Genomic DNA, 56,244 nt, shown 5'->3' on the forward strand with positions numbered 1-56,244 from the left:
ACATCCTCCCTGCCGGTGGGCATCACCAGCTGGGAGAGGGGATCGGTGAAGACGAAGCCGACGTTCCGCCTGACTTTCCGCACGGCACGCACTGTATCGTCGCCGTCGACCGTCACCGTGCCGGTGGTGGGCTGGATGAGCCCGTTGACCAGGCGCAGCAGCGTTGACTTGCCCGAGCCGTTGGCGCCGATGACGCCCACGCGTGCCTCCTCCAGCCGGAGGGTTACCGCGTCAAGGAGGACTTTGGGCTGTGCGGAGTTCTCCGTTTCGACGGCGACGGACGCCTGGTCAAAGGTCACTGCGGGCATGGCGGGAGGTCCTAGGCGCTTTCGGACGCGGCGGTACGCCGGCGCACGCGGCGGACCAGGACGTCGGGGAAGGCGCGGTGAAGGGCGACGGCGATCGCGGCGGCGAGGACATTCTTGATGATGTCGCCCGGGTAGAAGACCAGGTCGCCCAGGAAGGCCTGCTCCAGGGTGGCCTTGGAGTTCAGCGCGATGCCCAGGATGCCCAGCGAGTGCACAACCACGATGCTCGTGGCCGTGGCAGCCACGAAGAACCAGAGGGCGCGGGCCTTGGTGGTGCGTTTGATCACCACGGTGGCCAGCCATCCCACGACGCCTGCGGCGATGGGGAAGGCGATGATGTAGCCGGCCGAGGGTCCGGCGAGGATGCCCAGGCCGCTGCGGCCCTGGCTGAAGATGGGCAGGCCGGCCAGGCCAAGGAGCGTGTAAAGCCCGACGGCGGCGAACCCGCGGGCGGGGCCCAGCACCAGTCCGGTGAGCATGACGGCCAGGGTCTGGAAGGTGATGGGGACGCCGAAGCCGTTCAGGGCCAGTCCGGGCACCAGGGCTGCGCCGGCCACGAGGGCGGCAAAAACGGCGATCAGCCCAAGGTCAGTGCCGTTCCAGCGGCGGCGCTCCGTCCGCGGGCTGTTCTTGGGGGTGGTCTCGGTATTGCTCATGGTGGTCCTGTCGGGGTTGTACAAGCGGAATCTAATGTACAGCCGACGCTACCGGGGTGGAACACCGCCCATTTTGTAGGGGATCCACTAAACCGGGCCGCGCCTGCCTCGGGCTGGGCACAAAGAGCCCTCGGTCACGGGTCTTGTCGTTTCTGCCGGCGTGTGAGGCCCCCACTGTTGATCGTACCGACGAGGCTCCTATCCACTGGTGGCTGCACCTCTTCCACCGAACGGTTGTCAGACTTTGTTGCGGGAGTCTCCCGTCCTCTGGGTCTTTGGGGAGAAACCCAGGAGCAGGTGACGACACCGGCGGCGCCAGGGCGTGGCCCCCGTCCTACCGGCCTCACGTCGAATCGTGTAGGCGCCGCAGGCGCAGCTGGCCGGCGCGCATCCCACTGCCATGCCGGCGTACCTTGGTCCTCATGCCCCCATCTGCTCCGATGTCTCGAAACCCTCCGTCCAGAAAACCACCGGTTTGGAGACGATTTGATGTGTAGCGGTTAGGGCACCCCGGATTCTGTTGATCGAAGCAACGCCCCAAACCAGGGAGTTCCTTCGATGTATCAACAGTTCGATTCGCCCACCGGTGTCAGGTTTCTTGCTCTCATCAAGGAAGGCAGGAGTTTCAGACAATCAGTACGGGTGACCGGGATAGGTAAGGAGACCGGTTACCGGTGGCTGCGTGATGAGTACCTCCGATTCCGCAGCAAAGGCCTCAACCACGCAGCAGCCCAGGTCGAACTGGGATTCACCTCACGCAATGCCGAGAAATGGAACGAACGCTTCCTGAGAAGCTCCGGGCGCCATCACTTCCAAGTCGACCCAGCTGTTGAGGAAGCGTTCTGGTCCTCATACTCCACCGGCATGAGCGTATTGGCTGCTGCAACATCGGCAGGCGTGAAGCATACGACTGGTTACCGGTGGGTCTACCGTCGTTTCATCGCTCTGCGAAGTGGACTTCCGCTGGCAGAGGTTGTCGATGCGTTACGACTGTCCCCGGGGACAACCGTTAGATGGGAAGCCCAACGGAGAAAAGAACTGGAAGCCGAAAAAGCACGCCTGCTGAAAGCCGAGCGGGACGCAATCCGGACCGCGAGAATCGTCGCCGAGAGGGTTGCAGCTCCTTTGTCTCCAGCACAAAAGCGACGCGCGTTACGGGAGACACGATATTGGGAGTTGGTGAGCTCCGGTGCTTCCAATGCTGCCGCCTGCAGGATGTTGGGCGTGAGCAGGGTTATCGGGACAAGGCTTCGGAACCAGAGAGCGCAACAGCCACGGGCCAGCCTCAAACCACCATCGGGCAGGTACTTGTGCCTGCGCGAAAGGGTTCATATGGCGGACCTGCTCCGCATGGGATGTTCTCTACGGCAAATTGGGAGGGAGCTGGGGAGGCATGCCTCGACCATCAAACGGGAGCTTGACCGGCACCGTGATCCCCGTGGGCGCTACTTGCCCCATATCGCCGATCACGATGCGCGCAGCCAGCGACGTCGGCCGAGGGAGCGGAAGTTGCAGGCTAATCCACGCCTGCACGCAATGGTGCAAACAAAGCTAACCAGCCACTGGTCCCCGGAGCAGATCTGCGGGTGGTTGGCGCTGGAATTTCCCGCTGAACCTGGCCTGAGGCTCTGCCCGGAGACGATCTACCAGGCACTATTGTTCGGCGACCATGGCGGATTGAGAACGGACGGCAAGCCACGGCTGCGCACGGGGCGAAAGATCCGTAAGCACCGGTGGCGGACAGGATCCGGCCACGGATCGGTCGTGAAGAACATGACCATGATTAGTGAAAGACCGCCCGAGGTCGAGACCAAAGAAGAGGCCGGCCACTGGGAAGGTGATCTCATCGTGGGGGTTGGTTCCGCATCGGCCATGGTGACCCTACGCGAACGCAAGACCCACTACGGAATCATCATCAACCTCCCGCACGGACACACCGCAGCGCAGACTAACCAAGTGATCATCGCTGCCTTCTCAGCCTTGCCGGCTCACCTGAAGCAGACACTGACCTGGGATCAAGGCGTGGAAATGGCCCGTCATCAGGAATTAGCGGCCGCTACCGGACTGCGGATCTACTTCGCGGAGCGGTCCAGCCCCTGGCAACGCGGCGCGAATGAGAACTTTAATGGCCTCGCGCGGCAATATTTCCCAAAGGGTACGGATCTCTCCGTCCATTCAGAGGACCACGTCAAACAGGTCTGCGTCGAGCTGAACAGCAGGCCACGCAAAAGCCTCGGCTACCTCGCTCCGGCAGCAATCTTTCAATTCTCGAAGGACGGATAGGCTCCCACGCCAAGAGCCTCCAGCTGCCGACTGGTGACGCCTCTCCCGCGTCCCGTCAGTCTGCCCCTATCCTCCGGTTCACAACGTGGGCTGCAGTGGCAGCATTCTTCAGTAGATCTTCAAGGCGGTTCCTAAAAGACTGTTCTGCGCCGAAGAACGTTCGGTCCGTCAAACGCCACCCGAAAGTGTCAAAAGCGCGTGCCTGAAGCTTGCACCCGTCATCGATTGCTGTCGCCGTAATCTCCAGGGCAACTGGAAGGACTTTCTCACTCGAAAGGAGGTTACCGAGGATCCTATAAACCCAACTAGAACCAGCATGGATACGTACTGCACCGCTATCGATTTCAACCTTCGCGCGTGACTTAGCGCATGATCTCGCAATGGCTTCGATGGCGGCCTTGGCGCCCAAGGGGGATCGCCAGTGCTCAGTTATCTCCACGATTGGTTTTCCCTTGAAACCATCAGCGCCCACGACAACGCCCCCTTCATTGCGGAAGGACGTGTTCTTTGGACGTCCCGGTACCAAATTTACAGGCGATCTTTCTAATAAGGGATAACCTCTTTGCGCAGCCTATCCAGGAGGCCGTTCTACAGCTCCCTTCGTACTCTCGTAGACTTCAACCACAGGGCGATAGAGCCCGAAATTAGCCCGTTGTTGCGTCGACCACTTGAATCCGCCGCACCTTCACCGTGCATATCATCGTGCGGGGTAAACGTGCATAGGGAGGCCAGCAACGGTGCCGAGGGAAGAATCTGGCCTGGCCGCGCGCTCGGCCACCGGCTTACGGGCGGTACATCGTCACTTCCCCAGGCTGAGCCAATGCGCACTGAGATATCCCTGCTCGTCGTCGTGACAGGATCGACGGATGAACCTAACACCACTTCCAGACGTTCGTGCGGAGCAGGGAAGCGCGTCCGCACGGGACGCGGCCGGAATCTGGGCTCGCGCTACCGCTCTGCGGGATCAACTCCCCGTAATTCCAGCGGTCGACGACAAACTGCCGGGTATTGAATCAGCGCTTGCCCTTGACGGGGCGCTGCTACTAATGGCCCGTACTGGTGATCGCGCGATGGCGTTCTCGATCGTCGTTCCGCGACTGGATGTTTTGGAAGTGCTCTATCTAGCAGTTGACCCGGAAGCCTGGGGCAACGGTCTTGCGCGCCAACTCCTTGATCATGTCCGACGCCACTCGCTGGACGTGCAGATTTCTATGGAGCTTTGGGTTATCGCTGACAACACGAGAGCCATCGCCTCCTACCAAAGTGCCGGCTGGATTCCAACGTCCGACGTTAAGGTTCGCAACTCGCCGGGCCGGCCGGAACGCCGCTACATCCTGTCCCCGTAAGGGATCGTCAACCGGACGGCTGTGAGAAGCTGAGCGAATGATTCTGGAGCACGCGATCCTCCCCGTCCGTACCGGCAGCGAGTCGGATTTCGAAGAGGCATTCCGGGTGGCGCGACCTCTGATCAGCAGGCAGCCGGGGTTCCGCAGTCTTTCGATTTCGCGGTCGATCGAGTCCCCAAACCTGTACCTTCTCCTCGTTGAGTGGGATTCGATGGAAGCTCACACCGACGGCTTCCGTGGGTCCGCCGACTACGAGCAATGGAAGGGCCTGCTGCACCATTTCTACGACCCGTTCCCGGTCGTTGAGCACTTCACAACGGTGCGGTAGCCGATCCCCTTGCGGACAGCCAAACTCGTCTCCTGGTCCGTCTGGATCTGTCTCATGACTCGGGTAAGTAAGAGTCCCGGTGTTTCGAGGTGCAGAGGCCTTCGAGGCACCGAATGGGCCCAATTGAATGGGCCGCTGCCCCTCAGTCGGATCCATACCCGGACGGTCGCCTTTGGTGAAGAACACGATCCTGCACGCACGTCCATCGCCTCATAACAGAGTGCAGCGAGATGCTTGGTTGGCCCGGGGCCATGCTGACCCGACGTCGGGTATTCAGCGCCTGGTCTCGTACCTGGTCAGCAGCACGCCGTCGGGAAACGGCCGGGTCTCCACCAGGCTCAGGTTTACCCAGTTGTCCAGGGCGGTGAAGAACGGCGTGCCGCCGCCCACCAGGACCGGATGGGTGACGAGCACGTAGTCGTCGATCAGCCCGGCCCGCATGGCCGCCCCGGCGAGTGTGGCACCGCTGATGTCCATGGCGCCGCCGTCGCCGGCCTTGAGCCGGGTGATTTCGGTGACCGCGTCGCCGGTGACCAGGCGGGTGTTCCAGCCGACCGTGCTGATAGTCGAGGAGAACACTGCCTTCGGCATCTCCCGCCAGCGGTGGGCGAACTCGATCTGCGCCGGTGTGGCGCCAGGCTGCTGGTCGGCAGTCGGCCAGTGGGAGCTCATGGTCTCCCACAGTTTGCGCCCGTACAGCGCCAGCCCGGTCACCGCAACCCGGTCCGACCACCATTGGAACAGCTCGTCGCTCGGTACGCCCCAGCCGAGGTTGTCCCCGGGCGCGGCAATGTAGCCATCCACGCTCATGTTCATGGCGAAGGTGAGGTTGCGCATGGCGATAGTCTCCCGTCGTTTGGTATTCGCTGTACAGACCGGCGGTTGACGGAGGTGGACCCGTGTGCGCTCCGCAGGCGATAGGAAGTGCCGGAACGGATCACGAGCGGTAGTCCATACACCGCTGCAAACATCCAGCAGAACTGTCAATTCAGACGTAAATGGTTTCGTGCTGAAAATGCTTTTTAGCAGGCCTCCACAAAATCGAAGTCTATGCAATAACAATGTGGAACTGCTGTGGAAACCCGAAGAATACGTTCCTTTTGCCGTGTAGGGGCAGGGATTAGGGGGAGCCCGGGATTGTTTCGAATGCCCCCAGCAATGACACTGAACGAACTGATAATTGGCGGTGGCATTGGACTCCGGGGAGCTAAATTGATTTATAGTCCGTTTTTCCACAGGGGCGAGCGTGGCAGTAGTTCCAGAAGGGCCGCGCTTTTCCAATTGCTAGGACTTGATCGCTTGGCTTGCGGCCTCCTGACAGCGGTGTTGGTTGTGCTGGCTGCTCTGGCAGTGCCGGTCCCGGCGTCGGCTGCCACCGGTGATGTTGGCGTTGAAGGTCCATCGCATACAGGAACGGACAGTCCCACGGGCACCAAGCGGGCCACCAGTTCGCTGTGGTTCACCGACGGCTCCTGGTGGGGCAACCTGTGGAGTTCGGCCACGTCGGATTTCCACATCTTCAGGTTCAATGCCGCGACGGGTTCCTGGGTGGATACGGGTGTGGCAACTGATCCCCGCCCAAGCACCCACCACGACGTGTTGTGGGACGGGAAGACGCTGTATGTGGCCAGCTACCGGTTCGTTAACGACGAGCTGCCGGCTGAGCCCAACTACCCCACAACATTGCGCCGCTACAGCTATGACTCGAGCACCAAAAAGTACAGCCTGCTGAGTTCCACCCAGATCAACAACTCCAAAGTTGAGGTCCTGACCATCGATAAGGACACCACTGGCAGGGTCTGGGCCACGTGGCAGCAGGGAAACAGGATCTACCTCAACGTGACCGCCACGGACGGCAAAACGTGGGGAACCCCCTTCCAGCATCCGGCATCGATGAGCAACGTCTCCGTGGATGACACGTCGGCCGTTATCGCGTTCGACGGGAAGATGGGCGTCATGTGGAGCCGGCAGGTCGGCGACTCCACCGATGGCATGTACTGGAGCTACCACGTCGACGGCGCCTCGACCACGTCCTGGAGCACCCCCGTTGCGGCAGTTTCGGGCCAGAGCAGCAGCGATGACCATATGAATCTGAAGTGGCTGGACTCCTCGGGTGGCAGGGTTTTCGCCGCTATCAAGACGTCCTACACGTCAGCATCGCAGCCCCTGATACAGCTCCTGGCACTCAGTGGAACCACGTGGTCGGCGCACACGATCGCAACCGTGGCGGAGTGTCCCAACCGCGTGATCGTGATGATTGACGAGAGCACCCAGCGGCTGCGTACTTTCGCCACCTATCCGAAACCTAGCGGCACGACGGATGCCGGTGTCTGCACCAGTACGGGAGGCGCGATCTACGAGAAGTCCACGCCGCTGGACAAGATCAGCTTCACCACCACCAAGACAGCCCGCATCGTGGACGCCGACCAATATGTGCACAACGTGACCTCGACCAAACAAAACCTCAACAGTGCCGACCGTGGCACGGCGAACAGCGGCCTGCTGGTGCTTGCGGATGCGAATGCGACCAGCCGGTACTGGCACTACTACGATCCGACCGGCGGCGGCAGCACTGATACGGCAGCCCCCACCGTGACGGCGACGTCTCCCGCTGCCGGTGCCACGGGTGTGGCAGTGGCGGCGAACGTGACCGGGACGTTCTCGGAGGCCATGACTGCCTCGACGATTACAGCGAACACGTTCACCTTGAAGACGGGGACGACGACGGTGCCGGCCGCCGTGTCGTACAACAGCACAGACAAAGTGGCCACATTGAACCCCAGTGCCGACCTGGCGGCCGGTTCGACGTACACGGCAACCATCACGGGCGGCGTGGCCGGGGTAAAGGATGCAGCAGGCAATCCTCTGGCATCGGACAGGACATGGACCTTCACCACGGCTGCGCCCGCACCCGCGCAGACTCCCATTGCGGTGAAGGCGGCGTCACTCAACGGTGGGCTGGGAGCAGCCACCACCCCGGAGATCTACGGCCTGAAGGACAACGGCGGATACCAGTGTTTTGAACGCGGATGCATCCTCTACTCGCCGGCAACAGGGGCCCACATCTCGGTGGGGGCGATCCGCAGTCTTTGGGCGGCCACGGGGTTTGAAAACGGTGGGCTGGGATACCCGGTCACCGACGAAGTGGGCGGGCTCAGGGACGGCGGGGTGTACCAGAACTACCAGGGCGGCGCCATCATCTGGTCGCCGGCAACAGGGGCCCACATCTCCGTTGGCGGCATCCGTTCAATCTGGGCCTCCACAGGGTTTGAATCCGGCCGCCTCGGATACCCCACCAGTAACGAATACGCGACGGGCAATGACGGAAGCGTGGCCCAGAACTACCAGGGCGGCGTTATTCACTGGAGCCCGACCCGGTCCTACATCTCATGGTTCTGAGGACCGGACCGGCGCGTTGTCCGTTTGGTGTCCTGAAACCCCCTGCGACTTGGTAATGTCTGGCCATGCCCATCAAGCTGGAAAACGTCGGCATAGCCGTCCGCGACCTTGACGCGGCCATCGCGTTCTTTACCGATCTCGGACTCACCGTCCTGGGCCGGCAGACGGTCAGTGGAGAGTGGGCGGACACCGCCGTGGGCCTTGACGGGAACCACGCCAAAATCGCCATGCTCCAAACCCCGGACGGACACGGCCGCCTTGAGCTCTTCGAGTACATCCACCCCGCGGCGATCGAGACTCCACCCACGTTGCCCAACGAGATCGGCATGCACCGCGTCGCATTCTCAGTGGAGGACATCGACGCAGCACTTGAAATCGCGGCGACGCACGGCTGCCACCCCCTGCGCGGTGTGGCCACCTACGAAGACGTCTACAAACTGACCTACGTCCGGGGGCCCAGCGGCATCATCGTAATGCTCGCCGAGGAACTGAAGAAGGGCTGAGCGCCCGCTGCAATATACTCCCAACATGCCCTTCTCGCACCCAGCCCTCAATACCCATCGGTCCGTTACCGTGCTGCGCGGAGGCCAGCTGTGAGCGGCGGCCTGGTTGCCCTGCTCGATGACGTTGCGGCCCTGGCCCGGATTGCGGCCGCCTCGGTGGACGACGTCGCGGCCGGCGCCGCCAAGGCTGGGGCCAAGGCCGCGGGCGTCGTGATCGACGACGCCGCCGTCACCCCGCAGTATGTGTCGGGCTCGGACCCGTCCCGTGAACTGCCGATGATCAAGAAGATCTTTTGGGGCTCCATCCGGAACAAACTCCTGATCATCCTCCCGGCCCTGCTGCTCATCAGCGCGTTCGTCCCGGGAATCATCCCGTTCATCCTCATGCTGGGCGGCACCTACCTCTGCTACGAGGGCGCAGAAAAGGTCTGGCACAAACTCCGCGGCGGCCACGAAGAGGACGGGGATACTCCGGCGGTGGACCGCGGGCACGATGCAGAGGCCAAGGTGGTCAAGGGCGCCATCACCACGGACTTCATCCTGTCCTGCGAAATCATGGTCATCTCCATGAACGAGGTTGCCGCCGAGTCCATCTGGGTCCGCGCATTCATCCTGGTCATGGTCGCGTTCGCCATCACGGTGCTTGTCTATGGCGCGGTTGCACTCATCGTCAAGATGGACGACATCGGGGTCCATCTGGCTGCCAAGGACTCTCCCCGCGCCAAGCGCCTTGGGCATCTGCTGGTGAGGGGCATGCCCGCCGTGCTGACCACCATTACCTTGGTGGGAACAATCGCCATGCTGTGGGTGGGCGGGCACATCATGGTGCAGGGGGCACACGACCTCGGCTGGCATGCACCCTATGACCTGATCCATGCACTCGAGCACCCGGTGGCCGGGGTTGCGGTTGTGGGCGGCTTCCTGGCTTGGCTGGTCGACACCCTGTGCTCGGCAGTTATCGGTCTCGCCTGGGGCCTGGTAATCCTGGCAGTCGTAGGACCGCTGCTGAAAGTACTGCCGTTCGGCAAGGCCAAGGGCGGCCACGACGAGCACGCGGAAACGACCCGGGCCGAGGCCCCTGGCCCGAAGAAGCATGACGCCTGACGGACAGCGCGTACCTCGGGAGCGAACCCTAGAACGCGTAGCGGATGCGGCAGTAGGGAGTTAACTTCCCCATCAGTGTGGTGAGCTGCCGGACGTACCCCGCCTTCGCCCGCGCCCGGTACCGGACGTTGCTGAAACCGTTCGACGAGACCTTGGCTTCCTGGAGATCGGGACGCCACAGGACGTCTTCAGCCTGCGGATGCCAGCCCAGGTTGACCTGGTGCAGCTGGTCATTGTGCGTCAGGAAAATGACTTCCGCGGCCAGCTGCTCCTTGGCCGCCGGCGTCAGGGTCGAATCGAGTTGGCGCAGCAGCTGCTCCCAGTCCGAGAGCCAGGTGTCGGTGATGATGACGGGGGAGAAGTTCACATGCACCTGGTAGCCGGCCTCAACAAAGTCGTTGATGGCGGCCATCCGCTCCGCCACCGGCGACGTCCGGACGTCAATGGACTTCGCCAGGTCCGCGGGCATCAGCGAAAAGCGGATCCGGGTGTGCCCGCCGTGCTCCCAGTCCAGCATTGCCGGGTTGACGAATTGGTGGCAAAGGACAGCTTCGCATTGGGCAGTTCGCGGAAAAGCGTGACAAGCTCCTCCACGTTGTCGCTGATCAGTGCATCGACCGAGCAGTCACTGTTTTCGCCGATGTCGTAGACCCAGAGTTCCGGGTCGCACTGGTTGGGCTCCAGCTTGATCCCCTGGCGGACGGCGTGCCGCTCAATGGCTCCGGCGATCTGGCCAATGTTGGCGAAGACCGTGACCGGATTGCTGTAGCCCTTGTGGCGCGGCACGTAGCAGTAGGCGCAGGCCATGGCGCAGCCGTTGGCTGTGGAGGGTGCGATGAAGTCTGCTGACCGCCGATTGGGCTTGACGGCCAGCGACTTCTTGACGCCAAGGACCAGCGCTTCTGTCTTGATCCGGGACCAGCGCGGGACGTTGGTTTCGTCACCATGCACGTCCGGAATGTTCCAATGGTTTTCGACCAGTACGACGTCGGCATCCGGCCAGCGTGCCACGATCTCCTGTCCCCGGGGCAGCTCCAACGCGGCAGGCTGGGCGTAGATGCGCCGGATCTGGAGCAGCCGATCGAATTCCATGACCTCATTCTCTCCGACACTCCGGGGCCGCAGGCCGCGGTGACGCCCACGGCATCAGCAGCAATTCCCCGCAGCAGGTTCCCGCGGAAAGTGCACTGCTCCGGCGGACGGTAGACTGGACTGTGCCGTTCTCCGGCCACTCTGCCCCAGCGTCCCTTACGTAGTACGTGCGCGGACCAGGGCGTTCCCTGTTGTGAAAGGCCTTACCTGCTGTGATTACTGTCCAGGATCTTGAACTGCGTGCCGGTGCCCGGCTCCTGATGGACCAGGTGAGCTTCCGCATCGATAAAGGGGACAAGATCGGCCTGGTGGGCCGGAACGGCGCCGGCAAGACCACGCTGACGCGTGTCCTTGCGGGCGAAGGCCTTCCCGCGGCCGGCAAGGTGACCCGAAGCGGTGAAATTGGCTACCTGCCCCAGGACCCGCGCACCCCTGACATGGAGCAGCTGGCACGGGACCGGATCCTCTCCGCCCGCGGCCTGGACATCGTGGTCGGGAAACTCCGCAAGGCGCACGACGAGATGGCAAGCGAGGACGCCGACGTCCAGCGCAAGGCCATGAACCGGTACGACCGGCTGGAGTCCGAATTCCTCGCGGCCGGCGGTTATGCCGCCGAGGCCGAAGCTGCCTCCATCTGTTCCAACCTGGCACTCCCTGACCGCCTGCTGAACCAGCCGCTCAAAACACTTTCCGGTGGCCAGCGGCGCCGCGTGGAGCTCGCACGCATCCTCTATTCCGATGCCGAAACCATGCTCCTGGACGAACCCACGAACCACCTGGACGCCGATTCCATCGCCTGGCTGCGTGACTTCCTGAAAAACCACCAGGGCGGCCTGATCGTCATCAGCCACGACACCGACCTGCTGGAAGCAACCGTCAACAAAGTGTTCCTGCTGGACGCCAACCGTGCCCATATCGATTTCTACAACATGGACTGGAAGCGGTACCTGCTGCAGCGGGAGACGGACGAGCGTGCCCGGAAGCGTGAACGGGCCAACGCAGAGAAGAAGGCACAGGTCCTCATGGACCAGGCCAACAAGATGCGTGCGAAGGCCACCAAGGCCGTGGCCGCACAGAACATGGCCAAGCGAGCCGAGCGGCTGCTCAGCGGACTGGAAGCCATCCGCGAGCAGGACCGCGTGGCAGCCCTCCGGTTCCCGGACCCGTCACCCTGCGGCAAGACCCCGCTTACCGCCGACGGTCTCAGCAAGTCCTACGGCTCGTTGGAAATCTTCACCGACGTGGACCTGGCCATCGACCGAGGTTCCAAGGTGGTCATCCTGGGCCTCAACGGCGCCGGCAAGACCACGCTGCTGCGCATGCTCGCGGGGGTGGACACCCCGGATACCGGCGAAGTCATCCCGGGCCACGGGCTGAAGGTGGGCTACTACGCGCAGGAACACGAAACCCTGGACCATGACCGCACGGTGCTTGAGAACATGCGTTCCGCTGCGCCGGACATGAAGGACGCCGAGGTGCGCGGCATCCTCGGTTCCTTCCTCTTCTCCGGCGACGACGTCGACAAGCCGGCAGGCGTGCTCTCCGGCGGCGAGAAGACGCGCCTGGCCCTGGCCACCATCGTGGCCTCCAGCGCCAACGTCCTCCTCCTCGACGAACCCACCAACAACCTGGACCCAGCCAGCCGCGCCGAAATCCTCGGCGCCCTGCGCAACTACACCGGCGCCGTCGTCCTGGTCAGCCACGACGAGGGCGCTGTTGAAGCCCTGAACCCCGAACGCGTGGTCATGCTTCCCGATGGCGTCGAAGACCTCTGGAACGAGGACTACCTGGACCTGATCACCCTGGCCTAGCGCACCTTCAGCTCCAGGGCGCCGGTGATCCTCCGGAGCTGGGCGTAGGTGATGCTGAACATTGACTTGTGGTCCCCTGCTCCGGCCCAGAGCGTTTCGTGCTCCTGGAGGCTCAAGTCCAGCAGGGTCCTGATTCGCTTCGGGTGGCCGACCGGGGCTACCCCGCCTACCTCCTGGCCGGTATGTTCCAGGACGAAGGCAGGGGAGGCGCGCCGGATCCGGCCCTGGGCCAACTGCCCGGCCACGAGCTTTGTATCGACGCGCGCGGCACCGCTTGCGAGGATCAGCAGCGGCTCACCGTTGAGGTCGAAAACCAGGCTGTTGGTGATGGCCGCCAGATCGCACTCCAGAGCTTTTGCAGCCGCCGCCGCCGTCGGCACCCCGGCTTCAAAGGTCCGCACCGTGTCGCCGACTCCGGCACCCACCAAGGCCGCCCGCACCAAGGCGACAGGGCCGCCGTCGTCCGTGGTCATGCCTCAGTACCCCTGCGCGTCCAGGAGGGCGTCTTCTTCCTCCTCCGCCGTGGCCCTCTTGCGCTTGCGCGGCGGGGCCGCCCGGCGGCGGGAGGCGGGGACGGCTGAATGCACGGCGCCGTCCGGCAGCGCCTCTTCCTCCTCCTCGGCGTCGATCGCTGCATTGCGGGCCTGCTGCCGGGCCGCGTAGCCGAAGCCGACGAACATGAGCACGCCGAAGGCGAACCACTGCAGTGAATAGGACAAGTGCGTGCCCTCGTCCGTGGACGGCTTGGGGAACGCGACGGGCATGTCGGCGGACGGCGGCGTCTCCGACGCAAGCTGGCCGTAGGCCCCCGTGAGCAGGGGATAGCCCAGCTGCGCGGCGTACGTGGGCAGGTCAATCGATGCGAGCTGGCCTTCGGGCGCCCCGCGCTGAAGTTCCGGCTCGCCGTGCTTCAGGCGGACGACGGCGGTGACCTCACCGGACGGGGGTGCCGGCACCGAATCCGGGCTGCCCGGGTTCTTGTTTCCGATGGGCAGCCAGCCGCGGTCGATAACGACGGTTTCGCCGGTGGCCAGGCGGAAGGGGACCACCACCTCGTACCCCGGCTGCCCGTTGAGCGGGCGGTTGCGGACAATCCGCTGGCCGGCGGCATCGTAGGAGCCCTTCAGCTCAACCTGGGTCCACTCCTTGGCCGGGTCCAGCTGGTTGAACTGGTCCCGTGCCTGCGTGAAGGGGATGGGTGTGGCCGAGTAGTTGCTGACCACGCGGTTGATCTCGGCCAGCGTCTCGGCGCGGCGGTCCATCTGCCAGCGGCCCAGGAAGACGCATGCGGTGGCAAAGATCGCGGCCAGCAGGAGATAGCCCAGCCATTTGCTGGAAAAGAGGAAGCGGTACATTCAGATGTCCTGCTCGGGTGAACCGTCGTCGCCTGGGCGCAGGGGAAGCGTTTCCTTCCAGAGCCCCCGCGTCTGCAGGTACTCCTCCAGCCAGTCCCGGTGGTCGGCGCAGGCCAGCCAAATCTTGCGGCGTTCAGGCGCATGAATCTTGGGATTGTTCCAGAGGAGCTGCCAGGACGCCTGGGCCCTGCAAGCCTTCCGTGAGCAGATGGCGGCCGTTTCGGATGCCAGGTCCGATCCTGCTGCAAAATCGAAAATGCTCATGATGCCTGCCGCTCCTCCCCGGGCCCGGGCTCCTCATCCTTCACCAGTTCGCCCTGGAGCACAGCGCTTCCCGGCTGGTCTTCCGTATCCGGGAGAACCGGGCTTTCAATCTCGGCCAGGGGAGCGGAATCCAGCAGCAAATCGCTGTGGGCCTCAGCCTTGTCGCTCCCGTTGGCGATGACCACCGCAATCCAGGGCAGGAACACCGCGCCCGCCACGGCAATGATCTTGAACCAGCCGTCCACCACGAAGATCAGGATCAGGCACACCATGCGGATCCCCATCGCCAGGGCGTACTTGATCATCCGCTGGCGCATGTCCTCAGAGTGCGCGCCGGCAGCGTCGGTAATGCTATGGACCTCGGTGTCGCCGGAGAACCGGCCCGGTTCTTCGGGCGCGGAATGTCCCGCATGGTTTTCAAGGGTCACGGTGAATGATCACGCTCCAAAGGCTTCCCTCAATTCTCGCACCATCGGCAGTGCTGCCCAAACCCGCAGCGGGCCTGCCGCTAAGATCGGAGGCAGCCCAAACCACACCCGCTACCGCGGCGCAGCCTGCCGCAGAATCCGGAGCCCCTCTATGACTGAAACAGCTTCCGCGCCCCGCAGCGTCCTGATCACAGGCGGCAACCGCGGCATCGGCTTGGCCATCGCCCAGGCGTTCCTGGCCAACGGTGACAAGGTGGCGGTGACCTACCGCAGCGAAACCCAGCTGCCTGACGGCATTCTCGGGGTCAAGGCGGACGTCACCGATGAGGCTTCCGTTGACGCAGCGTTCAAAGAAGTGGAGGCTGCCCACGGCCCGGTGGAAGTGCTGGTGGCCAACGCCGGGATCACCAAGGACACCCTGCTCCTGCGCATGAGCGAGGACGACTTCACCTCCGTCATCGACACCAACCTGACCGGCGCCTTCCGTGTCATCAAGCGTGCCTCCAAGGGCATGATCCGGCTTCGCAAGGGCCGCGTGGTCCTGATCTCGTCCGTCTCCGGTCTCTACGGCGCCCCGGGCCAGATCAACTACTCCGCCTCCAAAGCCGGCCTGGTGGGCATCGCCCGGTCCCTCACCCGCGAACTCGGCTCCCGCGGCATCACGGCCAACGTGGTCGCTCCCGGCTTCATCAACACCGACATGACCGCGGAGCTCCCCGAAGCCACCCAGAAGGACTACCTGGCCAGCATCCCCGCCGGGCGCTTTGCCGAAGCGTCCGAGGTGGCCAACGTGGTCCGGTGGATCGCCAGCGACGAGGCCGCCTACATCTCCGGCGCGGTCATCCCCGTGGACGGCGGCCTGGGCATGGGCCACTGACTCGTCCGGACCTTGCCCCTGCAGGAAACTAGCCGGGCGGCGCTTATTTGTCGGAGCCGCACAAGGGATATCGGCAACAGCCGCTGGCATGATGGACTGCAGACCACAACGATTTAGATGTTTTGAACAAAGGAAGCTCGAATGGGACTGCTGGACAACAAGACGGCCATCGTCACGGGATCATCGCGGGGCATCGGCGCCGACGTAGCAAAGATCCTCGCCTCGGAGGGGGCCGCCGTCGTGGTCAACTACCGCCAGAAGGCGCCCCGCGCCAACAAGGTGGTGCAGGGAATTGAAGCCGCCGGCGGACGCGCTGTCGCCGTCGGCGCCGACCTCACCACGCAGGAGGGCGTGCAGGCCCTCGCCAGTGCCGCCATGGAGAACTTCGGATCGCTGGACATCCTGGTGCTGAACGCCTCCGGCGGCATGGAAACCGGCATGGGGGAGGACTACGCCCTGAAGCTCAACCGCGACGCCCAGGTGAACATGCTCAACGCCGCAGTGCCCCTGATGAAGGAAGGTTCCCGCGTGGTGTTCGTCACCAGCCACCAGGCCCACTTCATCAACACCGTCCCCACCATGCCGGCCTATGAGCCCGTGGCCCGCAGCAAGCGCGCCGGCGAGGATGCCCTGCGCGGCCTGATCCCCAACCTGGCGGAGAAGGGCATCTCCCTGGTGGTGGTGTCCGGCGACATGATCGAAGGCACCGTCACCGCCACGCTCCTGGACCGCTCCACCCCGGGCGCCATTGAGGCCCGCCGCGCGGAAGCCGGGAAACTGTATTCCGTGGAGGAGTTCGCCCAGGTGGTGGCCGGCATGGCAACGGCCGACGTCGAATCCGGCCACACCGAGTACGCCGGCGGAGCCGACTACTTCGGCAAGGGCGCCCAGCAGCCTTCCAGCTAGGTACCAGGAACGTGGCTCCCGCTGCCGGGCAATCCGGCGGCGGGAGCCACTGCCATTTAAGGCGCCAGCAGGGTCAGACGCCGGCCACGTGGCGGACGGCGTCCAGGTACGGCATGTTCAGGGCTGCGTCGGCGACGGCGCGCACGGCAGGCTTGGCGTTGAACGCCACCCCGATCCCCGCAGCGCCGAGCATGTCCAGGTCGTTGGCGCCGTCGCCTACAGCCACGGTGTGCTCCAGGGCGATGTCCTCCGCCGCGGCCCACTCCCGCAGGTACTTCTCCTTGGCGGCCCTGTCCACCACCGCGCCCAGCACCCTGCCGGTCAGCACGCCGTCAACGATTTCAAGTTCATTGGCCTGCCAGTAGTCCAGGCCCAGGTCGGCGGCAATCGGCTCAAGGATCTGGTTGAACCCGCCGGAGACCACGGCCACAACGTGGCCGGCCGCCTTGAACGCCGCCACCAACTCCCCGGCGCCTTCGCTGAGCTTCACTTCGTGGCGCACGGAATGGACGACGTCGGCCGGCAGCCCCGCGAGCACCGCCACCCGGGCGTGCAGGCTCTGGGCGAAGTCCAGTTCGCCGCGCATGGCAGCTTCCGTGACAGCCGCGACTTCCTCGCGTTTGCCGGCGTAGGCGGCCAGGAGTTCGATGACCTCCTGCTGGATCAGGGTGGAATCCACATCCATGATCAGCAGCTTCCGGGCAGCGGCCCGAAGACCGGCTGGAACAAGCGCCGTGTCGAAATCTCCGGTCGCGGCGTCCGCCACGGAGCGGCGCAGGGCGGCGAGCGCCGCCGCGGTCACGTCCGGAAGGGCCAGTTCGAGGATGCGGACCTGGTACCGGTCGTCCGCCGGAGACGATTCGGACAGCACCTGGGCGCCGTGCGATGCAAGGACGGAACGCAGCTGCTCCAGCCCGGTGGGGGTCACATCGAGGCCATAGCTGACCGCAGTCACGTTCGAAGTCATGCCTGCAATCTTAGCCAGCGCCGACCGGACGACCGGAATTCGTTGCGGACAGGCGGATAGCGCCGGCACTGCTGCCGGGCCTACCATAATCGTGGCTGGGTTCCGACGGACGCGTCCTGACACCAGGAGACACAGATGGACCAGCCAACCACGATTCCCGGCGACAGGACCGCAGCAGTGTGCGCCTACGCCGCGGCAGCCGCCGGGGCCGTGGGCGCGGTGACCCTGGGGGCTATGTACGCCGTCGAGGTCCCCCGGGGCGGCCCTTACGTATTCGGCACCATCAACGACGCCACCGGCGCTGCGTTCAACGTGCTGGCCATTCCGGTCATCCTTCAAGTCCACCGAAGGGCGCCCCGTGCGGTGTGGACGGAGCCAATGACCTGGCTCACGGTTTCAGCCTGCGCTGCAGGTGCTGCCAGTTCCGCACTGCTTGTCCTGAGATTGCTTGATTTCAACACTTCCACCGCTGTTTCCGTCGCGTCCATCACCCTGCAGGGCGCGTGGTTCCTGGCCATCCACGCCCGGCTGCGCAGGGTGGAGGACTATCCGCGCAGCCTGTCCGGATTGGGGCGCGCCATCGGCGGTGGAATGCTGTTTGGATTTGCCTTGGCTGCAGCAGGCTTCTCCGTGGAGCGGCCGGCGTGGCTGCGGACGGCACTGATGGCGGCCGGGGCAGCGGCGGCGGGCGCAGCGTGGCTGGCCTGGCCCTACTGGTATTACAGGGCAGGGCAGTACTTGGGCGGCAGGCTGCGTTCCGGAACTGTGCCGGCGGCCGGAGCCCAGGACGGCGGTTGAGGGCAAAGCCGGCGCCAGCCGGAGACTGCCACTTAGGGGGCCTTCACACCGGTTATCAGTCATCTTGTTTTTTGTCCTAGTGTCTACTCCTATGAGTGATGTTCTGGAACTGGACTCCGTCAGCGTTGTCCGAGGTAAGAAAACCCTGCTGGACAAGGTTGACTGGCAGGTCAATGAAGGCGAACGGTGGGTCATCCTGGGCCCCAACGGCGCCGGCAAAACCACCCTCCTCCAGATCGCGGCGGCCCGGCTCCACCCGAGCAGCGGCACCGCGGGCATCCTCGACGAAGTCCTGGGCCGCGTCGACGTCTTCGAACTCCGCCCGCGCATCGGCCTCTCGTCCGCAGCCCTCGCCACCCAGATCCCCGAACAGGAGAACGTCCTGAACGTAGTGGTCACCGCGGCCTACGGCGTCACCGGCCGCTGGCGCGAAGGCTACGAGCGCGACGACGAACGCCGCGCGTTCCGTCTGCTGAACGACTGGGGCATGGGGCCGCTCCTCAACAGGACCTTCGCCACCCTGTCCGAAGGCGAGCGCAAGCGCGTCCAGATCGCCCGGGCCCTCATGACGGACCCCGAACTGCTCCTCCTGGACGAGCCGGGCGCCGGCCTGGACCTGGGCGGCCGCGAAGAGCTGGTCCACAAGCTGGGCGAACTCGCCAGCGACGAGGCCGCGCCGGCCATGGTCCTGGTCACGCACCACCTCGAGGAAGTCCCTCCGGGTTTCACGCACGCCATGCTGCTGCGTGACGGCGGCGTGGTGGCCGCCGGTCCCATCACCGAGGTGCTGACCGAAGAGCACCTGAGCACCACTTTCGGCCTGCCGCTGTCGGTGACCGAAAACGCCGGGCGCTACACCGCCACAGCCCGCCGCTAGAGCAGGCCTGCGCCAACTACCTTGGAACTCTTCAGCAGCATCATTGTGTTCATCGCCGGCCTGTGGGCGGGCACCATCAACGCGGTGGTCGGGTCCGGCACCCTGGTCACCTTCCCGGTGCTCATCGCCCTGGGCGTGGCCCCGGTGGTGGCCTCCATGAGCAATGCCATGGGCCTGGTGGCGGGGACCGCTGCCGGCGCCTTCGGGTACCGGCGCGAGCTGGCCGGCCGGGGACGGCAGGTGCTGCGCCTGCTGCCGGCATCGGTCCTGGGCGGCGTCTCCGGCGCCTGGCTGCTGCTGCACCTGCCGGAGAAGGTGTTCCACTACGTTGCGCCGGTCCTCCTGGTCCTGGCGCTGCTGATGGTGGTGTTCCAGCCGCGGCTCCAGGACTGGGTGCGCAACCGCGAGGCCAACCCGGAGCACGCCGTCCGGGACAAGCGCCACGGGATCCTCCTCATAGTGCTGGTGTACCTTGCCGGCGTGTACGGCGGCTACTTCGTGGCTGCCCAGGGAATCCTGCTGGTCGGAATCCTTGGTGTCTTCCTCACCGGCACCATCCAGAACGCCAACGCCATGAAGAACATCCTGGTGCTCGGCGTCAACATGGTGGCGGCCATCTCCTACCTGCTGTTCGCCTTCGACCGGATCAACTGGCTGGTGGTGCTGCTCATTGCGGTCAGCTCCACCATCGGCGGCCTGCTGGGCTCGAAGGTAGGCCGGAAGCTTTCGCCGCGCGTCCTCCGCGCGGTGATCTTCAGCCTGGGCATCGTGGCGCTGGCCGTCATGACCGCCAACCTGCTGAAATAATCACCCGGTGACCTTCCACTACCTCGACTCTGCCGATGACCCGCGGGTCAGCGACTACACCACCCTGACGGACGTACACCTCCGCAAGCTCCGCGAACCCGCCGAGGGAATGTACATCGCCGAGTCGTCGAGGGTCCTTCGCAGGGCGCTGGCTGCGGGCCACCAGCCGCGCTCGTTCTTCCTGGCGGAGAAGTGGATGGCGGACCTCGGCGACGTCTTCCAGGCATATCCCGACGTCCCGGCCTTCATTGGCTCGGCAGCCCTGCTGGAGGAAATCACGGGTTTCCACCTGCACCGCGGCGCCATGGCGGCCATGCAGCGCCCTGCGCCGGTGCCGCTGCCGGATCTCCTGGCCGGAGCGCGGCGCGTGGCCGTGCTGGAGGACATCGTGGACCACACCAATGTGGGCGCCATCTTCCGGTCTGCCGCGGCGCTGGACATCGACGCCGTCCTGGTCTCACCCCGGTGCGGGGACCCGCTGTACCGGCGCAGCGTCAGGGTCAGCATGGGCACGGTGTTCCAGGTTCCCTGGGCGCGCCTGCAGGACTGGCCGGGCGACCTCCAGGTGCTCAAGGACCACGGCTTCACGGTTGCCGCACTGGAGCTGACGCCGGACGCGGAGGACGTCGACGCCGTCGCCTCGCGCAACGTGGACAGGCTCGCCCTGGTGCTTGGCACCGAAGGCGCCGGCATGAGCCCCCAGACCCTCGCCGCCGTCGACCTCGCCGTCAAAATCCCCATGCGCAACGGTGTGGATTCCCTCAATGTTGCTGCCGCCTCGGCCGTGGCGTTCTGGGAGCTCCGGGCGCGGAAGGGGTAGGCGAAGCCGCAGGTGAACCGGTTCGTCAGTCCCTCCCGCATCCGCTATGATGGATAGCTGGTTGTCCTGCTTTTTCAGCTTCGGCTGATGCAACAGATCCCAGCCATCCCATTCATACCTGGCAGCTGGCAAAATCCAGCTGCGCGAACAAAGGTCCCATTATGAAGTCTGATACACACCCGAAGTATGAAGCTGTTGTCTTCAACGACCTGGCCTCCGGCACCAAGTTCCTGACCCGCTCCACCGTGTCTTCCAACAAGACCATCGAGTGGGAAGACGGCAACACCTACCCGGTCATCGACGTCGAAATCTCTTCCGAGTCCCACCCGTTCTACACGGGCAAGCAGCGCATCATGGACTCTGCAGGCCGCGTCGAGCGCTTCAACGCTCGCTTCAAGGGCTTCGGCGGCAAGAAGTAAATTTCTTCCCCAAGGTCTGATGGAATGCCCGCACCGGAAACGGCGCGGGCATTCCGCTTTTAACCGTGCACCCGTTTTCTGGGGCAGGATGGAAAGCATGACCGAGCCGCATATTCCTGCCCATGATGCCGCCAGCAACCAGCGCCTGCACGGCGAGTACAAGGTTCCGGGCGGCAAGCTCGTGGTGGTTGACCTGGCCGTGGTGGACGGTGCCTTGTCCGGCGTCTCCGTCAGCGGGGACTTTTTCCTGGAGCCGGACGAGGCACTGGAGGACATTAACCGCGCACTGACCGGCCTGCCGGACACCACGCCCGCCAAGGACCTCGCAGCCGCCGTCACGGCCGCACTGCCTGCCGGAGCCGTGCTGTTCGGTTTCTCCGCGGACGCCGTTGCCGTCACGGTCCGCCGTGCCCTGGCCAAGGCAACCTCCTGGGGAGACCACGAGTGGAACGTCATTGCGCCTACCGTGCTTCCCACCGAAATCAACGTTGCCCTGGACGAGGTGCTCACCGAGGCCGTCGGCGCGGGGGCTCGCACGCCCACGCTGCGGTTCTGGGACTGGCAGGAGCCGTCCGTGGTCATCGGCAGCTTCCAGTCCGTGCAGAACGAGGTGGACCCCGACGGCGTTGCCAGGCATGGCATCAACGTGGTCCGCCGGATCAGCGGCGGGGGAGCGATGTTCATGGAGGCCGGCAACTGCATCACGTATTCGCTCTACCTGCCGCAGACCCTGGTGGACGGGCTCAGCTTCGCCGACTCCTACCCCTTCCTGGACGCGTGGGTCATGGCCGCACTGGAACGGCTTGGCATCAACGCCTTCTACATCCCGCTTAATGACATTGCCACGGACCAGGGAAAAATCGGCGGCGCCGCACAGAAGCGCCTGGCCAATGGCGGCATGCTCCACCACGTCACCATGAGCTATGACATCGACGCCGACAAAATGGTGGAGGTCCTGCGGATCGGCAAGGAGAAGCTGTCCGACAAGGGCACCCGCAGCGCCAAGAAGCGGGTGGACCCGCTGCGGCGCCAGACGGGCCTGGCACGCACGGCGATCATCGAGGCGATGATGGCGGTCTTCAGCGAGCGTTACGGGGCAACGCCGTCAGAGCTGGCGGGACACGAACTGGCGGCCGCCGAGGAACGGGTGGCCGCCAAGTTCGGTACCAGGGAATGGCTCCACCGGGTCCCGTAACCGGGCAGCGCCCTGGCCTTAGGGTTCGATGCGCAGGGACCGCCCGTGCGCACCGGCCCCGGCCTTTACTGCGCAAGACGGGTCCATTGGCACCGCGGTTAGCGCTCAGATTACCCGGCGGCCTGCGCGGTGAGTCCCCGCAGCAGGTGGCTGCGCTGCTCGATGATGATCCGGCGCAGGGCGTGCGGTGCGTCGGGGTTGGCGGCCAGCCAGTCGTCCGTCCGGCGGACCACCGGGTGGTCTTCGGGGCGTGTGCCCGCCGCCAGGTCCTGCGCTGCGGGATAGAGTCCGCGGACAATCCGGCTGGCGATTTCGATGCTGCGCTCATCCCAGACAGTGCGCAGGCAGTCGAAGTACGGCTCCACGTACGGCTCCAACAAGGCTGGCGGCGCGGTGGTGAAGCCGGTGATGGTGGCGGTGAGGAGCTGGTTGGAGAGCTCATTCCCCTGGACCGCGGCCTGCCAGGCTGCTGCCTTGACCTCCGGGTCGGGGCGGGATGCCATGGCAGTTGCGTGTCCGGCCCGGCCTGAGGCCGTGGTGTCCCGCGCCAGCTCGGCGTCGAGCCCGGCCGCGCTGGCCTGCCCGTTGGCGGCCAGCGCATGCCAGAGCTGCCAGCGCAGCTCGGCGTCCACCGCCAGGCCCTCCACGGGGAACGTGCCGTCCAGCAGGCCGCGGAGCCGGGGGAGCGCTGCTGCATCGTGCCGGCTGAGGGTGGCAAGGGTGCGCGCCCAGGCAAGCTGCGCGTCGGAGCCCGGGACCGCCCGGTCCAGCTCCGCTATGGCTGCCGCCAGGAAGGAAGCACGAACACTGTCACGGGTGTCCGCCGGGGTGTAGCGTTCGACGGCGGTAGTTGCATTGTCCAGGATGTTCAGCAGCACCCCGATGCCCGTCTCAGCCGGACCGAAGGCGGCCACGGCGTCAACATATTGGCTCGCCGGGCTTTCGCCGTCGCGGGCGGAATTCCACAGTGCAGTCCAGCAGAGGGCGCGGGTCATGGGGTCCTTGATCCGGTCCAGGGATGCACGGACCGTGGCTTCCGACACCGGATCAAGCCGCACCTTGGCGTACGTCAGGTCCTCGTCATTGACCAGCAGGAGTGCCGGCCGCGGCTGCCCGGCGAGCTGGGGGAGCACGGTCCGCGCGCCGGCCACGTCCGTTTCGATGCTTCCGGTCCGCACCAGTGCGCCGTCGGGGTCAAAATCGTAGGAGCCCACCCGGAGGCGGTGGGGGCGCAGCTCCTCACGTCCCGTCACCGGGTCCACTGCTTCCTGGACGATGGCCACCCGGCCCGGCACGCCGTCGTCGTCCTTCCCGCCGGCGGATCCGAGGTCCAGGGACAAGCGGGAAATTCCGGAGGTCTGCAGCCACTGCCGGGCCCATTCGGACAGGTCCCGCCCCGAGGCGGCAGCCAGGGCCGCGAGGAGGTCGGCCAGGGATGTGTTGCCGTAGGCGTGCTTCCGGAAGTACTCCCGCGACCCGGCGATGAAGTCGTCGAAGCCGACGTAGGCCACCAGCTGCTTGAGGACCGAGGCGCCCTTGGCGTAGGTGATCCCGTCGAAGTTCTGTTTGGCAGCCTCAAGGTCCGGGATGTCCGCCACGATGGGATGGGTGGTGGGGAGCTGGTCCTGCACGTAGGCCCATGCCTTGCGTTTGTTGGCGAAGTTGACCCAGGCCGTGTCCCAGTCCGTGGCCCGGTCAACACCGAGCGTTCCCATGTAGTCCGCAAAGGATTCCTTCAGCCACAGGTCATCCCACCACTGCATGGTCACCAGGTCGCCGAACCACATGTGCGCCATCTCGTGCATGAGCGTGTTAGCCCGCGCCTGGTACTGGGCGTCCGTGGCCCGCGACGTGAACACGTAGCTCTCCGTGAAGGTGACGAGCCCCGGGTTCTCCATGGCGCCGAGGTTGTATTCGGGGACGAACGCCTGGTCGTACTTGCCCCAGGGGTAGGGAAAGTCGAAGAGGCGGTTGAAGAAGTCGAGGCCCTTCTTGGTCAGGCTGAAGAGCTGCGCGGTGTCGAAGGAGTCCGCCATGGACGCGCGGCAGTAGAGGGCGAGCGGGACGTCCAGGCTGGTGCCGTCGTCGAGCGTGGCCTGCCAGCGGTCCTCGGCCTTGAAATACGGACCGGCCAGGACCGTGGTGATGTACGTGGACATGGGCAGGGTGGTGGCGAAGTCCCAGCACGCGGTGGCCGGATCGCTGGTCAGCAGGGTGCGGTTGGCCTCGGCGCCGTTGGAGGCAACCTGCCACCCGGCAGGGGCCATTACATGGAAGGTGAAGGTTGCCTTCAGGTCGGGCTGTTCGAAGTTCGCGAAGACCCGGCGGGCATCGGCGGGCTCGTACTGCGTGTACAGGTAGCACTGGCCGTCCGCGGGGTCCACGAACCGGTGCATGCCTTCGCCGGAGCGGCTGTACAGCGCTGTTCCGGTGACCGTGACCTGGTTCTCGGCCCGCAGGTTGTCCAGCCGGATCCGTGCGCCGTCCACCACGTCGTCCACCCGCAACCCCTTGCCGTTGAGGAACACGCTGTGCACGTCGCTGCCGATGAAATCCAGGAACGTGGTGGCACCGGGGTTTGCGGTGAAGGTGATGACGCTGCGGCTGGTGTACCCGGGGACCGCCGGATCCGCTGCCTGCCGCACATCCAGGGAGATGTCGTAACTGGTGGTGCTGACAAGTGCTGAACGTTCAGCGGCTTCACGGCGCTGCAGATTCTCATGTGACACCCGGCTATCTAATCACGGTGCTGATTCATTGGCTCAGCCGGCGATCAGGAAGGCGGCACCCAGGCCCAGCACGGCGATCAGGAGCCAGGACGCGAGGGCCGCCAGGAGTGCCTGCCCGCCGGTGTGGAGCAGGGTGCGGATCCGCACCGCAGAGCCAAGGCCAAACAGGGCCGCACCCAACAGGATGTCCTGCAGCGTGGCCCCGAGGTCCAGCCAGCCGCCGGACAGCCAGCCCGTGGAGCGCAGGCCCACCATGGCAACAAAGCCCACCACGAACAGCGGCACCAGCGGAGGCATTTCTGCTGTCACGCCCTCGGCGCCCAGGGCCCGCACGCCGTTGCGGTGATGCGCACCCGCCAGGGCGGCGACGGGCGCCAGCAGCAGCACGCGGGTGAGCTTAACGACGACGGCGACCGCCAGGGCAGCGGTACCTGCGGTTTGCGCCGTGGCCACCACCTGGCCCACGTCGTGGACCGACGCGCCGGTCCACGCCCCGAAGACTGTGGCCGTGAGTCCCAGGGGCTGGGCGAGGAGGGGCAGGACGCCGATGGCCAGCGTCCCGCAAAGGGTGACCAGGGCCACGGGCAGGACGGTTTCCACATGCCGGATGCGCCGGACCGCGGCTATGGCGCCAATGGCGGAGGCACCGCAGATGGAGAATCCGGTGGCCACCAGCAGTGACGTCACGGGCGGGAGGCGGAACAGGCGCGAGATCGCGTACGTCCCGCCGAAACTGGCGGCCACGACGCCCACGATCAGGACCAGTGCCAGCCACCCCAGGCCCAGGACGTCCATGACACTGACCTTCAGGCCAAGGAGTACGATTCCACCGCGCATCAGGTGCTTGCCGGCGAAGTCCAGTCCCGGGCGGGCCCGGCCCGCCGTCCAGCCGCCGGCACCGGGCAGGTTGGCGGCGAGCACGCCGAGGACCACGGCCAGGGTCATGGCAGGAAGGGCCGGCAGCAGCCCATGTACCAGGAACGCCGCCGCGACGGCGGCAGCGGCGGTCAGCAGACCCGGAACCAGCCGGGCAATCCCGGGTCCGGAACCGCCGTGGCCCGGCGCTGGAAGGCTTCTGCTGACTGGCACTCACCTACTGTGCCCGACAGTGCCCGTAAAGTACGAACCGGGCCATTGGCGCCAACACGCCAGAATGGATGGCAGTAATGAATTCGAAACAAAAAGATGGTTGGCTATTGGACATGTCAGACCTATTCCAGGATTACTCCGAGGCCGCAGGCCGCACCGGAGCCTACGACGAGATGTTCGCCCCGGGGCAGCAGGCCAGGGACTCGTACGGGCAGGTGGCGGACGCGCTCCGGAAGCTCTCCCTGGCGGACGTCAGCGCACGCGCCGACTCCATGGCCCGCACCTTCCTGGACCGCGGGGTGACGTTCGACTACGCGGGCGAGGAGCGGCCCTTTCCGCTGGACATCGTTCCCCGGGTCATCCCGGCGGCCGAATGGGACGTACTGGAAAAGGGCGTTGCCCAGCGCGTCCGCGCCCTGGAAGCTTTCCTGAACGACGTCTACGACAAGATGTCAGTGGTGTCCGATGGCGTGATCCCGCGCCAGCTGGTGACCACCAGCGCCCACTTCCACCGGCAGGTTCACGGCTTCGAGCCGGCAGGCGGGGTCCGGGTCCACATCTCCGGCATCGATGTGGTCCGCGATGCCGCGGGCACTTTCCGGGTCCTGGAGGACAATGTCCGCGTCCCTTCCGGCGTCAGCTACGTGCTGGAGAACCGGCGTGCCATGGCCAAGGGCCTGCCCGAGGCCTTCGGCCAGCAGCTCATCCGGCCCGTCGAGGAATACCCGCGCCGCCTGCTCTCGGCCCTGCGCAAGACCGCACCCGCGGGCGTGGACGATCCCACCGTCGTCGTCCTGACGCCCGGGGTGTTCAACAGCGCCTACTTCGAACACACCCTCCTGGCCGGCCTGATGGGCGTTGAGCTGGTGGAGGGCCGCGACCTGATCTGCCGCGGAAACCGCGTCTACATGCGCACCACGGCCGGTGAACAGCGCGTGGATGTCATCTACAAGCGGATCGACGACGACTTCCTTGACCCGCTGCAGTTCCGCTCCGATTCCATGCTCGGCTGCCCCGGACTGGTGAATGCCGCCCGCGCCGGCGGCGTCACCATCGCCAACGCGGTGGGCAATGGCGTGGCCGACGACAAACTGGTTTACAGTTACGTGCCTGACCTGATCCGCTACTACCTCAGCGAGGAACCCATCATCGCCAACGTGGACACCTTCCGCCTGGAGGAAAAGGAGGCCAGGGAGTACACCCTGGACAACCTCGCGGAGCTGGTGGTCAAGCCCGTTGACGGTTCCGGCGGCAAGGGCCTGGTCATCGGTCCGGATGCCTCCAAGGACGAACTGGACGCCCTCCGGCAGCGGATCATCGCGGACCCCCGCGGCTGGATTGCCCAGCCGGTACTGCAGCTCTCCACCGTTCCCACCCTGGGCGGGGACAAATTCGGCCCGAGGCACGTGGACCTGCGGCCCTTTGCCGTGAACGACGGCGACAACGTCTGGGTGCTCCCGGGCGGCCTGACCCGCGTGGCACTGAAGGAAGGGTCCCTGATCGTCAACTCCAGCCAGGGCGGCGGATCCAAGGACACCTGGGTCCTGGCCGATTCACCCCAGATGCCGGTGGAAACCGTGCCCCGGCAGTCCGTCACGGTCCGTGAACGGGTCTCCGTGTGGCCGGTGGAAAGCAACTGGCGCGACCGCCAGTCGGAGCAGCAGCAGTGAGCCGCGCCGCCGTCGGGCATTTCCCTTTCACTGTTCCGGGCACGCTGGAGGTAGCCGCGAATGCTTAGCCGTATTGCCGAGTCCCTGTTTTGGATCGGCCGCTATGTCGAACGGGCGGACGGAACCGCCCGCATCCTTGACGTTCACCTGGAACGCCTGAACCACCTCCCCATGGAGGAGCGCAAGAGCGTGGCCCAGGAACTGCTGGCGGTCATGGGTGCCCGGCCGCAGAGCGAGGACTTCGGCCTGCCGGAACTGCTCCATGCCCTGGCCTACGACAAGACCAGCGCCACGTCCATCGCCGGCTCCCTGGGTGCTGCCCGTGAGAATGCCCGCCGTGCCCGCGAAACCGTGTCCTCGGGCCTCTGGGAGAGCCTGAACACCACCTATTACGGCTTGAGCCAGCACCGCAAGGACGTGGTGGGCACCTACCGCTTCTGCAACTGGACCCTGGAGCGCACCGCCATGGTCAGCGGCCTTGCCGACACCACAGTGAGCCATGACGAAAGCTGGCTCTTCCTGGTCCTGGGCCGTTCGCTGGAACGCGCGGACATGACGGCCAGGATGTTGTCCACCCGCGACGTACTCTCCGCCGGCATGTCCTGGGTCAACATGCTGCGCTGCGCCGGTGCCTATGAATCCTTCCTGCGCACCCGCCGGGCGGCATTCGGGGACCAGCACGCCGCCGAATTCCTGCTGCTGGACCGGCTGTTCCCCCGCTCCATCGTCTACGCGCTGCGGGACGCCGACGAGTGCCTGGCCAAGCTGGACCCGTCCGCGCAGCGGGTGGGCTTCATCAACGACGCCCGCCGCATCGTGGGGCAGGCCCGGACCTTCCTTGAGTTCCACCGGACGGATGACCTCATGTCCGAACTGCCCGAGCACATGGAGCGTGTACAGAAGGCAGTGTCCCAGGCCTCGGATGCCATTTCCCGTAAGTACTTCAATCAGGCGGACGAACTTGCCTGGGTGGGAGAAGTGTCATGACCCGGTTGAGCATCGTCCACAGGACGGCCTACAAGTACAACAAACGGGTGACCCTGTCCTACAACGAGGCCCGGATGACGCCGCTGACGGATTCGCAGCAGGTGGTCCTGGAGTCCGTGGTGAAGGTGTCCCCGTCCCAGGCTGCGGTGAGCACGTACCGCGACTACTGGGGGACCAGGGTGACCGCGTTCGACATGCAGATGCCGCACGAGAACCTCGAGGTGGTCTCCAACATCACGGTGGAAGTCCACCGTGCCGAGAAGATCCCGGCTGAAGCGGACATCGTGGGCTGGGACGTCCTTGCCTCCCCGGAGACGCTGGATGCGTTCAGCGACTGGCTGCCGCAGTCCCGGCTGAGCGGGCCGGGCGACGAAGTGCTGGGCATCATCCCGGACGTCGTGGCCGGGAAAAACCCGCACGAGGCCGCCATGGCCGTCTTTGCCTGGATGCGGGGGGAGATGACGTACATGTCCGGCTCCACCGCCGTCACCACCAATGCGGAGGAAGCCTGGGGCCAGCGCCAGGGCGTGTGCCAGGACCTGGCGCACCTGGCCATCGGCGCCCTGCGAAGCTGCGGCATTCCGGCCCGCTATGTGTCCGGCTACCTGCACCCGCGGTCCAGCGCCGGCATCGGCGAGACCGTGGCCGGGCAGTCGCACGCGTGGCTGGAATGGTGGGACGGTGACTGGCGCAGCTGGGACCCCACCAACCACAAACCCGCCGGCGACTTCCACGTCACGGTGGCCCGCGGACGGGATTACCGGGACGTGCCACCGCTCAAGGGCATCCTGTCCGGAGGCGGCGGGTCCGCCTTGAAAGTCAGCGTGGAGATCACGCAGCTCGCCTGAGCCACGTCAGGTTCCCCGGCTTCCATCGCCGGGGAACCCGGGCCGCCGTCTCTATTCCGGCGCCGTCCTGGCGGTGCTGCTGATCTGGGTCCACCACGTCATCGGATCAGTGACCTTGAAGCGGCGGCCCGTGACCGAGTCCGGGGTGATGCGCACGAATGCGTCCTTACGCCCCGACTGCCACGGGAAGAGGTACAGGCGGGAGGTCTCCAGCACCTCCTCGGTGCTCTTGACCAGGGCGGCGGTGCCCTTGATCACCACGCTCCATGCCAGGCCCGTGTCGGCGTCCACACCGTCCGCCTCCACGGCTACTGCAGCATCGTCGCCGGTCGCCGCCGAGAGTTTGGTTCCCTGGCCGGTCCGGAAGACCAGCGTGCCGCCGTCCACCGTGTAGTTCACCGGGAAGATGTCCGGGCGTCCCTCAACCAGTACTGCCAGCCTGCCCACGGACACGGTACGCAACAGGGCCCAGCATTCATGGTGTTCGAGGTTCTGCACTTGGGTAGATGACTCGTTGCTCATGCGGTGAGCATACGCCCTTCACCAAGGGCTGGGCTTGTAATCCTTCAGGAAGACACCGTACTGGTCCTCGCCCTTTTCGCCCATGACGATTGGATCGTAAACGCGGGCCGCGCCGTCTACCAGGTCCAGGGGTGCGTGGAAGCCTTCCTCCATGAGCCGGACCTTGGTGAAGTGGGGACGTTCGTCCGTGATCCAGCCGGTGTCCACCGCGGTCATCAGGATGCCGTCGGTGTCCAGCATCTCCTGGGCGCTGGTGCGGGTCATCATGTTCAGCGCGGCTTTGGCCATGTTGGTGTGCGGATGTCCCGGGCCCTTGTAGGCGCGGGAGAACTGGCCCTCCATGGCTGAGACGTTCACGATGTACTTCCGCCGTGCGGAGGAGCGCTTCATGGCCCCGCGCAGGCGGCTGACCAACAGGAACGGCGCGGTGACGTTGCAGAGCTGCACCTCGAGCATCTCGAGGGGATCCACTTCGTCCACCACCTGGGTCCAGCTGTTGATGGTGGCAAGGTCCGGGACCAGGCCGCCGGCGTCGATGGCGGTCCCCGAAGCGATCCGCTCCAGCGACGCGGATCCGGTGGACAATGCCAGTGATGTGATGGCGTCGCCGGCCAGGACCGGATGTTCGGTGACGCTGCCTGCAAGCGCCAGCGGGTGCTTGTCATGGGCATGGCCGAAGGTCAGTAGTTCGGGGCCGCCGTTGGCCGCTTCAAGCGCCGCGGGCAGCGGCTCGTCCTCGGCGTCCACCAGCGGCTTGTAGGCGTTGCCGGAGCGGCGCACGGTTTGGGCGGCGTTGTTGATGATGATGTCCAGTGGACCGGCCTCGTTGAGGGAGTCGGTCAGTGCCATGACCTGGGCAGGATCGCGCAGGTCGATGCCCACGATCCGGAGCCGGTGCAGCCATTCGCCGCTGTCTTCCATGGCGGCGAAGCGCCGGGCCGCATCCTTGGGGAAGCGGGTGGTGATGGTGGTGTGCGCCCCGTCGCGCAGCAGCCGGAGGGCGATGTACATCCCGATCTTGGCGCGGCCCCCGGTCAGCAGGGCGCGGCGGCCGGTCAGGTCGGTCCGGGCGTCGCGCTTGCTGTGGCTGAAGGCAGCGCATTCGGGGCAGAGCTGGTGGTAGAAGGCGTCCACCTGCGTGTAGTGCTGCTTGCAGATGTAGCAGGGGCGGGACCGGATGAGGTGGCCCGCAATCTTGCCGGTGGCTGAGGGCGCCAGCTTGTTGCCGCGGGTCTCGTCATCGATCCGGTCCGGTGCGGCGGTGGCCGTCTGGGCAATGACGGCCCGGTCGGCGTCGGCGATCGAGTCGCGCTTGGTGACCCTGCGGTGGCGCTTGACGGCCTTGAACATCTTTCCGGTGGCGCGGCGTACCGAGATGTAGTCCGGGTGCTCCTCGTCATAGGCGTGGATGGTGTTCAGGACCTTGAGGCAGGCCTGGATGTCCTCAGGGGTCAGATCGGGGGAGCTCATTGGGAAAATTTTACAGCGTACGCCGCAGGCCGGGACACCATCAGCGGTGTCCCGGCCTGCAGGATGCCTTTTGGGGAGGGCCCGGGGTCAGGAAACCCTGGCGCCGGGCGCGGCTTCCGCGGCCGCGGCGGCGTGCGTGTCAGCCACCTTGTCCGCGGCCTCGCGCATGTTCGGGTACTGGTCCGTGGCGGCCTTCACGGCGTTGGGCAGCTGGCTGAGGTGCCGTGCAGCGAGCCGGCGTTCCTCTTCGCCCGGCTCAGGGACTTCCTGGCCCTTGGCAAGGACAGTGATGCCGGAATCGGTGACTTTGAAGCCGCGGGCGCGGTCAAGGTCCGGATCCAGTCCGATGGCGGCACCAGCTGGCACCTTGACGTTCTTGTCCAGGATGGCCCGGTTGATCACTGCCCCTTCGCCCACCTGGACCTTGTCCATCAGTACCGAGTCGATGACCCTGCCGCTGGTGGCCACGTATACGTCGTTGGACAGCACGGAGCCTTCCACCACGCCGCCGGAGATCACCACGCCGCTGGAGACGATCGAGTCCAGCGCCGTGCCCACGGTGTTGTTCTTGCCGCGGACGAACTTGGCCGGCGGGGAAATGCTTTGCCGCGTGTAGATGGGCCATTCGGAGTTGTAGAGATTGAACACCGGCAGCGGGGAGATGAGGTCCATGTGGGCGTCGTAGAAGGAGTCGATGGTGCCAACGTCGCGCCAGTAGGTGCGGTCGCGTTCGGTGGAGCCGGGGATGTCGTTGAGCGTGAAGTCGTAAACGCCGGCCTCGCCGCGGTTGACGAAGTAGGGAATGATGTCCCCGCCCATGTCGTGCTTGGTGTCCAGGCGCTCAGCGTCCACGTGCAGCGCAGCCACCAGGGCATCGGCGTCGAACACGTAGTTGCCCATGGAGGCCAGGAACTGTGAAGGATCGGCAGCCAGGCCGGGCGTGGAGGACGGCTTCTCAACGAAGGCGGCGATCTTCTGGGGATCGTTCTGGTCCACTTCGATGACGCCGAACTGGTCGGCCATGTGCAGCGGCTGCCGCACTGCCGCCACCGTTGCCTTGGCACCGCTGTTCACGTGCTGTGCCACCATCTGGGCGAAGTCCATGCGGTACACGTGGTCGGCGCCCACCACCACAACAATGTCCGGGTTGGCGTCGTGGATGAGGTTCAGGGACTGGTAGATGGCGTTGGCGCTGCCCAGGAACCAGCTCTTGCCTACGCGCTGCTGGGCGGGAACCGAAGCGATGTAGTTGCCCAGCTGGGTGGACATCCGCCACGTCTCGGAGATGTGCCGGTCGAGGCTGTGCGACTTGTACTGCGTCAGCACCACGATCTGGAGGTAGCGGGAATTGACCAGGTTGGACAGCGCGAAGTCGATGAGGCGGTAGCTGCCGGCGAAGGGCACGGCGGGCTTTGCCCGGTCTGCCGTCAGTGGCATCAGCCTGTTTCCCTCGCCACCTGCGAGGACAATGGCCAGGACTTTTTTCGTTAACGGCATGATGGTCGCTCCTGTACGCCTTCGTAACTCCCCAAGACAGTCCGGTAGGCCCGGACTCCTTCACACTAGAACAGTTATGCGTGAAGGACTACCTTGGGTCTTGTGCGAATAGACATTGTGACTAAAGAGTTCCCGCCGGAGATCTACGGTGGCGCCGGGGTGCATGTAGCCGAATTGAGCAGGGTGCTTAGCAAGCACGTTGACCTGCAGGTTCGTGCTTTTGGGGCTCCCCGCGACGCCGACTACCATGGCGCGACCGTGACGTCCTACCAGGTCCCGGAGGACCTGGGCGGGGCGAACGCAGCGGTGCAGACCCTGGGCGTGGACCTGCGAATCGTGCCCGACGTCCAAGGCGCGGACCTGGTCCATTCGCACACCTGGTACGCCAACATGGCCGGGCACCTGGCCTCCCTGCTGCACGGTATCCCGCACGTTCTCAGCGCGCACAGCCTTGAGCCGCTGCGGCCCTGGAAGGCTGAGCAGCTCGGCGGCGGCTACGCCCTGTCCTCCTGGGTGGAAAAGACGGCCTATGAAGCGGCTGCGGCGATCATCGCCGTCTCCGAGGGCATGCGCCAGGACATCCTGCGCAGCTACCCCAACGTGGATCCCACAAAGGTCCGCGTGGTCCACAACGGCATCGACGTGGAGCTTTGGCAGCGTGATGAAAACGACGACGCCGTCCGCGCCCTGGGCATCGACCCCGCCAAGCCAAGCGTCGTCTTTGTGGGAAGAAACACACGGCAGAAGGGCGTCCCCTACCTCCTGCGGGCGGCGGCGAAGCTTCCCGCCGATGTCCAGTTGGTCCTGTGCCTCGGCGCCGCGGACACCCCCGAACTGGCAGCCGAAACCGCAGCGCTCATCGAAGAGCTGCAGAAGCAGCGCACAGGCGTTGTCCTGATCGAACGGATGCTGCCGCGCCATGAGCTGATCCAGGTGCTCAGCCATGCCACCGCCTTCGCGTGCCCGTCCATCTATGAACCGCTGGGCATCGTCAACCTCGAAGCCATGGCCTGCGGGGCAGCCGTGGTGGCCAGCGCCACGGGCGGTATCCCCGAGGTGGTTGAGCACGGCCGGACCGGACTCCTGGTGGACCTGGAGCAGGTGACCGACGGCACCGGCACGCCCCTGGACCCTGAAAAGTTCGTCAAGGAGTTCGCTGAGGCCCTCACCGAGGTGGTATCCGATCCCGCACGGGCCCGCGCAATGGGAGAGGCAGGCCGGGAGCGCGCCGAAAAGCACTTCTCCTGGGAGTCCATCACGGAGACCACCCTTGAGGTCTACCGCTCGGTGCTGCCTGCGGCCCGCTGAGCGTACCGCCACGGACGCTTAAGGACGGCAACAACGACGGCGCCGCTCCCCAGCCAGGGGGAGCGGCGCCGTCGTGCTTTCCGGGCCTGCGCGCCGGCGGCTGATCAGGCTTTCCGGGCCGCTGCCGTCCTGGCAATCAGGACTTTCTCGTCCACGGGCGACTGCCCGCTTGCCCTTTCATTCCGGAAGTAGGCCCGGGCCTCGTCCTGCCGGGTTTTCTCGGCGCCCGTTGCGATGGCCGCCCGCACATGATCCCCGCCGTACCCGAAGGCGTCCACCAGGTCCAGGGCATGGGGCCGGATCCTCTCCAGCAGCCGGTTGATGTACCCGCCCACGGTGCGTGCCCGCTGCATGGAGAGCCGGCCGTTCATGAGGTACCAGGCCAGGTTCTTCTCGATCAGGGACAGGCCGAATAGGTCCCGCAGCCAGGTCAGCACCTTCCTGGTTCCGGGGTCGTCCACCTGCTGCAGGGCGTCCGTGAACGCCTCCCACTGCAGCAGTTCGGCGTGCGCCTGGGCGGCATCAATAAGTTCGTTCTGGTGCCGGTTGAACAAGGCGGCGCCCTGGTCCTGCGGCAGCCGTTTGCTGCCCTTCAAAGCAGCCGCGGCCTCGGCCACCATGGTCTGCACCCTGTCGGTAAGGAGGGCGCGCTGGCCTTCCTCGTCCCGCAGCGCGATGGCAGCCTTTTGGACCGAACCGGTGTCGGCCACGAACTGGGCCACCTGGCGCAGTCCGGTGCGGTGGACAGCTGCGCCGGCAGCCTGGTTCACCACGTACCGGGCCAGCACGCCGAAGTCCACGCTGCGGAATTCCTTGGCGTAGTCGGCCAGCAGACGCTTGGCCACCAGTTGGAGCAACACCGTGTTGTCGCCCTCGAAGGTGGCATACACGTCCAGGTCGGCCCGCAGTGATGCGAACCGGTTCTCAATCAGGAAGCCGGCGCCGCCGCAGGCTTCCCGGCATTCCTGCAAGGTGTCCAGGGCGTGCCAGGTGCTCAGCGGCTTCAGCGCTGCGGCCAGGGTTTCCAGGTCCTGTCGGTCCGCGTCGGTATCGTGGGCACCGGAGAAGACATCGTCGAACTTCTGCAGGAGCTGCTCGTGGGCAAAGCCGGCCGCGTAAGTGGTGGCAAGCCGGGTGAAGAGGCGCCGCTGGTGCCGCTGGTAGTCGAGCAGCACCTCTTCCTCCGTGTGCGACGAGGCGTTGAACTGGCGGCGTTCGGTGGCGTACTGGATGGCTGCTTTCAGGGCCACTTTGGAAGCTGCGACGGCGGCACCGTCCAGTGACACCCGGCCCTGCACCAGCGTTCCCAGCATGGTGAAGAAGCGCCGGCCGGGGCTGGCGATGGGCGACGTGTAGGTCCCGTCGGCATCGACGTTGCCGTACCGGTTCAGGAGGTTCGTCCGCGGGATGCGGACGTTGGTGAAGTGCAGCCGGCCGTTGTCGATTCCGTTCAGGCCGCCCTTGATGCCGTCGTCCTCCCCGCCGATCCCGGGCAGGAATTCCCTGGTGGCGGGGTCCCTCAGGTCAACGTAGAAGGCATGCACCCCGTGGTTAACCCCGCGGGTAGCCAGCTGGGCGAACACCACGGCGCCCAGGCCATCGATGGCGGCGTTGCCGATGTAGTCCTTCCAGGCGGCGCGGAAGGGGGTGTGGATGATGAATTCCCCGGCGGCGGGGTCATAGGTTGCGGTGGTGGCAATGCTGGCCACGTCCGAACCATGGCCCGTCTCTGTCATGGCGAAACAGCCGGGGATTTCGAGGTTCATGATTCCCGGCAGCCATTTGGCGTGGTGGTCTGCGGTGCCCAGGTGCATCACCGCGGATCCAAAGAGTCCCCACTGGACGCCGGCTTTGATCTGCAGTGACGGGTCAGCCACCACCAGCTCCTCGAACCCGGCGATGTTTCCGCCGTGGTCGTCGGAACCGCCCAGTGCCGCCGGGAAGGCGCGGTGCACGGCTTCATTGTCCACAAGGTATTTGAGCTGGTCGAACACGCGGGCGCGGTGTTCGGTGTGCGTCAGGCCCTCGGTCTTGTGCAGTTCCGGCCTGGCGGCCAGGTCCCTTGCCTGGAGCCGCACGTCGGCCCACTTGCCCAGGAGCTGCCGGCCCAGTGCCTCGACGTCGACGGCGGGGGCAGGGCTGCTGCCTGCGGGTTTGGCTGCAGGGGTCGCCGCGGGGCGAAGCCCCTTGCGGGCGGGGCGGTCCACTACGTCAGTCATGTCACAGTCCTTCTTTGGCGGATAACTTGGTGATCGGTGGGGCGGGAGTGAGTTCGGGGGCTATGCCCACGCACAGCCAGGCGGTTATCTGGCGCGCCATGGTCTCCTGGCTTGGTTTGGAGGGGGAGTCCGGAGTGCTGAGCCATTGTTCGCCGGCGTTCCGCACCAGGCCGATTGCCGCCTTGGGCCAGTAGCCGATGACGGTTTCCCTGTCGTCGCCCAGGTGCGACCGCATGGGGGTGGCGATCATGTCCGCAATTGCGTCAAAGAAGTGGCCCAGCGGGCCGCCTGCCGCCGACGGGTGCGGCGGGTTGGCGGGGTCGCCGGGGGCATAGCTCGTGACGAACGTGTACACGTTGGGACTGGTGTCCGCCATTTGCAGGTATGCCGAGACCATGGCCAGTAAACCTTCCCGGGGGGTCACAGCGCTTTGCGCTGCTTCCTGGATGCGGTGCTGCATCTGGCTGAGGACCACTTCGCCCACGGCCTGCTGCAGTCCGGCCTTGTCCCCGAAATAGCGGTAAAAGACCGACTTCGAGGTTCCTGCCGCCGTTGCTATGTCCTCCATGGAGGCGTCGCTGCCCAGTGCGTGCACAGCGCGGCGGGCCTGCTTGATGAGTTCGCGGCGCCGTTCCTCCCGGTGGCTCTGCCAGCGCGCCGAACGGCCGTCAGAGCTGGCGGAAGACGGCAGCTCAACCGTCGCTGGAAAGCGCGTGTCCTGAAAGTTCACGATACCCAGCGTATCAGGTACGCTGGGTATCGGTAACCACATGTGACCAGAGGAGCCATCCATGTCCACAGACGGACAGTCCACCCCCACACCCGACGGATCAATCGCGGCCGGGGTCCCGGCAACCAGGAGGGCAGTGATCGTAGGGGCCAACCGGATCCCGTTCGCCCGTGCCGGCGGCGCTTATGCAAAATCCTCCAACCAGGACATGCTGACAGCTGCCCTGGACGGACTGATCGCACGCTTTGGGCTCCAGGACGAACGGATGGGCCAGGTGGCCGCCGGCGCCGTGCTCAAGCACTCCAGGGATTTCAACCTCACCCGGGAGGCCGTGCTGGGCTCGGCACTTTCCGCCGAGACCCCGGTCTACGATCTTCAGCAGGCCTGCGCCACGGGACTTGAAACGGTGGTGGGCCTGGCGAACAAGATCAAGCTCGGGCAGATCGACTCGGCCATTGCCGGTGGCGTGGACTCAGCCTCCGACGCGCCGGTGGTAGTCAGCGAAGGGCTGCGCGAGGTCATCCTGGACCTTCACCGCGCCAAGACACTTCCCCAGCGCCTGCAGATCCTGAGCCGCCTCCGGCCCAAGGACCTGGCACCGCTGGCCCCGGGCACGGCAGAACCCCGCACCGGCCTGAGCATGGGTGAACACCAGGCCCTCACAACGGCACAATGGAAGATCTCCCGCGAAGCCCAGGACGAACTGGCGCTGAACAGCCACCACAATCTGGCTGCCGCCTACGAGTCCGGCTTCTTCGATGACCTCATGACCCCCTACCGCGGACTGACGCGGGACGCCAACCTGCGGGCCGATACATCGCTGGAAAAGCTTGCGTCCCTGAAGCCGGTGTTTGGCCGGAACCTCGGGGCAGATGCAACCATGACGGCAGGAAACTCGACCCCACTGACCGATGGTGCCTCCACAGTGCTGCTGGCGTCCGACGAGTGGGCAGATGCCCGCGACCTGCCGAAGCTGGCAGCAGTGGTGGACGCTGAAGCTGCGGCCGTGGACTTTGTCCACGGCAAGGACGGGCTGCTGATGGCCCCCGTGTTCGCTGTGCCCAGGCTCCTTGCCCGCCAAGGCCTTACGCTGGCGGACTTCGACTTCTTCGAAATCCACGAAGCATTCGCCGCCACTGTCCTCAGCACCCTGGCCGCGTGGGAGGACGAGGAATTCGGCCGTACCCGCCTCGGCCTGGACGGTGCTCTTGGCAGCATCGACCGCTCGCGCCTGAACGTCAACGGGTCCTCGCTGGCAGCGGGCCACCCGTTTGCGGCGACCGGCGGCCGCATTGTCGGCACGCTTGCCAAGATGCTCCACGCCAAGGCGGCGTCCACAGGTCGTCCTTCGCGCGGCCTGGTGTCCGTCTGCGCAGCCGGCGGCCAGGGCGTCGTCGCGATCCTGGAATCTCTGTAGGGGACGGCATGGCTGACACATACGCACAACTGGTCAACAGCGGCGTAGGCCGCAACCTCGCAAAGAAACTCGGCCTTCCGCAGCCCGCTGTCCTGCGCCGCTACGAGCCGGGGCAGCCCCTGGTGACCGGGCCTGTCGTTGTCCTGGGCGACACCCCCGGCGCGGACAAACTTGCCGCCGAGCTGCTGTCCTGGGACCTCGATGTCAGGCGGCACGCCGTTCCGGCCGAAAAACTGGGTGCCATCATCCTGGTCCTCGATGAGCTCGGGCACCCGGCGGACCTGGAAAAGCCTGTGTTGGCGGCCGCGGGTTCCCTCCGCGACCTGCGGGCCGGGGGCCGGATCATCACCTTGTCCCGCCCGGCGGCGGAAGCTGCCACTCCCGACGCTGCAGCAGCACGCCAGGGGGTGGATGGCTTCCTGCGATCCCTTGCCAAGGAACTGCGTGCCGGAGCAACCGGAAATGGTGTGCTCCTCGCTGATGGCACCACTTCCACCAGCCCCAGCACGCTCGGTGCCATCACGTTCTTCCTCTCCGGCCGTTCAGCGTTCGTGGACGGACAGTTCCTCACGGTTTCAACGGAGGACGGCGCGCTGCCCGCCGACCCGGAAAAGCCACTTGCAGGAAAAGTGGCAGTAGTTACCGGCGCAGCCCGCGGCATCGGCGCGCAGATTGCCCGGACGCTGCACCGCGATGGTGCCACGCTGGTCCTGGTGGACATTCCGGCAGCGGGAGACCAGCTGGCGGCCGTAGCCAATGAGGTACGCGCGACGGCATTGCAGCTCGACATCACCGCAGCGGACGCGGGCCGGCGGATCATCGACCACGCCATACAGCGGTACGGACGTCTGGACATCGTGGTGCACAATGCCGGGGTTACGCGGGACAAGCTGCTGGCCAACATGGACCAGGCGCGGTGGAACCAGGTCATCAACATCAACATCGCCGCCCAACTCCGGATCAACGAGGCCCTGCTGGCCTCAGAACACTTCCGGTCTTCGCCGCGTATCGTTTCTGTTGCCTCCACCAGCGGCATCGCCGGGAACCGGGGACAAACCAACTACGCCGCATCCAAGGGGGGAGTTGTGGGAATGGTCCGTGCCAGCGCCCCGCTGCTCGCGTCCCGGGGCGGCACCATCAATGCGGTGGCACCCGGATTCATCGAAACCGACATGACCGCGCGCATCCCCTTCGCCGTCCGTGAAGTGGCACGACGGTTGAACTCACTCCAGCAGGGCGGCCTGCCCTCCGACGTCGCCGAGACCATCGCGTTCCTGGCCAGTGACGCCGCAGGCGGAATCAACGGGGAGGTGCTGCGGGTGTGCGGGCAAAACCTGGTGGGGGCATGACGCTCGCACAGCCGGTGATCCTGGCCGAGATGCCGTCCTTGTCCAAGCTCTACGTCAACGCCGCCGCCCAGGCGGCACGGCGCAGGCTCCTGGGCACACATGACTCCGCCGTCCTCCCGGCCGAGAGCCATGAAGTCAGGGGGGTGGTGGTGGGGGTGGAAAACCTCACGGCCTACCAGCACCTGATCGGTGAGACGGCAAGCGATGTCCTGCCTGCCGGTTTCATCCACGCGATCGCATTCCCGCTGGCCATGAGCGTCCTTAACCGCGACGACTTCCCGCTGCCCCTGCTGGGCATGATCCACCTGCACAACAGCGTCGAACAAAGGTCCCCATTGGTCTTCACGGACGTCCTGGACATGACGGCTTGGGTGCAAAACCTCCGTGGGCACCGTTCCGGCACGCAGGTGGACGTGGTAGCGGAAGTGCGCCGTGCCGGCTCGCCGGATGTGCATTGGCGGGGCGTCTCCACTTACCTGGCCAAGGGCGTGTTCCTGCCCGGAATCGACAAACCTACTGCGCTGCCACCGAAGGCCGATTTCACGCCGCCGGACCCGACGGCCCTGTGGCACCTGGGCGTTGACACGGGGCGGGCCTACGCCGCGGTATCCGGGGATTTCAACCCGATCCACCTGAGCGTGCTGTCGGCAAAAGCGCTGGGCATGCGGCGTTCGATAGCACACGGGATGTACTTGGCCTCGCGTGCGCTCGCAGATGTTGGCCCTGCCCGCGGTGACTCCTTCACGTGGGACGTGGAGTTCGAGGCTCCGGTGTTCCTGCCCTCCCGGGTTGCCCTGGAAATCGCCACCGAACAAAGCGGATCAGGGGCATGGAAACACTCGCGCTTTGTCGCCTGGAGCCCCCGCTCCGGGCGCCGCCATTTCAGCGGGACGGTTGCCGCGCTCTAGCCAGCCCGGTTCCCGGCGCCAGGACTAGTCCTGCGGGCGGACAGCCCGCAGGATCCGGTGGAGGCTGAGGAGGACCGATTCGGAGGCAGGGACGGTGCCTTGGGTTGCCTCCCTGCCTGCAGCGGCCGCCATGCAGGCGTCCACCGCCTCTTTCGCGGCGGCGAAGCGGTGTTTCTGGGTCTGTTCGTCAGCTTCGCTGTAGGACGCCAGCAGCTCTCCGGTGGCCGTGATGGCGGCAGCAAGCGGTTCACTGTCCTGCAGGGGGATATCGTAGGGGGCGTCGCTTTCCCAGATGACGTCCGAGAGCACGTCCGTCATGTCCTGGATGTGGAAAGTGACCCGCTCCAGTTCCCGCAGGTCGCGGTAGTCCCTGTCCACGTCCCTGGGGTGCAGCTTCCGCCTGGGATTGGCGCGGCGGCTGGCATCGGCTTCCTTGACCAGATGCCGCACCGATCGAGCTGCTTCGGCCAGTTCGTCCGACCGGCGCGCCCAGTCCTCGTGCTCCGGAGGCCACTTCTCGGTAATCGCCGCCCCCATGTCCGTAAGTTGCCGCCCAAGGGCGAGGCGGAGATCATCGAGGCTTGAAGCCGCTGCATCAAAGTGCAGCGGCGGGAAGATCAGAAAATTGACTGCGATCCCCACGCCCACGCCCGCACCCATCTGGACCAGGTAGCCAAAGGAGAAATCGTCCGCGTTGCTTCCGCCCACCAGCAGGACCAGCAGGGCCGCCGTCGGAATCCAGTCACGGCCCGAACCGATACCCGGCAAGCCGCCCAGGAGCACGCCGACTCCCATGAACAGGGCCACCGTCAACGGGGAGGGTTGGGCAAGGCTGACCAGAATGAAAGCAAGGCCGATTCCCATTGCCAGCCCCGCGAGGGCCTGCGCCCCCTGCTTCACTGAGCCCGCGACGTTGTGGTACATGGCCACCAGGGCCCCCAGCGGCGCATAGTACGCATAGTGCGAGGCCGCGCCCGGCATTAGCGGAGCGATGGCGAACGCCAGGCCCGCGGCAAGCGCGGCTTTGGCAGCCAACTGCAGGCGCTGCGCCGCAAAGGCAGCGGAGAGCCCCGCCACCGATTGTTTGAGAAGTTGGGTCCCCCGAGCCCACCGTGCATCCGGTCGTGCTTGAGTGTTGCCCATCCGGACCACAGTAGGGCCGGGCGCCTGTCAGGACAAGCCCGCTGCGGAACGCCGCACTTCGGCGGCCAGGCGATGCGCCCTTCCCGGCGTCCGGCCCTCCTCCTGGCGGCGTGGAATGTAGCCAAAGCCAAGCCCGTAGGCCGGATCCGCAAAACCGAGCGCCGCGTTGGCACCCTCGTGTCCAAAGGCCCGGTGGCTGCCAAAGTTCCGGGAAGGGTGGGGCTTCATGAAGACGACCGCAAACGCGTTGTCCAGGCCTGAAGAGCGGTCCAGGCCCCACACCTGTTCCCGGGTCATGGCCTCCACCGTCCGGGCCGCCAGGAACGGTTTGTCCCCGTCGACGCCTGTGGTCGCAGCGGCGTACAACCGCGCCAGGCCCTCAGCGGAGCCCACACCGCCGGCGGCGGACATTCCGGCCGCCCGGACGGCGCGGATGTTCGGCAGTTCCATGACGGTGCTGACCGGCGCATTGCTGTTCATGCCTTCGAGGCTGAGTGGATCAACCCAGCCCTGGCCGGGATCTTCTTCATAGAGGACGTCCCTGTACCGTGGCTCCAGCTCCTCCGGGAGCCCCAGGAAGAAATCCACGTCCTGCGGCTGCCGGATCCTGCGGTCGTACATGGCCTGCAGCGACTCGCCCGCGACGCGGCGGCACAACTCCTCCATAAGGATTCCGATGGTCAGGGCGTGGTAGCCGAACTGCCGCCCGGGCTCCCAGGCGGGAGCGGCAGCGGCAAGGCGCGCCGCGGCCGCGGACGTGGTGAATTCATCCAGGCGGAATCCGCCCTCAACGCCCATCAGTCCTGCCTGATGCGACAGCGCTTCCCGGACCAGCAGCCTGTCCTTTCCGTGGCCACCGAATTCCGGCCAGTAATGGACCATTGCCTTGTCCAGGTCAAGGACGCCATCCTGGACCATCAGGGCGATGACCATGGCGGCAACGCCCTTGGAGCAGGAATAGGCCCCGGTCACGGTTTCCGAAGCCAGGTCGGGGCCGCCCGTCAGGCGCACCACCGGCATCCCGTTGTGGTAGCAGGCGAGTTGTGCGCTGTACCGGGAGTCCTCAGCGAGGAACGACTCAAACAGGGCCAGGACGTTTTCGTACCCTGGCGCCACGGAACCAAGAGATGTCTGCATGCCCTCAGTGTAGGCAGGAAAGCGATTTCCTGCCCGAGGTTTGTTTAGCGCAACGCGCCGTGTCCCGGCGCAACCTCTTCGCCTGGCCGGACCGGCCCGGGCGGCGTGCCGTCTCCAAACGGCCGGCCCTCCAGCGATTCCCTGCCGTGGTCCTGCAGCCACCCGCCCAGGTCCGGACCGGCCGGAACAATGCCCGTGGGATTAATGTCCTCGTGCACGATGTAGTAGTGCTGCTTGATCTGCACGAAGTCGATAGTGTCCCCGAAACCCGGCGTCTGGAACAGGTCCCGTGCATAGCCCCACAGATGCGGCATCTCACTGAGTTTCTGTCGGTTGCACTTGAAGTGGCCGTGGTACACGGGGTCGAACCTGGCAAGCGTGGTGAACAGGCGAACATCCGCCTCGGTGATGGTGTCGCCCACCAAATAGCGCTGCCGGGACAGGCGGTCCTCAAGCCAGTCCAGCGCAGTCCACAGCCGGTCGTACGCCGAGTCGTAGGCTTCCTGGGAACCCGCGAAACCGCAGCGGTAGACGCCGTTGTTGACCTCCGTGAAGACGCGCTTGTTTACCTGGTCGATTTCGTCGCGGAGGTGTCCAGGGTAGAGCAGCGGCGCACCTGCCCGGTGGAACTCCGTCCACTCGGTCGAGAAGTCGAGGGTGATCTGGGGGAAGTTGTTGGTCACGACTTCACCGCTGCGTACATCCACGATGGCAGGTACGGTAATTCCCCGCGGATAGCCGGGGAACCGTTTGAAGTAGGCCTCCTGGAGGCGCTCTATGCCCAGGACGGGGTCCACTCCGCCGGGATCCAGGTCGAACGTCCAGGAGCGAGCGTCGTGGGTAGGGCCGGGCTGGCCCAGGGAAATCGCTTCTTCCAGGCCCAGCAGCCTGCGGACAATGACGGTGCGGTTTGCCCACGGGCAGGCACGGGCGGCGATGAGGCGGTAGCGCCCGGCTTCCACCGGCCACCCCGGCTCGCCCTTGCTGCCGGGGGAGGCATCCCTGGTGATCCGGTCCTCGATGTAATTGGTGTCCCGGGTGAACTCCGTGCCGCGGGTCACATAGGCTCCACGGGTGCTGTGCGTTTCCTGGCTCATGCCACAAGCCTATGCGCCGGCTATCCGTTCCAGGCACCTTCCGCGAGGATCGCCGAGACGGGCTGCCAGGCAACCAGCCACGCTCCGGCAACCAGGAGGGTGAACAAAGCAATCCAGACTCCGGAGGGGACGGAGGTGGCGCGGTACAGAAGGTAGGCGTCGGAGCTGCCAAGGCTTCCACGACGCCGGATGTGGACGTTCGTGAGTTTGAGCAGGTCACGCACAGCAGCCACCAGGAGTGCAAGACCGAAGATGACGGCCACATGCCCCACGACTGGCGCCGGTGCAAGGAAGGTAAGGGCAGCCGCGCCGGCGATGGCGGCGGCAGTGATTATGAAACCGGCAAGGTTGCGGAGGAAGATCAGCGACGCGGCCAGGACCAACAGGCTCACGGCCATGGCAGCCGGGCCCCACCCGCCAAGGCCGCAGCAGACGAAAGCGGCACCGACCATAGCCGGTACCGGATATCCCCAGAAACAGGACCATGCTGCTGCAAGCCGGCTCCTGCTGTAAGTGGTGGTGGTTCCGGAATGGTCAAGCCTGAGGCGGATTCCCGACAGCCGCTGACCGGACGTCAAGGCCGCGAACGCGTGACCCAGCTCATGGGTGGTGGTAGCGAGGAGCCCGAAGTAGCGCCAGCTGCGGCGGGGTATGGACAGACCGATGGCTGCCGCCACGGACAACAGCATCTCGATCCAGGTGACGTTGGGTACGTTTGCCTGCGCGAACGCCGCACTGAAGGTGTTCCACAAGCTCGCGGAGCTGTCCAACATTGCCTCCTGGCTGCCGGTTGGCGTCGTAAATGTCCTACTCCAACGCTACGCACCCCAGCTGGGCGAAGGCTTAAAGTCGAAAGGCACGCCCGTTGCGGCGTGCCTTCGGCGTTGGTGGGAAGTGCGAATCGCTGCCCGAAAGGTTCCCGACTAGCCTTCGCACTCAGTGCAGTAGCTGTGGCCGTCTTTTTGACGGGCGATCTGGGACCGGTGGCGGACCAGGAAGCAGGAATAGCAGGTGAACTCATCCTCAGCCTGCGGGATGACCTGGACTACGAGCTCCTCAGCGACGAATTCGCCGCCAGGGACGCCGGCGCCGTCCAGTCCGTCAGCCTCGTCCAACTCCTGCACAACACTGCGGGCGTCGGGAGCATTTGCTGACTGGAGCTGCTCGAGTGAGTTGTCCTGCGATTCCTTGACGTCGGAACGCAGTTCATCGTAATCGGTTGCCACTTTAGGTGCTTCTCTTTTCTTTGATTGGCTGTCGGGTATGAAACGTACAGCATCGGGAGGGTATTCCCCAACAGTGAGCGTGAATCCGCCGCCTATTGGGTAAAGGTCCTAAGGAGCAGCCGCACGTTCCAGGAGCGCATTGCGGCCGCGTGGGCAGTGGGGGGACAGGGTACTGGTCCCCCTGCATGACGGAAGGGGCAGTGTGTGGAACAACTCACCGCAGAGTTCGGCGGTGCAGGACAAATCGGCGTGGGCGTCGGTCCTGTGCTGGACAAGTTCACCGACGTGTCCAGGATTGTCATCCTGCGCGGCGGAGGATTGGGCGACCTGATTTTCGCCATCCCGGCCATGGCAGCACTGAAGGTGGCTTATCCGGGATCAACCATCACGCTGCTGGGAACACCAATCCACAAGGCGCTGCTGGAGGCGGTGAAAAGCCCCGTGGATGAGGTGGTGGTCCTGCCTTTCGCCGAAGGAGTCAGGCCTGGGCAGGAAGAGGCAGCTGAACTGGACCGTTTCTTTGCGGACATGCGGGGCCGCACCTTCGACCTGGCTGTCCAGCTTCATGGCGGCGGCCGCTATTCAAACCCCTTCCTGCTAAGGCTCGGCGCCCGTCATACCGTCGGGACCCGGACTGCCGATGCAGCCAGCCTCGAGCGCACCGTCCCCTACCTTTACTACCAGCACGAACCGCTCCGGGCTTTGGAAGTGGCCGGGTTCGCTGGTGCCTTCCCGGTCGATCTCGAAGCCCGGCTGGCGCCCGCCGGCGGGGGAGCCGCACACGAAGCCCTAGACGGCGCCGCCGGCCAGCCGCTGGTGGTGATCCATCCCGGCGCCACCGACCCCCGCCGTCGTTGGCCTGCTGACAAGTTCGCCGAACTTGCCGCTGCCTGCGCAGCGGACGGCTCGCGGGTGGTCATTATCGGTGACAGCAGCGAGCAGGACCTCGCGGAGGCGATCGCGGACCGGGCCGGATCGGCGGCCGTCGATTCCGCAGCCGGCGCACTGGACATGGCAGGGCTTGTGGCCCTGCTGGCGGAAGCCGGCGTTGTGGTGGCAAACGACAGCGGTCCACGGCACCTTGCCCAGGCCCTGGGCGTCCCCACGGTCGGCATCTTTTGGGCCGGGAACGTGATCAACGCCGGAGCGCTGGGCAGGAGCCTGCACCGCGTGCATGCCTCCTGGGTGACAGCATGCCCCACGTGCGGGATAGACGTGACCCAGGTTGGCTGGACGGCACCCCGCTGCGCCCATGACGATTCTGCGGTAGCGGGCATCGGGGTGCCGGAGGTGTACGAGGATGTCCGCAGCCTCACCGCCACGGCCTACGCAAAGCAGGACGCATGAGCGGCACCGGGACGGCGGGCGTTGCCACCGATCCGCTTCCCGCTGACGGCAAACCGGAATTACTGGTCCTGCGCGCCCTGAAGCTTGGCGACCTGCTGGTGGCCGTACCTGCCCTGAAGGGTATCCGGCGGGCGTTTCCCGAACACCGGCTGCGCTATGCGGCGCAGGGATGGCTGGCAGAAGCTTTGGGGCTGGTGGGCGGTTATGAGCTGTTCCCTACGCATGGGCTGGACGAGCCGCTGGCGATGGAACCCGGCGTAGTGGACGTTGCCGTCAACCTGCACGGCAGCGGCCCGGAGAGCCAGGGAAGGATTGAGGCGCTGAAAGCCAGGCATACGGTTGGCCACCGAAGCGCCCACCGGGACGGCCCGCCGTGGCGGCCGGAACTGCACGAACGCGAACGCTGGGTAAAGCTCCTGGAGTGGCATGGCATCGACGCGGATCCACTGGACGTAAAGCTGAATACGCCGCACGTCCCCAGCCCCGTCCCCGGTGCGACAGTCCTGCATGTCGGGGCCGCCTATGGCAGCAGGCTGTGGCCGGCGGACCGCTTCGCGGCGGTGGCAGCGGCCCTCGCGGAAGCCGGCCACCAGGTGGTTTTCACCGGCGGCGCAGGGGAGAGGGAACGCGCTGACGAAGTGTGCCGCCTTGCGGGGCTCCCGGGGACCACCGTCTTGGCCGGCGTCCTGGGCCTCGGAGAGTTCGCGGCCACCATCGCCGCCGCACGCCTGGTGGTTTCCGCCGACACGGGCGCCGCCCACCTGGCATCCGCTTACGGCACTCCTTCCGTGGTGCTTTTTGGTCCGGCCCCACCCGAAATCTGGGGTCCGCCCCCTGGGCCCCATGTGGTCCTGACCCGCACGGAGCTGCGGCGCGGGGACACGTTCGCGGCGCAGCCGGACCCCGCGCTGCTGGCAATCCAGGTGCCCGACGTCATGGCTGCGGTCAGGGGGCTGGGCCTGCTGTAAGCGCTGCGGATTTGCGCCCCATAGTGTGGGTCTGCAGGGGTCGGCTTGGGTCCCGGGGGCCTAAAATTGTGTGCATGAGCACTGAGCTGGAAATTGCCTTGGTGTTGGGGACGGCGTTGTTGTGGGTCATCGTGGCGCTGACCATCCTGTCTGCCATTGACCGGCCCGAAAGGAAGGCGCGCCGGCAGGAACGGCGCGACCTCCGGACGGAGAAGCGGCGGATCGAGTATCGCCCCGTCGCAGCGGGTTCCCATCCCCAAGGGCGGGACCGGCACTCGCGTAGGCTGCACCCGCATTGACGACGGCGGGACGTGCCCGGGTGCATCGGCGTGGAGCACCCGGCCGGCATACCGCACCCGGCCTGGCGCCCGCCGTCGTCCGTTGACGGTGTTGCGCTGCTGCCTGCCAGTCAAGTCTTGACGGGCTTCTTCGGAACCCTGACACTTTCCCGATGGGAGTAAGCGAAGAGTTGCGGGCACTGACTGACGTGGTGGACCGGCTTGCGGCAAGGTTTCCCGCACTGCCCCGCGAACGCATCGAGGATGTGGTGCAGCAGGAGCACAGCCTGCTGGATGCAGGCAGGGTCCGCGCGTTCGTACCGGTCCTGGTTGAACATGCTGCCAGGGACCGCCTGGCCAGGTGAGGCCCAGGGGCTTTTCAGGGTGCCGGCGTGACGTCGATAAGCACTTTTCCGATGGTTCCCTGTTCCACGGCATCGTGGGCCGCCGCAGTGTCCTCAAGGGTGAACCGGGTAAGAGGCAGACCATGTTCCTCGCCCACCCGAAGGGCACCTGCCGCGAGTGCCGCGGCAACGCCGGCTACCGCGTTCTCTTTCTGCCCGTCCGTGACCGTGTAGGTGAGGATGAATTGGTAGCGGACGTTCTTGGTCATGCTTTCGCGGATCGGAACCGTGAGCGATTCTCCGGGGTTGGCCGCGTAAATCGAGATGGTCCCGCCAGTCTTGAGAACGTGCAGGTCGGCATCGATGTTCGCCGGCGCGTTGACGTCCACGATGATGTCCACCCCACCGGGCGCTGCCTCCTGAACGGCGCGGACGACGTCGTCCTTCCGATAGTTGATGACCGTCCCGGCGCCTGCGCGGCGGGCGAGTTCGGCTTTCCGTTCTCCGCTGACGGTTGTGATGACGGTGGCACCGGCCCACCGCGCCAGCTGGATGGCAGCATGGCCCACGGCGCCTGCACCGCCGGTGACCAGCACGGTTCGACCCGCCAGGGCGCCGGGCGAGAGCGTGGCCGGACCGTCCTCATTCGATGTCAGGGCACGGTGGGCCGTGAGGGCCGGAATCCCGAGCGAAGCGCCGGTGTCAAAGGATTCGGCGTCGGGAAGTGCCACAACTTTGTGGGCCGGCACCACGACGTACTCCTGCGCCGTACCTTCGTTGCTGCCCCACGCCACGTCCCAGAGCCAGACACGGTCGCCGTGGCTGAAACCCGCCACCTCTGCGCCCACTTGGTCGATAACGCCGGCTCCGTCCTGGTTGGGAACCTTGGTGACGTCCAGTTTCCTGCCACCCGTTCCGGCACGAGACTTCCAGTCCGTGGGGTTCACGCCGGACACCACCAGCCGGACCCGGACCTCACCGGGACCTGGCTCCGTCAATGGCCTGTCCTGGAGCTGCAGCACCGAGGAGGGACCCGTTGCCTGGTACACGATTGCCTTCACGTCTTCTCCCATGTCCGGATGCTCATCCCTACCGCTCCAACCTAACCGCTAGAAGCGGTCCGTGCCGCGGAGACCCCGGGGGCGGCCGTCCGGATCGACGATGAAGCGGTAGACCGGATCCGCCCAGAGGCGATGGAGTGGCCGGACGGGTTGCGTGGCATGGTGGCGCACCTGCCCTGGCGGTCGGGGCGTACTGCGGCCGGCCCGGTGCCACTGGTCCAGGGCATCGGCGGTGCTGTTCCACAGCTCCAGACCTGCGGTGGTGGCCTGGAGCTGTGGGTCGTCCAGCTCCAGGCCCAGGTGTTCGGCCCAGAGCTGGAGCCTCAGCTCCGTGGCGAGTGGCCGGGTGGGCAGGGTGCCGGAGCCTGCAGGCAGCATGCCGTCGGCGGATGTGTCCATCACGGCGCAGGTGAGCTCACTGTCAGTGGTCCAGGAGCGCCGGTTGAAGTTGTCTGACCCGCAGGTGAACCAGGTGTCGTCGATGATGCAGATCTTGGCGTGGACGTAGATCGGGGTTCCCTGGCTGTTTTCCAGGTCGAATATGCCCACCCTGTCCGGCGCGGCCCGGCGGAGCATGCCGATGGCGCGCAGTTGCCCCAAGCGCTTGGGCGGTCCACTGAGAAAGCCATCAGTGTCGGGGTACCTGGGAACCACGATGATCACGTTCAGCCCGGGGTTGCGTTGCAGGGCGGCTGCGATCCCCGCTGCCACCTCTGTTGACCACAGATACTGGTCCTCGATGTAGATGAGCGAACGGGCCTGGGCGAACGCCTTTGCATAAGCCTTCGCTATGGTCCGTTCTCCGTGTGGGGCGAAGGGGAATGGCGGATGCTTCAGGCCGTAAGTGCGCAGCAGCTGCACGGCGTGCGGGCCTGCCGGAGGTGGGGGAGGAGCGGACTCGGGGAGCGGCTTGGGGTGCCTGGGCATCCGGGCCAGGCGCTGCAACAGCATCCGGTACGGGGTCCGCCGGTCCAGCGGGTGGGGATCGTTCCACCGTTCAGCGAATACGGCCAGCACATCTGCAACGACCGGGCCGCGCAGCTCAAGGGCGGCGTCGTGCCATGGGGGCCTCTGCCCGTAACGGGAATCCATCTCCACTGCCTGGGGGTCTCCCGCATGGCCGGCGTCATCACGGCGGCTGTGTGAGAGGTCCAGTCCCCCCACGAACGCCACATCGAGGGAGGGATCGGTACGCCGGCGGATGACCACCAGTTTCTGATGGTGCGAGCCGAAGAGGCGGACGCGCTGATCCAACAGTGCCTCCCCGCCGGAGTCGTTGATCTTCCGGCTGAGAAGTTCGTTGGAGCGGCCACTGATAGGGGCCGACACGCGCTCACCATGGGATCTCCAGACGAGGCCCCGTACCTCCACGCCGGACCGGGCCAGCCCGGCGAGCTTCGCGCCAATGGTCGTACCGTTCGCCTCCAACTGCTCATCGGCATCGCCACGCCAGTCGGTGAACCATACCTGGTCTCCCGCCTGCAGCGCAGACAGCTCCTCATGCAGCCTGGAGAAGTATGTTGCTCCGTGAATCAGGGGACGTACCAGGTTTCCTTCAGACCAGGGGCCGGACTCCGTACCAGCCCCTTGGACGTCGGAGGCAGGGTTTCCCCGCTCAGCCTGATTCAGAAACCACTTGCCAACCATGCTGTCCACGTGGCGCTCCTTCCGGGGCCCGGGGGCAGGCCACTGCGTTTCCAAACTAACCTACGCCCGTGCGTTTACCTCCGCCCCGTGCAGACGGCTCCAGACAGATTGAAACCAGCAACGCTCCACTGCCACGTTGGGAATAGGCTTGGGCAAGATCCTCCCTGCTGCAGTCCACTCGGCGGCGGCAAGCACCGGCGCGATGCGCAGGGCGGGATAAGGCCGCTCCAAGAGCCACGCCGTACCTACAGCTCAATCACCAACCAGCTCCATAACCAACGAAGGAATGAGTCAGGTCCATGTCACTGAAGGAAAAACTGAAGGGCGATGTCATCGTCCACATGAAGGCCGGCAACAAGCTGGGCCTGACCACTGTGCGCAACGTCCTGGGCGAAATCGAAACGCGGGAGAAGTCCGGCAAGACGCCGGTCGAGCTCGACGACCTGCAGGTCACGGCGCTGCTGCAAAAGGAAGCGGCCAAGCGCCGGGACACCGCCGCCACGTATTCGGCGGCCGGTCACGATGACCGGGCGCAGGCAGAGATCGCCGAGGCTGAGGTCATTGAGGCCTACCTGCCCAAAGCGCTGACCCGCCAGGAAGCCGAAGCCATAGTGGACGGGGTTATCGCCGGCCTGAAGGCGGACGGAACCGAACTGACGATGCGCTCCATGGGCACAGTGATGAAATCAGTAACCCCCAAAATCGGCGGCCGCTTCGACGGCAAGGCCATCAGCGAGATCGTGAAGGCCCGTTTGGCGTGATGGCATTCCCCCGGGCGTTTCCCCGAACGGCCTGCCGTCCCTGGAAAGTCATCGGGCGCCGCGTTGGGTTACAGCGCGCGCCTGACGTCCTGCAGGGGGTATGGGCCGGCGGCGGTTGGGGGGCGGCATCCGGTCTCAGAGATGCCATGGCCGCCGGCCCTGTCCCCATGTATAAGACCCTGCCCCAGCGGCAGGATCTTGTCCTTAACGGTAAAACCCGTTCCTAAATGACAGCCCACGTTGGCCGCAAGTTTCGCTCAAGACTGGCACGCAGTAGCCGCCGCGGTTATAACTTCCGGAACGCCCCTGCGCGCTCAGTGCGGCAAACGCCTTCGGCCCGAAGCTCCGGCCCGGAATCAGCACAAAGAAAAACACCCCGGTCCGAAGACCAGGGTGTTTACGGTGGTGACTCTACTCACCACTCTTGTGCGCGGAGGGGGACTTGAACCCCCACCCCCTTTCGAGGACTAGCACCTCAAGCTAGCGCGTCTGCCATTCCGCCACCCGCGCAGGTGGTATTCCGGGAAGCGTGTGCGCTTTTCAGCGTTTCGCGCCTCTCCGAAGCAGCGAGAAAAACTCTAACATGACTTTCCGGGAACAACGAATCGAGCCAAGTAGGTAGGCTGAGGGCAGCGATTCAGCTCGTGCCAACCAGTCATTCCCTACCAAGGAGCCACCAATGCCTGACGTCCTGCCCGAGGATGAAGTTGTCCGGATCTGCCAGGAACTCATCCGGATCGACACCTCCAACTACGGCGACGGGTCAGGACCTGGGGAGCGGGCGGCAGCAGAGTATGCGGCAGGCCTTATCGAGGAAGTGGGCCTGGAGGCGGAGATCTTCGAATCCGCCCCTGGCCGCGCCAACGTCGTGACCAGGATGGCAGGGGAGGACCCTTCCGCCAGCGCACTGGTGGTCCACGGCCACCTGGACGTGGTCCCCGCCCTGCGTGACCAGTGGTCTGTGGACCCGTTCGGCGCGGAACTGAAGGATGGCCTGATCTGGGGCCGCGGCGCCGTCGACATGAAGGACATGGACGCCATGATTCTTTCTGTGCTGCGGGGTTTTGCCCGGGAGGGCAGGAAACCCAAACGGGACATCATCTTCGCGTTCTTCGCCGACGAGGAAGCCGGCGGCGTCTATGGCGCACGTTATGCCGTGGACAACCGCCCGGAACTTTTCGAGGGCGCCACGGAGGCCATTTCGGAGGTGGGTGGCTTCTCGGCAACAATCGGCGGCCAGCGGACCTACTTGCTGCAGACGGCGGAGAAGGGCATCTCGTGGCTGCGGCTGGTGGCCCACGGCCGGGCCGGCCACGGCTCCCAGATCAACACGGACAACGCTGTCACGCGCCTCGCCGCCGCCGTAACCCGCATCGGCGAATACAAGTGGCCCATTGAACTCACGCCCACCACCCGCCAGTTCCTTGATGGAGTGACCGAACTCACCGGCGTGGAGTTCGACGCCGACAACCCGGAGCTTTTGCTCAACCAGCTTGGCACCGTGGCCCGGTTCGTCGGCGCCACCTTGCAGAACACCACCAACCCCACGCTCCTCAAGGGTGGTTACAAGCACAACGTCATCCCCGAGTCTGCCGAGGCCCTGGTTGACTGCCGTACGCTGCCGGGCCAGGAGCAGCAGGTCCTTGAGATCGTGCGCGAGCTTGCCGGCAGTGGAGTGGACGTCAGCTACGTCCACAACGACGTCTCGCTGGAGGTCCCGTTCGCCGGCAACCTGGTGGACTCGATGATTGATGCCCTCCACAAGGAGGACCCCGGTGCAAAAGTGCTGCCCTACACACTGTCCGGCGGCACGGACAACAAGTCGCTCAGCCGGCTGGGCATTACCGGCTACGGCTTCGCGCCCCTGATGCTCCCCGAGGAGCTGGACTTCACCGGCATGTTCCATGGCGTGGACGAACGTGTGCCGGCGGACTCCCTCAAGTTCGGTGCCCGGGTGCTGAACACCCTGCTCACCAACTACTGAGGGGACCTGCCGTGACTCCAGAGGACCTGCTGCCGGACGGGCTCCTGGAACGCATCCGCGGCCGCGCCGCAGGATACGACCGGGACAACGCCTTCTTCCACGAGGACCTGCAGGAGCTTGCGGCTGCAGGGTACCTGAAGCTTTTCGTTCCAGTACCCGACGGCGGCGCGGGGCTTGGGCTCGAGGCGGCAGCGCAGTGCCAGCGCAGGCTGGCAACGGCGGCCCCTGCCACCGCGCTTGCCGTCAATATGCACCTGGTGTGGACCGGCGTCGCGCACGTCCTCGCAGCCCGCGGCGACCACTCCCTGGCCTTCGTGCTCAAGGAAGCGGCGCAGGGCGAGGTCTTCGCGTTCGGCAACTCGGAGGCGGGCAACGACTCAGTCCTCTTCGACTCAAGGACCGCGGCCACACCTTATCCGGACGGAAGCTACTCGTTCACCGGGACCAAGATCTTCACCAGCCTCTCGCCGGCGTGGACCCGGCTGGGGATTTTCGGAAAGGACGCCGCAGCCCGGGACGGTGCCGGGGAACTCGTCCACGGGTTCATCAACCGTGAAACGGCCGGCTAGCGGATCATTGACGACTGGGACACCCTGGGCATGCGCGCAAGCCAGTCCGCCACCACTGTCCTTGATGGTGCGACCGTTCCGCCGGACCGGATCTTCCGCAAGCTGCCCGTGGGTCCCAACGCCGACCCGCTGGTATTCGCGATTTTCGCGTGCTTCGAAAGCCTCCTGGCCGCCGTCTACGCCGGATTGGGCGAAAGGGCGCTGCACGTGGGTGTAGAAACTGTAAAGCGCCGCACGTCTTTCAAGAACGGCGGACGCAGCTACGCGCAGGACCCTGACATCCGCTGGAAAGTTGCTGAGGCAGCCATGGCCATGGACAACCTCTACCCACAGCTCAGGGCTGTCACCGCCGACGTCGATGCCCTGGCCGACCACGGGAACCAGTGGTTCCCCAAACTGGTGGGTCTGAAAGTGAATGCCACCGAAACGGCGCGGCGCGTTGTGGACCTGGCCATCCGCGTCAGCGGGGGATCGAGCTACTTCAGGGGTTCGGAACTGGAGCGGCTCTACCGCGACGTGCTTGCCGGCATGTTCCACCCCTCCGACGACGAGTCTGCCCACAACACGGTGGCCAACGCCTGGCTGGGCCCGCTGGAGGACTAAACGGTCCGCTGGATCACACGACTCCTAAACGGTCCGCTGGACAACACGACTCCTAAACGGTCCGCTGGACCTGCATCACCCGGCGCCGCAGCCAAAAGCGCCTGCCGCCGCCCACGTACAGCTTGCTGCGTTCCAGTTCCCACTTGCCGTATTCGGAGTGTTCCACCAGGCGGCGGCGTGCCTCCGGCAGGGAATCATCAGGGCTGACGGTCAGCACGAGGTACTCGTACTGCCGCAAATAATCCCGTTCCCGCTGGACCGAGCTGGTGAGAAATTGTTCCTTCATTTGCTCTCCATTTTCGTCCTTTTCCGGCTAACGTGAAGTCATGAGCATCGATCCGCGTGTCGCGCTTTCGTCCCTGACCACCGCTTTGGAAGAACACCTTATAGCAGCATCGAACCGCCGCGGGGACGGTGACCCCTCCGTTGAGGCAGCTTTTTTCGCAGTGGCCGATGCCTTCGAAGTTTACGAGGACGCGCTGTACGAGGCCTACAACGAGGTCACCCCGTTGCAGGTCTTTGACGACGAGGACGAAGAGGACGAGGAAGCCGACGTGGACGAGGACGAGGACCTGGAAATCGTCGAGGAATAGCCGCGCCGGGGCAGGAACTCAGAAAGCGGCGGAGACATCCTCCAAAGCCCGCGCAATCTGCGGTGGCAGCGGTGCGGGCTGGACGTCCAGGAGTTCCTTCAACTGCACCGGCGTGCGGGCGCCGACAATGGCGGTGGCAACTCCCTGCTGTGACAGCAGCCATGACAGTGAGACGTCCTGGGGAGTCCGGCCCAGGCCGT

The 56,244-nt window shown here is 65.6% G+C and carries 54 protein-coding genes, 1 tRNA gene and 2 pseudogenes (2 of these 57 cut by a window edge); 30 read left to right on the forward strand and 27 right to left on the reverse strand.

Going from position 1 to position 56,244, the window contains the following annotated elements:
• Positions 1–308: the start of an energy-coupling factor ABC transporter ATP-binding protein gene (locus tag FB478_RS02070; RefSeq protein WP_018772103.1), read on the reverse strand. It extends 424 nt beyond the left edge of the window; the window shows 308 of its 732 coding nt (coding positions 1–308); it begins with the start codon at positions 306–308; its stop codon lies off the left edge, out of view.
• A gap of 11 nt (positions 309–319) precedes the next feature.
• Positions 320–964: a biotin transporter BioY gene (locus tag FB478_RS02075; protein ID WP_018772102.1), complete on the reverse strand. Its 645-nt coding sequence runs from the start codon at positions 962–964 to the stop codon at positions 320–322.
• Positions 965–1,522: 558 nt separating this feature from the next.
• Here FB478_RS02075 and FB478_RS02080 point away from each other — a divergent pair.
• Positions 1,523–3,247: an IS30 family transposase gene (locus FB478_RS02080; RefSeq protein WP_144599715.1), complete on the forward strand. Its 1,725-nt coding sequence runs from the start codon at positions 1,523–1,525 to the stop codon at positions 3,245–3,247.
• Between the two features lie 55 nt (positions 3,248–3,302).
• Here FB478_RS02080 and FB478_RS02085 read toward each other — a convergent pair whose 3' ends face one another.
• A complete protein-coding gene (locus FB478_RS02085; protein ID WP_144599716.1) occupies positions 3,303–3,719 on the reverse strand; it encodes a hypothetical protein in 417 nt (138 codons plus the stop codon).
• 394 nt (positions 3,720–4,113) lie between these two features.
• On the opposite strand from FB478_RS02085, the gene FB478_RS02090 reads away from it, so the two are divergent.
• Together FB478_RS02090 and FB478_RS02095 are read left to right on the forward strand one after the other, a co-directional pair.
• The gene (locus FB478_RS02090) at positions 4,114–4,593 is read left to right on the forward strand and encodes an N-acetyltransferase (protein ID WP_144599717.1); all 480 of its coding nucleotides are present in this window, start codon (positions 4,114–4,116) and stop codon (positions 4,591–4,593) included.
• A gap of 37 nt (positions 4,594–4,630) precedes the next feature.
• Complete coding sequence (locus FB478_RS02095) at positions 4,631–4,921, forward strand: antibiotic biosynthesis monooxygenase (protein ID WP_018771176.1); 291 nt, start codon at positions 4,631–4,633, stop codon at positions 4,919–4,921.
• Between the two features lie 273 nt (positions 4,922–5,194).
• On the opposite strand, the gene FB478_RS02100 is transcribed toward FB478_RS02095, so the two are convergent.
• Positions 5,195–5,758, reverse strand: coding sequence for a dihydrofolate reductase family protein (locus FB478_RS02100; RefSeq protein ID WP_018771175.1), 564 nt, complete (start codon positions 5,756–5,758; stop codon positions 5,195–5,197).
• Positions 5,759–6,253: 495 nt separating this feature from the next.
• On the opposite strand from FB478_RS02100, the gene FB478_RS02105 reads away from it, so the two are divergent.
• The 3 genes from FB478_RS02105 (at position 6,254) to FB478_RS02115 (ending at position 9,927) form a co-directional block, all read left to right on the forward strand.
• On the forward strand, positions 6,254–8,320 hold the full coding sequence (locus FB478_RS02105) for an Ig-like domain-containing protein (RefSeq protein WP_261377338.1): 2,067 nt from the start codon (positions 6,254–6,256) through the stop codon (positions 8,318–8,320).
• Between the two features lie 65 nt (positions 8,321–8,385).
• A complete protein-coding gene (locus tag FB478_RS02110; RefSeq protein WP_018771173.1) occupies positions 8,386–8,823 on the forward strand; it encodes a VOC family protein in 438 nt (145 codons plus the stop codon).
• Positions 8,824–8,913: 90 nt separating this feature from the next.
• Positions 8,914–9,927 (forward strand): DUF808 domain-containing protein, encoded by a 1,014-nt coding sequence (locus FB478_RS02115; RefSeq protein ID WP_144599718.1) that lies wholly within the window; start codon positions 8,914–8,916, stop codon positions 9,925–9,927.
• A 28-nt stretch (positions 9,928–9,955) separates the two neighbouring features.
• On the opposite strand, the pseudogene FB478_RS21460 reads toward FB478_RS02115, so the two are convergent.
• Positions 9,956–11,019: pseudogene (locus tag FB478_RS21460) on the reverse strand (spore photoproduct lyase family protein).
• Positions 11,020–11,231: 212 nt separating this feature from the next.
• Here FB478_RS21460 and FB478_RS02125 point away from each other — a divergent pair.
• Positions 11,232–12,830 carry an ABC-F family ATP-binding cassette domain-containing protein gene (locus tag FB478_RS02125; protein WP_144599719.1) on the forward strand — a complete coding sequence of 533 codons (1,599 nt, stop codon included), beginning with the start codon at positions 11,232–11,234 and terminating at the stop codon, positions 12,828–12,830.
• On the opposite strand, the gene FB478_RS02130 is transcribed toward FB478_RS02125, so the two are convergent.
• Genes FB478_RS02130 through FB478_RS02145 form a run of 4 tightly spaced genes read right to left on the reverse strand, consistent with a single transcriptional unit; the run spans position 12,827 to position 14,877 of the window.
• The gene (locus tag FB478_RS02130) at positions 12,827–13,303 is read right to left on the reverse strand and encodes a YbaK/EbsC family protein (RefSeq protein WP_144599720.1); all 477 of its coding nucleotides are present in this window, start codon (positions 13,301–13,303) and stop codon (positions 12,827–12,829) included. The two genes, FB478_RS02125 and FB478_RS02130, sit on opposite strands and share 4 nt — an antisense overlap.
• A gap of 3 nt (positions 13,304–13,306) precedes the next feature.
• Positions 13,307–14,185, reverse strand: coding sequence for an SURF1 family protein (locus FB478_RS02135; RefSeq protein ID WP_144599721.1), 879 nt, complete (start codon positions 14,183–14,185; stop codon positions 13,307–13,309).
• Positions 14,186–14,449, reverse strand: coding sequence for a hypothetical protein (locus FB478_RS02140; protein ID WP_144599722.1), 264 nt, complete (start codon positions 14,447–14,449; stop codon positions 14,186–14,188).
• Positions 14,446–14,877: a DUF3099 domain-containing protein gene (locus FB478_RS02145; protein ID WP_018771166.1), complete on the reverse strand. Its 432-nt coding sequence runs from the start codon at positions 14,875–14,877 to the stop codon at positions 14,446–14,448. Before FB478_RS02145 ends, FB478_RS02140 begins: the two co-directional genes overlap by 4 nt.
• 151 nt (positions 14,878–15,028) lie before the next feature.
• Between FB478_RS02145 and FB478_RS02150 the strand changes: the two genes are divergently transcribed.
• Both FB478_RS02150 and FB478_RS02155 read left to right on the forward strand, forming a co-directional pair.
• Entirely contained in the window at positions 15,029–15,754 is a 726-nt protein-coding gene (locus FB478_RS02150) for a beta-ketoacyl-ACP reductase (RefSeq protein ID WP_018771165.1), read from the forward strand.
• A gap of 141 nt (positions 15,755–15,895) precedes the next feature.
• Entirely contained in the window at positions 15,896–16,660 is a 765-nt protein-coding gene (locus FB478_RS02155; protein ID WP_018771164.1) for an SDR family oxidoreductase, read from the forward strand.
• A gap of 73 nt (positions 16,661–16,733) precedes the next feature.
• On the opposite strand, the gene serB is transcribed toward FB478_RS02155, so the two are convergent.
• Positions 16,734–17,627 (reverse strand): phosphoserine phosphatase SerB, encoded by an 894-nt coding sequence (gene serB / locus FB478_RS02160; protein WP_144599723.1) that lies wholly within the window; start codon positions 17,625–17,627, stop codon positions 16,734–16,736.
• 135 nt (positions 17,628–17,762) lie between these two features.
• Here serB and FB478_RS02165 point away from each other — a divergent pair, with 135 nt between their 5' ends.
• The 6 genes from FB478_RS02165 to FB478_RS02190 all read left to right on the forward strand — a co-directional run bounded on the left by FB478_RS02165 (position 17,763) and on the right by FB478_RS02190 (position 22,543).
• A complete protein-coding gene (locus FB478_RS02165; protein ID WP_144599724.1) occupies positions 17,763–18,425 on the forward strand; it encodes a hypothetical protein in 663 nt (220 codons plus the stop codon).
• 91 nt (positions 18,426–18,516) lie between these two features.
• Entirely contained in the window at positions 18,517–19,302 is a 786-nt protein-coding gene (locus tag FB478_RS02170; RefSeq protein WP_018771161.1) for an ABC transporter ATP-binding protein, read from the forward strand.
• Between the two features lie 21 nt (positions 19,303–19,323).
• Positions 19,324–20,109 (forward strand): sulfite exporter TauE/SafE family protein, encoded by a 786-nt coding sequence (locus FB478_RS02175; RefSeq protein WP_056390288.1) that lies wholly within the window; start codon positions 19,324–19,326, stop codon positions 20,107–20,109.
• A 7-nt stretch (positions 20,110–20,116) separates the two neighbouring features.
• Positions 20,117–20,929 (forward strand): RNA methyltransferase, encoded by an 813-nt coding sequence (locus FB478_RS02180; protein ID WP_056390291.1) that lies wholly within the window; start codon positions 20,117–20,119, stop codon positions 20,927–20,929.
• A 161-nt stretch (positions 20,930–21,090) separates the two neighbouring features.
• Complete coding sequence (locus FB478_RS02185; RefSeq protein ID WP_018771158.1) at positions 21,091–21,348, forward strand: type B 50S ribosomal protein L31; 258 nt, start codon at positions 21,091–21,093, stop codon at positions 21,346–21,348.
• A 97-nt stretch (positions 21,349–21,445) separates the two neighbouring features.
• Complete coding sequence (locus tag FB478_RS02190) at positions 21,446–22,543, forward strand: biotin/lipoate A/B protein ligase family protein (RefSeq protein WP_018771157.1); 1,098 nt, start codon at positions 21,446–21,448, stop codon at positions 22,541–22,543.
• A 110-nt stretch (positions 22,544–22,653) separates the two neighbouring features.
• Here the strand turns inward: FB478_RS02190 and pepN are convergent, their stop codons facing one another.
• Entirely contained in the window at positions 22,654–25,272 is a 2,619-nt protein-coding gene (gene pepN, locus FB478_RS02195; protein WP_144599725.1) for an aminopeptidase N, read from the reverse strand.
• A gap of 33 nt (positions 25,273–25,305) precedes the next feature.
• Complete coding sequence (locus tag FB478_RS02200) at positions 25,306–26,361, reverse strand: YeiH family protein (RefSeq protein WP_223995085.1); 1,056 nt, start codon at positions 26,359–26,361, stop codon at positions 25,306–25,308.
• 113 nt (positions 26,362–26,474) lie between these two features.
• On the opposite strand from FB478_RS02200, the gene FB478_RS02205 reads away from it, so the two are divergent.
• Genes FB478_RS02205 through FB478_RS02215 form a run of 3 tightly spaced genes read left to right on the forward strand, consistent with a single transcriptional unit; the run spans position 26,475 to position 29,866 of the window.
• Positions 26,475–28,031, forward strand: coding sequence for a circularly permuted type 2 ATP-grasp protein (locus FB478_RS02205; RefSeq protein WP_144599726.1), 1,557 nt, complete (start codon positions 26,475–26,477; stop codon positions 28,029–28,031).
• Positions 28,032–28,091: 60 nt separating this feature from the next.
• Positions 28,092–29,018 (forward strand): alpha-E domain-containing protein, encoded by a 927-nt coding sequence (locus tag FB478_RS02210; RefSeq protein ID WP_013600945.1) that lies wholly within the window; start codon positions 28,092–28,094, stop codon positions 29,016–29,018.
• On the forward strand, positions 29,015–29,866 hold the full coding sequence (locus tag FB478_RS02215) for a transglutaminase family protein (protein ID WP_018771153.1): 852 nt from the start codon (positions 29,015–29,017) through the stop codon (positions 29,864–29,866). Before FB478_RS02210 ends, FB478_RS02215 begins: the two co-directional genes overlap by 4 nt.
• A 51-nt stretch (positions 29,867–29,917) precedes the next feature.
• Here FB478_RS02215 and FB478_RS02220 read toward each other — a convergent pair whose 3' ends face one another.
• The 3 genes from FB478_RS02220 to glgC form a co-directional block, all read right to left on the reverse strand.
• Complete coding sequence (locus tag FB478_RS02220) at positions 29,918–30,388, reverse strand: pyridoxamine 5'-phosphate oxidase family protein (RefSeq protein WP_026266057.1); 471 nt, start codon at positions 30,386–30,388, stop codon at positions 29,918–29,920.
• A gap of 18 nt (positions 30,389–30,406) precedes the next feature.
• Complete coding sequence (locus FB478_RS02225; protein ID WP_056390307.1) at positions 30,407–31,858, reverse strand: SDR family NAD(P)-dependent oxidoreductase; 1,452 nt, start codon at positions 31,856–31,858, stop codon at positions 30,407–30,409.
• A gap of 87 nt (positions 31,859–31,945) precedes the next feature.
• Positions 31,946–33,355: a glucose-1-phosphate adenylyltransferase gene (gene glgC, locus FB478_RS02230; protein WP_018771150.1), complete on the reverse strand. Its 1,410-nt coding sequence runs from the start codon at positions 33,353–33,355 to the stop codon at positions 31,946–31,948.
• A gap of 102 nt (positions 33,356–33,457) precedes the next feature.
• Here glgC and glgA point away from each other — a divergent pair, with 102 nt between their 5' ends.
• Positions 33,458–34,663 (forward strand): glycogen synthase, encoded by a 1,206-nt coding sequence (gene glgA, locus FB478_RS02235; RefSeq protein ID WP_043425351.1) that lies wholly within the window; start codon positions 33,458–33,460, stop codon positions 34,661–34,663.
• A 104-nt stretch (positions 34,664–34,767) separates the two neighbouring features.
• Here the strand turns inward: glgA and FB478_RS02240 are convergent, their stop codons facing one another.
• On the reverse strand, positions 34,768–36,882 hold the full coding sequence (locus FB478_RS02240) for an acyl-CoA dehydrogenase (protein ID WP_144599727.1): 2,115 nt from the start codon (positions 36,880–36,882) through the stop codon (positions 34,768–34,770).
• A 1-nt stretch (position 36,883) separates the two neighbouring features.
• Entirely contained in the window at positions 36,884–37,654 is a 771-nt protein-coding gene (locus FB478_RS02245) for a TetR/AcrR family transcriptional regulator (RefSeq protein WP_186447712.1), read from the reverse strand.
• A 19-nt stretch (positions 37,655–37,673) separates the two neighbouring features.
• Between FB478_RS02245 and FB478_RS02250 the strand changes: the two genes are divergently transcribed.
• From FB478_RS02250 to FB478_RS02260, 3 genes are read left to right on the forward strand one after another with little or no spacing between them, the layout of a single operon-like run.
• Positions 37,674–39,029, forward strand: coding sequence for an acetyl-CoA C-acetyltransferase (locus FB478_RS02250; protein ID WP_144599729.1), 1,356 nt, complete (start codon positions 37,674–37,676; stop codon positions 39,027–39,029).
• An 8-nt stretch (positions 39,030–39,037) separates the two neighbouring features.
• Positions 39,038–40,378 carry a 3-oxoacyl-ACP reductase gene (locus tag FB478_RS02255; RefSeq protein WP_144599730.1) on the forward strand — a complete coding sequence of 447 codons (1,341 nt, stop codon included), beginning with the start codon at positions 39,038–39,040 and terminating at the stop codon, positions 40,376–40,378.
• Positions 40,375–41,286: a MaoC/PaaZ C-terminal domain-containing protein gene (locus FB478_RS02260; RefSeq protein WP_144599731.1), complete on the forward strand. Its 912-nt coding sequence runs from the start codon at positions 40,375–40,377 to the stop codon at positions 41,284–41,286. The genes FB478_RS02255 and FB478_RS02260 overlap by 4 nt, the downstream gene beginning before the upstream one ends.
• A 24-nt stretch (positions 41,287–41,310) precedes the next feature.
• On the opposite strand, the gene FB478_RS02265 is transcribed toward FB478_RS02260, so the two are convergent.
• The 5 genes from FB478_RS02265 to FB478_RS02285 form a co-directional block, all read right to left on the reverse strand.
• Positions 41,311–42,363 (reverse strand): aromatic acid exporter family protein, encoded by a 1,053-nt coding sequence (locus FB478_RS02265; RefSeq protein ID WP_018771143.1) that lies wholly within the window; start codon positions 42,361–42,363, stop codon positions 41,311–41,313.
• A 93-nt stretch (positions 42,364–42,456) separates the two neighbouring features.
• A complete protein-coding gene (locus tag FB478_RS02270) occupies positions 42,457–43,566 on the reverse strand; it encodes a serine hydrolase domain-containing protein (protein ID WP_144599732.1) in 1,110 nt (369 codons plus the stop codon).
• 44 nt (positions 43,567–43,610) lie between these two features.
• Positions 43,611–44,663: a glutathione S-transferase family protein gene (locus tag FB478_RS02275; RefSeq protein WP_144599733.1), complete on the reverse strand. Its 1,053-nt coding sequence runs from the start codon at positions 44,661–44,663 to the stop codon at positions 43,611–43,613.
• Between the two features lie 20 nt (positions 44,664–44,683).
• Positions 44,684–45,436 (reverse strand): M50 family metallopeptidase, encoded by a 753-nt coding sequence (locus FB478_RS02280; RefSeq protein ID WP_144599734.1) that lies wholly within the window; start codon positions 45,434–45,436, stop codon positions 44,684–44,686.
• 150 nt (positions 45,437–45,586) lie between these two features.
• Positions 45,587–45,889 (reverse strand): DUF4193 domain-containing protein, encoded by a 303-nt coding sequence (locus tag FB478_RS02285; protein ID WP_018761323.1) that lies wholly within the window; start codon positions 45,887–45,889, stop codon positions 45,587–45,589.
• Positions 45,890–46,093: 204 nt separating this feature from the next.
• On the opposite strand from FB478_RS02285, the gene FB478_RS02290 reads away from it, so the two are divergent.
• The 4 genes from FB478_RS02290 to FB478_RS02305 all read left to right on the forward strand — a co-directional run bounded on the left by FB478_RS02290 (position 46,094) and on the right by FB478_RS02305 (position 48,847).
• Positions 46,094–47,236, forward strand: coding sequence for a glycosyltransferase family 9 protein (locus tag FB478_RS02290; protein ID WP_144599735.1), 1,143 nt, complete (start codon positions 46,094–46,096; stop codon positions 47,234–47,236).
• Positions 47,233–48,204 (forward strand): glycosyltransferase family 9 protein, encoded by a 972-nt coding sequence (locus FB478_RS02295; protein WP_134164741.1) that lies wholly within the window; start codon positions 47,233–47,235, stop codon positions 48,202–48,204. Before FB478_RS02290 ends, FB478_RS02295 begins: the two co-directional genes overlap by 4 nt.
• Positions 48,205–48,278: 74 nt before the next feature.
• Positions 48,279–48,503, forward strand: coding sequence for a hypothetical protein (locus tag FB478_RS02300; protein ID WP_018771137.1), 225 nt, complete (start codon positions 48,279–48,281; stop codon positions 48,501–48,503).
• Between the two features lie 152 nt (positions 48,504–48,655).
• The gene (locus FB478_RS02305; protein ID WP_018771136.1) at positions 48,656–48,847 is read left to right on the forward strand and encodes a three-helix bundle dimerization domain-containing protein; all 192 of its coding nucleotides are present in this window, start codon (positions 48,656–48,658) and stop codon (positions 48,845–48,847) included.
• Positions 48,848–48,861: 14 nt separating this feature from the next.
• On the opposite strand, the gene FB478_RS02310 is transcribed toward FB478_RS02305, so the two are convergent.
• Both FB478_RS02310 and FB478_RS02315 read right to left on the reverse strand, forming a co-directional pair.
• Complete coding sequence (locus tag FB478_RS02310) at positions 48,862–49,887, reverse strand: NADPH:quinone reductase (protein ID WP_144600030.1); 1,026 nt, start codon at positions 49,885–49,887, stop codon at positions 48,862–48,864.
• A 48-nt stretch (positions 49,888–49,935) separates the two neighbouring features.
• Positions 49,936–51,534: a phospholipase D-like domain-containing protein gene (locus tag FB478_RS02315; protein ID WP_261377356.1), complete on the reverse strand. Its 1,599-nt coding sequence runs from the start codon at positions 51,532–51,534 to the stop codon at positions 49,936–49,938.
• 299 nt (positions 51,535–51,833) lie between these two features.
• Between FB478_RS02315 and FB478_RS02320 the strand changes: the two genes are divergently transcribed.
• Positions 51,834–52,295 (forward strand): GatB/YqeY domain-containing protein, encoded by a 462-nt coding sequence (locus tag FB478_RS02320; protein ID WP_018771133.1) that lies wholly within the window; start codon positions 51,834–51,836, stop codon positions 52,293–52,295.
• A 427-nt stretch (positions 52,296–52,722) separates the two neighbouring features.
• On the opposite strand, the gene FB478_RS02325 is transcribed toward FB478_RS02320, so the two are convergent.
• Positions 52,723–52,805 (reverse strand) — tRNA-Leu (locus FB478_RS02325).
• A gap of 169 nt (positions 52,806–52,974) precedes the next feature.
• Between FB478_RS02325 and FB478_RS02330 the strand changes: the two genes are divergently transcribed.
• Both FB478_RS02330 and FB478_RS02335 read left to right on the forward strand, forming a co-directional pair.
• The gene (locus FB478_RS02330; protein WP_142072918.1) at positions 52,975–54,279 is read left to right on the forward strand and encodes a M20/M25/M40 family metallo-hydrolase; all 1,305 of its coding nucleotides are present in this window, start codon (positions 52,975–52,977) and stop codon (positions 54,277–54,279) included.
• Between the two features lie 11 nt (positions 54,280–54,290).
• Positions 54,291–55,451 (forward strand): annotated as a pseudogene (locus FB478_RS02335) (acyl-CoA dehydrogenase family protein).
• A 52-nt stretch (positions 55,452–55,503) separates the two neighbouring features.
• On the opposite strand, the gene FB478_RS02340 reads toward FB478_RS02335, so the two are convergent.
• The gene (locus tag FB478_RS02340) at positions 55,504–55,737 is read right to left on the reverse strand and encodes a DUF5703 family protein (RefSeq protein WP_018771130.1); all 234 of its coding nucleotides are present in this window, start codon (positions 55,735–55,737) and stop codon (positions 55,504–55,506) included.
• Positions 55,738–55,777: 40 nt separating this feature from the next.
• Between FB478_RS02340 and FB478_RS02345 the strand changes: the two genes are divergently transcribed.
• A complete protein-coding gene (locus FB478_RS02345; protein ID WP_018771129.1) occupies positions 55,778–56,044 on the forward strand; it encodes a hypothetical protein in 267 nt (88 codons plus the stop codon).
• Positions 56,045–56,062: 18 nt separating this feature from the next.
• Here FB478_RS02345 and FB478_RS02350 read toward each other — a convergent pair whose 3' ends face one another.
• Positions 56,063–56,244, reverse strand: the final stretch of a protein-coding gene (locus tag FB478_RS02350; protein WP_018771128.1) for an aldo/keto reductase. Its footprint extends 754 nt past the window's final position; the window shows 182 of its 936 coding nt (coding positions 755–936); its start codon lies off the right edge, out of view; it ends in the stop codon at positions 56,063–56,065.

Source organism: Arthrobacter sp. AG367, assembly GCF_007828995.1.
Classification (GTDB): Bacteria; Actinomycetota; Actinomycetes; order Actinomycetales; family Micrococcaceae; genus Arthrobacter.

Bases quoted from the DNA above. Each gene is read 5' to 3' on its own strand.
- FB478_RS02075 (WP_018772102.1), bottom strand. From the start codon at position 964: ATGAGCAATACCGAGACCACCCCCAAGAACAGCCCGCGGACGGAGCGC.
- FB478_RS02080 (WP_144599715.1), top strand. From the start codon at position 1,523: ATGTATCAACAGTTCGATTCGCCCACCGGTGTCAGGTTTCTTGCTCTC.
- FB478_RS02090 (WP_144599717.1), top strand. From the start codon at position 4,114: ATGAACCTAACACCACTTCCAGACGTTCGTGCGGAGCAGGGAAGCGCG.
- FB478_RS02095 (WP_018771176.1), top strand. From the start codon at position 4,631: ATGATTCTGGAGCACGCGATCCTCCCCGTCCGTACCGGCAGCGAGTCG.
- FB478_RS02100 (WP_018771175.1), bottom strand. From the start codon at position 5,758: ATGCGCAACCTCACCTTCGCCATGAACATGAGCGTGGATGGCTACATT.
- FB478_RS02110 (WP_018771173.1), top strand. From the start codon at position 8,386: ATGCCCATCAAGCTGGAAAACGTCGGCATAGCCGTCCGCGACCTTGAC.
- FB478_RS02130 (WP_144599720.1), bottom strand. From the start codon at position 13,303: ATGACCACGGACGACGGCGGCCCTGTCGCCTTGGTGCGGGCGGCCTTG.
- FB478_RS02135 (WP_144599721.1), bottom strand. From the start codon at position 14,185: ATGTACCGCTTCCTCTTTTCCAGCAAATGGCTGGGCTATCTCCTGCTG.
- FB478_RS02140 (WP_144599722.1), bottom strand. From the start codon at position 14,449: ATGAGCATTTTCGATTTTGCAGCAGGATCGGACCTGGCATCCGAAACG.
- FB478_RS02150 (WP_018771165.1), top strand. From the start codon at position 15,029: ATGACTGAAACAGCTTCCGCGCCCCGCAGCGTCCTGATCACAGGCGGC.
- FB478_RS02155 (WP_018771164.1), top strand. From the start codon at position 15,896: ATGGGACTGCTGGACAACAAGACGGCCATCGTCACGGGATCATCGCGG.
- serB (WP_144599723.1), bottom strand. From the start codon at position 17,627: ATGACTTCGAACGTGACTGCGGTCAGCTATGGCCTCGATGTGACCCCC.
- FB478_RS02165 (WP_144599724.1), top strand. From the start codon at position 17,763: ATGGACCAGCCAACCACGATTCCCGGCGACAGGACCGCAGCAGTGTGC.
- FB478_RS02170 (WP_018771161.1), top strand. From the start codon at position 18,517: ATGAGTGATGTTCTGGAACTGGACTCCGTCAGCGTTGTCCGAGGTAAG.
- FB478_RS02185 (WP_018771158.1), top strand. From the start codon at position 21,091: ATGAAGTCTGATACACACCCGAAGTATGAAGCTGTTGTCTTCAACGAC.
- FB478_RS02190 (WP_018771157.1), top strand. From the start codon at position 21,446: ATGACCGAGCCGCATATTCCTGCCCATGATGCCGCCAGCAACCAGCGC.
- FB478_RS02205 (WP_144599726.1), top strand. From the start codon at position 26,475: ATGTCAGACCTATTCCAGGATTACTCCGAGGCCGCAGGCCGCACCGGA.
- FB478_RS02210 (WP_013600945.1), top strand. From the start codon at position 28,092: ATGCTTAGCCGTATTGCCGAGTCCCTGTTTTGGATCGGCCGCTATGTC.
- FB478_RS02215 (WP_018771153.1), top strand. From the start codon at position 29,015: ATGACCCGGTTGAGCATCGTCCACAGGACGGCCTACAAGTACAACAAA.
- FB478_RS02220 (WP_026266057.1), bottom strand. From the start codon at position 30,388: ATGAGCAACGAGTCATCTACCCAAGTGCAGAACCTCGAACACCATGAA.
- FB478_RS02225 (WP_056390307.1), bottom strand. From the start codon at position 31,858: ATGAGCTCCCCCGATCTGACCCCTGAGGACATCCAGGCCTGCCTCAAG.
- glgC (WP_018771150.1), bottom strand. From the start codon at position 33,355: ATGCCGTTAACGAAAAAAGTCCTGGCCATTGTCCTCGCAGGTGGCGAG.
- FB478_RS02240 (WP_144599727.1), bottom strand. From the start codon at position 36,882: ATGACTGACGTAGTGGACCGCCCCGCCCGCAAGGGGCTTCGCCCCGCG.
- FB478_RS02245 (WP_186447712.1), bottom strand. From the start codon at position 37,654: ATGTGGTTACCGATACCCAGCGTACCTGATACGCTGGGTATCGTGAAC.
- FB478_RS02250 (WP_144599729.1), top strand. From the start codon at position 37,674: ATGTCCACAGACGGACAGTCCACCCCCACACCCGACGGATCAATCGCG.
- FB478_RS02255 (WP_144599730.1), top strand. From the start codon at position 39,038: ATGGCTGACACATACGCACAACTGGTCAACAGCGGCGTAGGCCGCAAC.
- FB478_RS02260 (WP_144599731.1), top strand. From the start codon at position 40,375: ATGACGCTCGCACAGCCGGTGATCCTGGCCGAGATGCCGTCCTTGTCC.
- FB478_RS02270 (WP_144599732.1), bottom strand. From the start codon at position 43,566: ATGCAGACATCTCTTGGTTCCGTGGCGCCAGGGTACGAAAACGTCCTG.
- FB478_RS02275 (WP_144599733.1), bottom strand. From the start codon at position 44,663: ATGAGCCAGGAAACGCACAGCACCCGTGGAGCCTATGTGACCCGCGGC.
- FB478_RS02280 (WP_144599734.1), bottom strand. From the start codon at position 45,436: ATGTTGGACAGCTCCGCGAGCTTGTGGAACACCTTCAGTGCGGCGTTC.
- FB478_RS02295 (WP_134164741.1), top strand. From the start codon at position 47,233: ATGAGCGGCACCGGGACGGCGGGCGTTGCCACCGATCCGCTTCCCGCT.
- FB478_RS02300 (WP_018771137.1), top strand. From the start codon at position 48,279: ATGAGCACTGAGCTGGAAATTGCCTTGGTGTTGGGGACGGCGTTGTTG.
- FB478_RS02305 (WP_018771136.1), top strand. From the start codon at position 48,656: ATGGGAGTAAGCGAAGAGTTGCGGGCACTGACTGACGTGGTGGACCGG.
- FB478_RS02315 (WP_261377356.1), bottom strand. From the start codon at position 51,534: ATGGTTGGCAAGTGGTTTCTGAATCAGGCTGAGCGGGGAAACCCTGCC.
- FB478_RS02320 (WP_018771133.1), top strand. From the start codon at position 51,834: ATGTCACTGAAGGAAAAACTGAAGGGCGATGTCATCGTCCACATGAAG.
- FB478_RS02330 (WP_142072918.1), top strand. From the start codon at position 52,975: ATGCCTGACGTCCTGCCCGAGGATGAAGTTGTCCGGATCTGCCAGGAA.
- FB478_RS02340 (WP_018771130.1), bottom strand. From the start codon at position 55,737: ATGAAGGAACAATTTCTCACCAGCTCGGTCCAGCGGGAACGGGATTAT.
- FB478_RS02345 (WP_018771129.1), top strand. From the start codon at position 55,778: ATGAGCATCGATCCGCGTGTCGCGCTTTCGTCCCTGACCACCGCTTTG.